Origin of the sequence: Tepidimonas alkaliphilus (assembly GCF_007556595.1) — a bacterium.
Taxonomy (GTDB): Bacteria; Pseudomonadota; Gammaproteobacteria; order Burkholderiales; family Burkholderiaceae_C; genus Tepidimonas; species Tepidimonas alkaliphila.
In genome coordinates, this window is the sequence record NZ_VJNB01000001.1 from 334,636 (window position 1) to 390,126 (window position 55,491).

A 55,491-nucleotide genomic window follows, 5' to 3' on the forward strand; every position below is an offset into this window, starting at 1 on the left:
TCGACGTGCTCCTGCGCCAGGATCGGCGAGCCGGCCGCCACCCGCCCCACCAGCGGCAGCTGCAGCAGCTCGGCCGGCTCCGCCCCGCGCAGCCGGATGCCGCGCGCGCTGCCGTCGCGCAGCTCCAGCATGCCCTTGCGCTGCAGCGCGCGCAGGTGCGCCTCGGCGGCGTTGGGCGAGCGAAAGCCGAACGCGCGCGCGATCTCCTGCCGCGTCGGCGGCGCCCCGTGCTCGCGCCCCCAACGTCGCAAAAAATCCAACACTTCGCGCTGGCGCGGCGTGAGACCGTCGGCATCGCGGATGCGGCGTGGAGAGCGGGGCGGTGAGGTAGGCATAAACGGCTTGGATGCGGGGTCAGCGGCTGCGCGGCGCCAGCGCCGCATCCAGCAGCCGCCGCAGGGCAGGCCAGACGTTGTCCAGCATCAGCGGCTGCGCCCGTTCGTTGGGGTGAATGCGGTCGGCCTGAAACAGCTCGGCGGCCTGCGGGCCATCCGCGACGCCCGCCAAAAAAAACGGCACCAGCGCCACCCGTTCCTCGCGCGCCAGGTCGGCGTAAACCGCGCGAAAGTCGGCCCGGAAGCGCTCGCCATAGTTGGGCGGCATGTCCATGCCCAGCAGCAGCACGCGCGCGCCGGCCTCGCGGCTGGCGCGGATCATGGCGCGCAGGTTGTCGCGCGTGCCGGTGAGCGGCAGCCCCCGCAGCGCATCGTTGCCGCCCAGCTCGATCACCACCACCGCCGGGCGGTGCTGCTGCAGCAGGGCCGGCAGGCGGCTGCGCCCGCCGGCGGTGGTGTCGCCGCTGACGCTGGCGTTGACCACGCGCGCGCGCACCCCCTGCTGCGCCAAGCGCTGTTCCAGCAGCGCCACCCAGCCGCTGCCCCGCGCCAAGCCATATTCGGCGCTGAGCGAGTCGCCCACCACCAAAATCACCGGCGCGGAACCATCGGCGGCCATCGCGGCTCTGAGCGGCCAGGTCGCCCCCCACGCCACGCCAGCCCCCAACGCTGCGCTACAGTCGCGTCGCGTCATCCTGAGCACCGATTTCATGTCTGCTGCGCCCATCATCGAAGTTCAGCGCTTGTCCAAAACCGTCACCGACGCCGGCGGCGAGCGGCTCACCATCTTGCACGAGGTCGATTTTGCCGTCGCGGCCGGGCAGACGCTGGCCATCGTCGGGGCATCCGGCTCCGGCAAGAGCACGCTGCTGTCGCTGATCGCCGGGTTGGATACGCCCAGCGGCGGCACGGTTCGCTGGGCCGGCACCGACATCTTCACGCTCGACGAGGACGCGCGCGCGGCGCTGCGCGGCCAGCGGGTGGGCTTCGTGTTCCAGAGCTTTCAGCTGCTGGCCAACCTGACCGCGCTGGAAAACGTGATGCTGCCGCTGGAGCTGGCGGGCCGGCGCGACGCGCGCGTCGTAGCGCGGCGCATGCTGGAGCGCGTCGGGCTCGGCCAGCGGCTCGGGCACTACCCGAAGCTGCTGTCCGGCGGCGAACAGCAGCGCGTGGCGCTGGCGCGCGCCTTCGTCGTCGAGCCCGACATCCTGCTGGCCGACGAGCCCACCGGCAGCCTGGATCACGCCACCGGTGCGCGCGTGATGGAGCTGATGTTCGAGCTCAACCGCGAGCACGGCACGACGCTGGTGCTGGTGACGCACGACGCGGCGATCGCGGCGCGCTGCCAGCGGCGGCTGGCGATCGAGGCCGGGCGGGCGCGCGAGCTGGACGGCAGCGCATAATCCCGCCCCATGGCCAGCGACACCCGCATCCTGTACGGCTTCCACGCCGTGGGCGTGCGCCTGAAGACGGCGCCCGGCTCCATCGTCGAGCTCTACGCCGACCCGACGCGGCGCGACGCGCGCATGCGGCAGTTCCTGGCCCGCGCGCAGCAGGCCGGCGTGCGCGTCATCGAGGCCGACGGCGCGCGGCTGGCCGGGCTGGCCGGCGGCGACCGCCACCAGGGGGTGGTGGCGCGCGTGCGGGCGCTGGAGCAGGCGCGCACGCTGGACGACCTGCTGGACCAGCTGGAGGCGCGCGCCGAGGCCGAGCGCCGCGCCGATCCGCCGCTGCTGCTGGTGCTGGACGGCGTCACCGACCCGCACAACCTCGGCGCCTGCCTGCGCGTGGCCGATGGCGCCGGGGCGCACGCCGTCATCGCGCCGAAGGACCGCGCCTGCGGCCTGACCGCCACGGTGGCCAAGGTGGCCAGCGGCGCGGCCGAGACGGTGCCGTACTTCATGGTCACCAACCTGGCGCGCACGCTGGAACAGCTCAAGACGCGCGGCCTGTGGGTGGTGGGCGCCAGCGACGACGCGCCGCGCACCATCTACCAGCACGACTGGCGCGGCCCGCTGGCGGTGGTGATGGGGGCGGAGGGGGAGGGCATGCGCCCGCTGGTGCGGCGCACGTGCGACGAGCTGGTGTCCATCCCCATGCGCGGCGCGGTAGAAAGCCTCAACGTCTCGGTGGCCAGCGCGGTGTGCCTCTACGAGGCGGTGCGTCAACGCAGCGCGGCGGCAAGCCTGCCTTGACCTTCTGCACGTGGCCGGGAAATCCCGCGTCAGGGCTTGGAGCAGCTCCCCCTACAATGGTGGTCGCCCGACGGCGCTAGGGCCGCTGAGTGGGGCCGCCGCGCCTGACCAACCGTGTGCGCCGCCTTCAAATCCAACGAGGAGATGGTTGACGTGCAGTCGCTCAACGCCAGGGATGCCGGCGCGACCGAAGGCTCCAGCGCTTCGGCCCGCGCCGACGACGCCCGGCGCGTCATCAAAAAATACCCCAACCGGCGTTTGTATGACACCGCCACGTCGTCCTACATCACGTTGGGTGATGTCAAAGCCCTGGTGATGCGCGGCGAGCCGTTTGTGGTGCGCGACGCGCGCAGCGGTGAGGATCTAACCCGCTCGATTCTGCTGCAGATCATCCTGGAGGAGGAGACCGCGGGCGTGCCGCTCTTTTCGGAAAAGATGCTGGCCAGCATCATCCGCTTCTACGGCCACGCGATGCAGGGCTTCATGGGCAGCTACCTGGAGCGCAACCTGCAGCTGTTTTTGGAGCTGCAGCAAAAAATGGCTGAGCAGGCCAAAGAGATTACGCCGGAGTTGTGGCAACAGTGGCTCAGCGCTCAGTCGCCGCTGATGCTGGGCCAAGCGTTTGCGCAGTCGCAAAAAGCCTTTTTGCAAATGCAAGAGCAAATGCTGCAAGCGTTCACCGGCAAGCGTGCGCCGTAAGCTCACCAGCCGCTCCAGCTAGTTCGGGCAGACCGCGCGGGCACCGCGCGCCGCGGGGCCGCCTGCGCTTGCGGGACAATACGCGCATGCAAGAAACCACGTCGCCGGCGGCGCCTGCGCAAGCAGGGCGCGCGCCCACCATCGGCTTCGTCAGCCTCGGCTGCCCCAAGGCGCTGACCGACGCCGAGCTGATCCTGACGCGCCTGAGCGCCGAGGGCTACCGCACCAGCAAGACCTACGAAGGCGCCGACCTCGTCATCGTCAACACCTGCGGCTTCATCGACGAGGCCGTCAAGGAAAGCCTGGACGCCATCGGCGAGGCGCTGGCCGCCAACGGCCGCGTCATCGTCACCGGCTGCCTGGGCGCGCGCCAGGATGCCGCCGGCGGCAATCTGGTGCGCCAGCTGCACCCGGCGGTGCTGGCCGTCACCGGCCCGCACGCCGCCGACGAGGTGCTGGACGCCGTGCACCGCCACGCGCCCAAGCCGCACGATCCGTTCACCGACCTCGTGCCGCCGCCGGCCAACGCGATCGAGGGCGTCGGCGTCAAGCTCACGCCGCGCCACTACGCCTACCTCAAGATCAGCGAGGGTTGCAACCATCGCTGCACGTTCTGCATCATCCCGTCGATGCGCGGCGACCTGGTCAGCCGCCCGATCGGGGAGGTGCTGACCGAAGCGCAGCGGTTGCTGGAGGGTGGCGTCAAGGAGCTGCTGATCGTCAGCCAGGACACCTCGGCCTACGGGGTGGACGTCAAGTACCGCACCGGCTTCTGGAACGGCCGGCCGGTGCGCACGCGGCTGCTGGAGCTCGCGCGCGAGCTGGGGCTGCTGGCGCGCGCGCACGGCGCCTGGGTGCGGCTGCACTACGTCTATCCGTACCCGCACGTGGATGAGATCATCCCGCTGATGGCCGAGGGGCTGGTGCTGCCGTACCTGGACGTGCCGTTCCAGCACAGCCACCCGGACGTGCTGCGGCGCATGAAGCGCCCCGCCAGCGGCGAGCGCAACCTGGAGCGCATCCAGGCATGGCGGCGCGCCTGCCCGGAGCTCGTCGTGCGCAGCACCTTCATCGCCGGCTTTCCGGGCGAGACGGAGGCGGAGTTCCAGCACCTGCTGGACTTCGTGCGCGAGGCGCAGATCGATCGCGCCGGCTGCTTTGCCTACTCGCCCGTCGAGGGGGCGGCGGCCAACGCGCTGCCCGGCGCGCTGCCGGACGAGGTGCGGCAGGAGCGCCGCAGCCGCTTCATGGCGGTGGCCGAGGCGGTGGCCGTGGAGCGCCTCAAGCGCCGTGTCGGCGCCACCATGCAGGTGCTGGTGGACCAGGCGGTCAGCCTCGGCAAAAAGGGCGGGGTGGGGCGCACGTATGCGGATGCGCCGGAGATCGACGGCACCGTGCGGCTGCTGCCGCCCGAAAAGGCCAGCAAGACCTACCGCGCCGGCGACTTCATCCGCGCGCGCATCGTCGCGGCTGAGGGGCACGACCTGATTGGCGAGCCGGTCTGAGGTCCCGGCGAAAACGAAAAAGCCGACCTCGGGGTCGGCTTTCACGTCGTTGGCCTCGTCACGTCATGTGGTGCGGACGGTGCCTGGTGCCCAGGAGAGGACTCGAACCTCCACGCCTCGCGGCGCCAGTACCTGAAACTGGTGCGTCTACCAATTCCGCCACCTGGGCGTTTCAGGGACTCTTGGATTGTAATCGATGCACCACGCGCTTTTCGGCTCCGGGGCCGCAAGGTGTGGCATGATCGGGTTTGGCTGTTTGCGCGGACTGCGCTGGTGCCCAGGAGAGGACTCGAACCTCCACGCCTCGCGGCGCCAGTACCTGAAACTGGTGCGTCTACCAATTCCGCCACCTGGGCAGGCCAGAAAGCCAGCATCATACCATAGCCCAACAACCTCCAGAGCTGCGGCGCAGGCCGCTTGAGTCTTTTTGAACGTGAAACACCCACCCAAGCCCATCGTGGCTGAAATTGAAGGCACCGTGGTCGGCCACCGCGACGGTCATGGTTTTGTCGTGCGCGACGACGGGCAGCCTGACATCTACTTGCCTCCCAACGAAATGCGCGCGGTGCTGCACCGCGACCGCGTGCGCGTGCGCATCATGCGCCTCGACCGGCGCGGCCGCCCCGAGGGGCGCGTCACCGAAATCCTGGCGCGTCCCTCCACGCCCATCATTGGCCGGCTGCTGCACGAAAACGGCGTATGGCTCGTGGCGCCAGAGGACAAGCGCTACGGCCAAGATGTGCTGATCCCCAAAGGCGCCACGGGGGCGGCTCGGCCCGGGCAGGTGGTGGTGGTGGAGTTGACCGAGCCGCCGGCGCTGTATGGCCAGCCCGTGGGACGCGTAACCGAAGTCCTGGGCGACATCAACGACCCCGGCATGGAAATTGAGATCGCCGTGCGCAAATACGGCGTGCCGCACCAATTCTCTGAGGCAGCTTTGGCGCAGGCTCGGGCGCTGCCGGACAAGGTGCGCGCGGTCGATCGCCGTGGACGGGTGGACTTGACCGACGTGCCGCTGGTGACGATCGACGGCGAGGATGCGCGCGACTTCGACGACGCCGTCTACTGCGAGCCGGCGCGAGTGGGCCGCGGCAAGGGCTGGCGGTTGCTGGTGGCGATTGCCGACGTCAGCCACTACGTGCGCAACGGCTCGCCGCTGGACATCGACGCCTACGAGCGCGCCACCAGCGTGTATTTTCCGCGCCGGGTCATCCCGATGCTGCCGGAAAAGCTCTCCAACGGCCTGTGCTCGCTCAATCCGGGCGTGGATCGGCTGTGCATGGTGTGCGACATGCTGATCGACGCCAAGGGGCTGGTGCAGGCTTACCAGTTCTATCCGGCGGTGATGCACAGCCACCAGCGCTTTACCTACACCGAGGTGGCCGCCATCCTGCAGAACACGCGCGGCCCCGAGGCGCAGCGCCACGCGCACCTGGTGCCGCACCTTCTGAACCTGCACGACGTCTTTCGCGCGCTGCTGCGCGCGCGCGAGGCGCGCGGCGCGGTGGACCTGGAGACGGTGGAGACGCAGATCGTCTGCGACGAGGCCGGCCGCATCGAGCGCATCGAGCCCCGCACGCGCAACGACGCGCACCGCCTGATCGAGGAGGCGATGCTGGCGGCCAACGTCTGCGCCGCGGACTTCATCGCGCGCCATCAGCACCCCTGCCTCTATCGCATCCACGAGCCGCCCTCGGCCGACAAGGTCGAGTTGCTGCGCGAGTATCTGAAGGCACTCGGGGTGCCCGCCAGCCTGCCCGATGCCCCAGCGCCGCGCGATTTCCAGGCGCTGTCCAAGGCCACGGCCGATCGCCCCGACGCGCCGCAGATCCACCAGATGCTGCTGCGCTCGATGCAGCAGGCGATGTATTCGCCGCACAACGTGGGCCACTTCGGGCTGGCGTTTGAAGCCTACACCCACTTCACCAGCCCGATCCGGCGCTATCCCGACCTGCTGGTGCACCGCGTCATCAAGGCGATCCTCAAGGGCGAGCGTTACCACCTGCCGGCGCTGCCGCTGCCGGGCGAAGCGCAGGCCAAGCTGGCCAAAAAGCTGCACGAACGCGACGCTTCGAAAGCGATGCCGCGCAGCCGGCCATCCCCGGAGGTGCTCGGCTGGGAGGCCGCCGGCCTGCACTGCAGCGCCAACGAGCGCCGCGCCGATGAGGCCAGCCGCGATGTGGAGGCGTGGCTGAAGTGCCAATTCATGCGCGAGCATTTAGGCGAGGAGTTCACCGGCACCGTCAGCGCGGTGACGAGCTTCGGCCTGTTCGTTACGCTGGATGCGCTCTATGTGGAGGGCTTGGTGCACATCACGGAGCTTGGGCCGGAGTATTTTCACTTCGACGAGCGGCGCCAGGAATTGCGCGGCGAGCGCACGGGGACGCGCTACACGCTGGGCGCGCCGGTGCGGGTGCAGGTGAGCCGGGTGGATCTGGACGGGCGGCGCATTGATTTTCGGCTGGTGCGCCACGATGCGGCGCAGGAGCCGCGTGGTTCGACGCCGGCGCGCCAAGGGCGAGGCCGCGCGCCGGTCGAGCCGGATGAGCCGCCGGCGCCGATGTCGGCGCGCCCGGCGCGCGGCGGCTCGGCGTCGCGCCAGCGCGGCAAGGCCGCTTCGAGCCCCGCCGCGCGAGGGCCCACGCCGCGCCGTTAGCGCTTACCATCGAGGTTGCCATGCGCATCGCTCTGTTTTTGCTCGACACGCTGTTCTTCTTTTTGGTGGCGGCGGCGCTCTTGCGCGGCTGGATGAACACGCGCCGGCTGCGCATGACGCAGCAGCCAGGCCCGTTCGTCATCGCCGTCACCGACTGGATCGTGCAGCCGCTGCGGCGCGCCTTGCCGCGCCGCTGGGCCCAGGCCAACACCGACTGGGGCAGCCTGCTGGCGGCACTGCTGCTGTCGCTGGCCCACGCGGGGCTGTTGGCGCTGATGACCGGCCTCGACGATCCGCTTCGCTTGGCCGGGCTGGCGCTGCACTTTCTGCTGCGCACGGGGCTGCAAGGGCTGATGGTGTTGTTGCTGGCCTACGCGGTGCTGTCCTGGGTGCAGCCGATGGCGCCAGTGCTGGGGCTGCTGGGCCGCCTGCTGGAGCCGCTGCTGACGCCGGTGCGCCGCGTCATTCCCACCGTCGGCGGGGTCGATTTGTCGGTGCTGGTGCTGCTGATCGGGCTGCAGGTGGCGCTGATGCTGCTGGGCTGATCGCGGCGTGCCGAGCGGCGCGGATCAGATCAGCCCCTCGAACATCAGCACATCGACCTCGTCGCCTGGCGCGACGTCGCCCTGGTCGTGGTGCAACACGATCAGGCCGTTGGCCTCCACCATCGAGCGCAACACGCCCGAGCCCTGCTGGCCGGTGGTGCGCACCTGCAAGCTTCCGTCGGCGGCGCGCGTGACGATGCCGCGCTGGTATTCGGTGCGCCCGGGTTTCTTGCGCATCGGCTCGGCGCTGCGCGCGCGCAGCGGGATGGGCGCCGCGGCTTGCGCCCCCATCAGCCGCAGCAGCGCCGGCCGCACGAACATCAAGAACGTCACCATCGCCGCCACCGGGTTGCCCGGCAGGCCAAACAGCAGCGTGGCGCGGCCTTGCCCCTCCAGCTGCCCGACCGCCATCGGCCGGCCCGGCCGCATGGCGATGCGCCAGAACACGACGTCGCCGAGCCGGCGCATCACCGCCTTGGTGTGGTCGGCCTCGCCCATGCTGACGCCGCCGCTGGTGACGACGGCGTCGGCCTGCGCCGCCGCCTGCCGCAGCGCCGCCTCCAGCGCCGCGGGGTCGTCGCGCACCACGCCCAGGTCCAGCACCTCCACGCCGAGGCGGCGCAGCAGCGCGGTCAGCGTGTGGCGGTTGCTGTCGTAAATGGCGCCGGGGCGCCACGGCTCGCCGAGGCTGAGCACCTCGTCGCCGGTGGAAAAGTACGCCACGCGCGCACGGCGCGTCACCGTCACCTCCGGCAGGCCGAGGCTGGCCAGCAGCCCCAGCGCCGCCGGCCCCAGGCGCTGCCCGGCGTGCAGCGCGGGCCGGCCGGCGGCCAGGTCCTCGCCGCGCAGGCGGCGGTGGTCGCCGGGGCGCACCACGCCCGCCGGCACCGTGATCGTGCCGTCGCCGCCGTCGGCCACGAACTCCACCGGCACCACGGTGTCGCAGCCGGCCGGCATCACGGCGCCGGTCATGATGCGCACGCACGCGCCCGGCGGCACCGGCGCGCCCCAGCCCTGCTGGCCGGCGTAGCAGGCGCCCAGTACCCGCAGCCGGGTCGGCTCGGCGGGCCGCAGGTCAGCGCCGCGCAGCGCGTAGCCATCCATCGCGGCGTTGTCGTGCGGCGGCACGTCCATCGGCGACAGCACGTCGCGCGCCAGCACGCGATCCAGCGCCTGCGCCAGCGACACCGTCTCGGTCTGCGCCAGCGGCTGCACCAGCCGCTCCAGGAAGGCGCCGACGGTGTCGGCAGGCAACGCGTGCGGGTCGTAGCCCTGCAATTCGGCGGCGATCTGCTCCAGCGTCTTCATCGCGCGGGGGAGGGGACGGCGCCGGCGGTCTCCAGCGCCTGCAACTCGGACAGGGTGTTGATGTTGGCAAACGCCATGGGGTCGTCGTCCGGACGGTCGAACGGTACGACGACGCAGCGCTGCCGCGCCGTCCAGGCGTCGATCTTGCGCCCGCCGCTCTGCAGAAAGGCCTGCAGGTCGTCGAGCCGGTGCGCGCCGATCAGCGCGAACACCGGCTGCGGGCGCGGTGCGCCGCCGTCCTGCGGCGCGGCGGCCAGCGCGACGTCGGCCTGCGCCGCGGTGACGGCTTGCGCGAGCCGCTCAGCCAGATCGAGCGGCAGCAGCGGCGAGTCGCACGGCACCGTCAGCACCCAGGGCGTGGCGGCGTGCACGAGGCCGGTCAACATGCCGGCCAGCGGCCCGGCTGAGCCGTCCACCACGTCCGGCCACACCGGCACGCCCAGCGCCTCGTAGGCGGCCAGGTGCCGGTTGGCGTTGATCAGGCAGGGGCCGATCCAGCCGCCGCGCTGGCGCTGCAGCCGCAGCAGCGCGTGCAGCGCCAGCGGCGCGCCGCGGAAGGTCTGCAGGCCCTTGTCGATGCCGCCCATGCGTCGGCCTTGCCCGCCGGCCAGCACCACGCCGGTGACGCCGCCCGGGACGGGGGCGCTCCAGTGCGGGTGCGGGGCCAGCGCGGCGGTCATGCGCGTCAGCCCCCGATGTAGCTCATCTCGATGCGCCGCGCGGCGCGGCGCATCTCCGCTGGCAGCGAGGCGCGGATTTCGGAGTAGCGGTCGGCGCGCTGGCTCCAGATGGCGGCCAGCGACGCGGCGATCTCGGCGTCGCTGGCGCCGCCGCGCAGCAACGCGCGCAGGTCGTAGCCGCGCTCGGCGAACAGGCACAGGTAAAGGCGTCCCTCGGTGGACAGGCGCACGCGGTTGCAGTCGCGGCAGAACGCCTGCGTGACACTGCTGATGAAGCCGACTTCGCCCAGCGCCGGGTCGTGGCGGCCGTCGGCGCCGGCGTAGCCCCAGCGCTCGGCGGTTTCGCCGGGGCTGAGCGGCTTGAGCGGCACCAACGGGAACACTTGCTGCAGCCGCTGGCGCACTTCGGCGCTGGGCAGCACCTCGTCCATGCACCAGCCGTTGGAGCTGCCGACGTCCATGTACTCGATGAAGCGCAGCACGATGCCGCTGCCGCGGAAGTGGCGCGCCATCGGCACGATCTGGTCGTCGTTGGTGCCGCGCTTGACCACCATGTTGACCTTGATCGGCGCCAGGCCCGCCTCCTGCGCGGCGGCGATGCCGTCCAGCACGTCGGCCACCGGGAAGCCGACGTCGTTCATGCGCTGGAACACCGCGTCGTCCAGCGCGTCGAGGCTCACCGTCACGCGCTGCAGGCCGGCGTCGCGCAGCGCGCGCGCCTTGCGCTTGAGCAGGCTGCCGTTGGTGGTCAGCGTCAGCTCCGGCGCCGTGCCGTCCACCGTGCGCAGCGTGGCCAGCATTTCGATCAAGCGTTCGATGTCCTTGCGCAGCAGCGGCTCGCCGCCGGTCAGGCGGATCTTGCGCACGCCGTGCGCCAGAAACAGCCGCGCCAGCCGGGTGATCTCCTCAAACGTTAGCAAATCCGCATGCCGCAAGTAGGGATAGTCTTTGCCGAACACTTCCTTTGGCATGCAGTAGGCGCAGCGGAAGTTGCAGCGGTCGGTGACGCTGATGCGCAGGTCGCGCAATGGCCGCTGCAGCGCGTCCTGCAAATGTCCGGCCGGCGACATCGTCGCCTCAGGGCGGGGGGCGGCCAAGACACGGGCACGGGAGTCGTAAAGGGGAATGACACGCTCGGCCATGGTGCGCTAGATTATCGTCGTGCAGGGGCGATGCCGCGGTTAGGGTTATCGCGGCGCGGAGTGCCCCTAAGGAGCAGGCCATGGCTCTCCAACGGCGTCAATGGATCACAGGCTCTCTCTTGCTTGCCGTGGGCGCGGCGCGCACATGGGCGCAGCCCGCGGATGCAGCTGCTGCCGAGGCCAAAGCGCCGCCGTTGCCGCCGCTGGGTGCGCCGTGGACGGTGCCAGCCATGGACTTGCTCGATGGCGGTCGCTTTGAACCTGCACAGGCTGATGGGCAGCTGTTGGTGCTCTACTGGTGGGCCAGCACCTGCCCGTTTTGCGCGGCGACCACGCCGCACTTGAATGCGTTCTGGCAGCGCCATCGCCAGCAGCCTGGCTGGCAGTTGCTCACGCTGTCGATCGACCGCACGCGCGAGGCGGCGCAGCGTTACCTGCAGCAGCGCGGCTATGCTTTCCCTTGTGTCTGGGTGACGCCGCAAGTGCAGCGCGCCATGCCCAAGCCCAAAGGCTTGCCGGTGACGCTGGTGCGGGGGCGCGACGGGCGCATCCTGATGGCCGAGCGCGGGCAGCTGTTCAAAGAAGACATCGACGCCATCGCGCAGTGGCTGTAAGCGGTCGGACAGCTCCCAGGCCGTGGCGGCAGCCGCGGCAGCGCGACCGCCTACAATCCAGCCGTGCCCATCCTTGCGTGATGGGCGGTCTTGCGGGGCTGCGCTGATGCTTCTGTCTGTCTGCGCGCGCCCTCAACCGATGGATCCATCCAACTTCCAAGGTGCAGCATCATGTCGTTCGATCTCGTCCCCCCTGGCTCCCGGTGCCCCGACGCGTTCAACGTGGTGATCGAAATCTCCATGAATGGCGCGCCCATCAAGTTTGAAGTGGACAAGGCTTCGGGCGCGATCTTCGTCGATCGCTTCATGAGCACGGCGATGCACTACCCCACCAATTACGGCTACGTGCCGCAGACCCTCTCGGGCGACGGCGATCCGGTCGATGTGCTGGTGGTCACGCCGGTGCCGCTGCCGCCCGGGGTGGTGGTGCCGTGCCGGGCGCTGGGCATGCTGAAGATGGAGGACGAAAGCGGCGTCGATGCCAAGGTGTTGGCGGTGCCGACCGAGAAAATCTGCCCGCAATACAGCCACATCCAGCGCCTGGAGGATTTGGGCGGGGCCTTGCTGAAGACCATCGAGCATTTCTTTGAGCATTACAAAGACCTGGAGCCGGGCAAGTGGGTCAAGGTGCTGGGCTGGGCTTCGGTGGAAGAAGCGCGGCAGGAAGTAGCCTCAGGCGTGGCCCAATACCAAGCCAAGCGCGCCGCCCAATGAGGGCGCGGCGGTCGGGGTTCGGGGCTTGCGGCGCCCCTCGGAGAGTGCTTGAGGAAAGCCCATGGGGCTAAAGATCGCGGCGGCGCAGCTCAACCTGGTGGTGGGCGATCTGGTTGGCAATACCCGTCGCCTGGTTGAATCGGCGCAGGCGGCCTACGCTGCGGGCGCGCGCGTGCTGCTGACGCCGGAGCTGGCGATCTGCGGCTACCCCGCTGAGGACTGGCTGCTGCGGCCCAGTTTTGTGGCCGATTGCGAAGCCGCCGTGCGCGAGCTGGCTCGCTGCACGGCCTCGTTGCGCGGCTTGCACATGGTCGTGGGGCATCCTTGGCTTGCGCCAGCGCAGGATTCCGGCGGCTGCGCCCGCGCCTTCGGCGCCATCAGCTTCAACGCCGCCAGCGTTTTGCACGAAGGCGCTGTGACGCACCGCTACGCCAAGCGCGAGCTGCCGAACTATCAGGTGTTCGACGAGCGGCGCTACTTCATGCCGGGCCAGTCGCCTTGCGTGTTCGACGTGCACGACGGGACGCGGCGCTGGCGTCTCGGTCTGTTGATCTGCGAAGACGCTTGGTCGGCGCGCTGTGCCGTGGAGACCGCCGCTGCGGGAGCCGAGGCGCTGTGCGTGCTCAATGCCTCTCCCTACCACCGCGGCAAGGGGCGCGAACGCGAGGCCGTCATGCGCGCGCGGGTGGCCGAAACTGGACTTCCGCTGGTGTATGCCCATCTGGTCGGCGGGCAAGATGAGCTGGTGTTTGATGGCGGCAGCTTCGCGCTCGACGCGCAGGGGCGGCTGGCGGCCCGCGCGCCCGCGTTTGTGCAGGCTTGCTTGGAAGTCGAGCTGAGCGAGGGCGGCGCGGTGCATGGTCGCATCGCCCCTGCCAGCAGCCCTGAGCACGAGTTGTGGAGCGCGCTGGTGCTGGGCACCCGTGACTACATCGAGAAAAACGGGTTTCCGGGCGCCATCGTCGGCTTGTCTGGCGGGGTGGACTCGGCGCTGGTGCTGGCGATTGCGGTCGATGCGCTGGGGCCGCAGCGCGTGCGCGCGGTGATGATGCCTTCGCCTTACACGGCCGAAATTTCGTGGCTGGACGCGCGCGAAATGGCCGCGCGGCTCGGCGTGCGCTACGACGAGATCCCGATCGGGCCGCTGTTCGACGGCTATCTGGCGCAGCTGGCGCCGCTGCTGGAAGGCCGCCCGCCCGACACCACCGAGGAAAACCTGCAAGCGCGCATCCGCGGCACGCTGCTGATGGCGCTGTCCAACAAGTTCGGCGATGTGGTGCTGACCACCGGCAACAAAAGCGAACTGGCCACCGGCTACTGCACGCTCTACGGCGACATGGCCGGCGGCTTTGCGGTCATCAAAGATCTGACCAAGACCTGGGTGTGGCGCCTGGCGCGTTGGCGCAACGCGCACGACCCATTCGGGCGCGGCGCGCAGCCGATTCCCGAGCGCATCATCACGCGCGCGCCCAGCGCCGAACTGCGCCCAGGGCAGACCGACCAAGACAGCTTGCCGCCTTACGAGGTGCTGGACGCGATTGTGGAGCGCTACGTCGAGCGCGATGAGTCGCTGGAAGCGATCGTGGCCGACGGGTTTGACCGCGCCACGGTGGAGCGGGTGGTGCGCCTGATTCGCCTCAATGAATACAAGCGCCGCCAGGCGCCGGTGGGCCTGCGCGTGACGCCGCGCGCGTTTGGCCGGGATTGGCGCTATCCCATCACGCACCGTCGCCACCCCGGGTGAGGGCGTTGCCCAAATCCCTTGGGGATCGGAGTCTGTGCCGACCCCGGTATCATTGCAGCGTGATGAACCAACGCGGCCCGCGCCGGGTTTGAAGGCGGGGCCTTTGCCGAGCATGGAGAGCCGGAGTCCAGCACAATGAAGCAAATCACCGCCATCATCAAGCCGTTCAAACTGGAGGAAGTGCGCGAGGCGCTGGCCGAGCAAGGCGTCACGGGCTTGACGGTGACGGAAGTCAAGGGCTTCGGGCGGCAAAAGGGCCACACGGAGCTCTACCGCGGCGCGGAATACGTGGTGGATTTTTTACCCAAAGTGCGCATCGACGTGGTGGTGCGCGACGGGGATGTGGAGCGATGCATCGACGCCATCCTGCGCGCGGCGCGCACCGGCAAGATCGGCGACGGCAAGATCTTTGTCACGCCGGTGGAGCGCGTCATCCGCATCCGCACCGGCGAAGAAGACGACGCAGCGATTTGACAGACAGTTTGCCCGCTTTAAATGGCGCGCAGATCGGCGGCATCGACCCAGCCTGCGGCTTGCACCAACCGCGGCAGCAATGTTTCGGGGTGGTCGCCCACATCCACCAGCGCCAGCTGCTCCTCGCCGACGAAGCCCGCCGCGTGCGTCTGCCGCAGAAAGGCCAGCAGCCCGTCCCAATAACCGTTGGCGTTGAGCACGCCGATCGGCTTGGCGTGGTAGCCGAGCTGGCGCCAGGTCCAGACCTCAAACAGCTCCTCCAGCGTGCCTAGCCCCCCGGGCAGCGCCAGAAACGCGTCGGCGCGCTCGGCCATCAGGCGCTTGCGCTCATGCATGCTGGCCACCACATGCAGCTCGGTGCAGTCGTGCTTGGCGAACTCGCGCGCCACCAAGCTTTGCGGGATCACCCCAACGACGCGCCCGCCAGCGGCCAGCGTCGCGCTGGCGACCGCCCCCATCAGCCCGGCGTTGCCGCCGCCATAGACCAACTGGCCGCCGTGGCGTCCGATCCAGTGGCCGACCTGTTCGGCCAACTGCGCGTAGCAAGGCTCCGCGCCCAGGCGCGAGCCGCAATAAACGCACAGCGAAAACGCCGGGGCGGCGGTCATGCGCGCGCCTCCTGCGCCTTGGGCGCGGCGGCTGGCCGCGCGTCCACCAGCCGCGTGCCGGCCAGCGCGTCGTGCCAGAACTGCCGCTGCGGATGAAAGCGCGCCAGCAGCGCCCACACCGCGATCCAGCCGCCCAGCAGCACCAGCGCCTCCGGGGCGCTGAGGTCCAACAGCGCGCGCGCGGCCAGCGGCGGCCAGAACCACACCCACGCCAGCAGGTAGCGCACAAACGCCCGACCTTGCGACACCGGCCCGCCGTTGGCGGCCACGAGCCGGATGTGCCAGGTCTTCATCGCCAGCGTCTGGCCCTTGTGCCAGAACCAGGTGAAGTAGATGCCCAGCACCACGAACAGGAACGCCTGCAGCAGCTCGCGGTGTTGCAGCGCATGACGCTGCTGCGTCAAGGCCGAAAACAAATAGCCCGCGATGAAGACGACGCCAAACAGCAGCGTGCCTTCGTAAAGCCAGCAAGCCATGCGGCGTGCAAGGGAAGGCGTGACACGCCACGATGAGGGTGCGGTAGCCAAAGAGGGCGCAGCGGGACTCACGTCGGGCAGGTTTGGTGCGATAATGATTGCTCCTATTATCCACTTGGCACGGAAACGGGCCCCGGTCGGCGGTGTGACTGCCATGGCCGCAGGGTCCTAAGTCCCGAGGCCGCCTCACGAGGGCGCGACATCCAAGGGGCACCGGAGGTTCTTCGTGAGAGAAAAACTGAAAGGTTCAACGACATGAAAATCGCGCAAACCGAGCTGGCCTCTGCCGCCGCAGCCGCATCGCAACCGACCGCGGAAGAATTGATGGGCGCCGAAATTCTGGTGCGGTGCCTGCAAGCCGAAGGGGTGGAGTTCATCTGGGGCTACCCGGGCGGGGCGGTGCTCTACATCTACGACGCCCTCTACAAGCAAGATCGCATCCAGCATATTTTGGTGCGGCACGAGCAGGCGGCCGTGCACGCCGCCGACGGCTACGCGCGCGCCACCGGCAACGTGGGGGTGGCGTTGGTCACCAGCGGGCCAGGCGTGACCAACGCCGTGACGGGGATTGCCACCGCTTACATGGACTCGATCCCGATGGTGATCCTCACCGGGCAGGTGCCCACGCACGCCATCGGGCAGGACGCGTTCCAGGAGTGCGACACGGTGGGCATCACGCGCCCGATCGTCAAGCACAATTTCCTGGTCAAAGACGTGCGCGACCTGGCGCTGACGATCAAAAAGGCGTTTCACATCGCGCGCACAGGCCGCCCCGGCCCGGTGGTGGTGGATATTCCGAAAGACGTCTCGTTCAAGAAGACCGCCTTCACCGGCTACCCCGAGTCGGTGACGATGCGCTCCTACAACCCGGTGCGCAAAGGCCACGGCGGCCAGATTCGCAAGGCGGTGCAGTTGCTGCTCAGCGCCAAGCGCCCCTACATCTACACGGGCGGCGGCGTGATCCTGGGCGACGCCGTGGCCGAGCTGCGGGAGCTGGCAAACCTGCTGAACTTTCCGGTCACCAACACGCTGATGGGGCTGGGGGCGTTTCCGGCCACCGACCGGCGTTTCCTCGGCATGCTCGGCATGCACGGCACCTACGAGGCCAACAACGCGATGCAGCACTGCGACGTGCTGCTGGCCGTGGGGGCGCGCTTCGACGACCGGGTCATCGGCAACCCGCGCCACTTCGCGCAGGTCGAGCGCAAGATCATCCACATCGACATCGACCCCTCCAGCATTTCCAAGCGCGTCAAGGTTGACGTGCCGATCGTCGGCGACGTCAAGGAGGTGCTGACCGAGCTGATCGCGATGTTGCGCGAGGCTGGCCGCAAGCCCGACGAGCAGGCGCTGGCCCAGTGGTGGGCCACCATCGAGGGCTGGCGCGCGCGCGACTGTCTGAAGTACGACCGCGACAACACCGAGGTCATCAAGCCGCAGTATGTCATCGAAACGCTGTGGAACCTGACCAAGGACGACGACGTTTACATCACCTCCGACGTCGGCCAGCACCAGATGTGGGCGGCGCAGTTTTACAAATTCGATCGCCCGCGGCGCTGGATCAACTCAGGCGGGCTCGGCACCATGGGGGTGGGTATTCCGTATGCCATGGGCATCAAAATGGCGCGCCCCGAGGCCGATGTATTCTGCATCACCGGCGAAGGCTCGGTGCAAATGTGCATCCAGGAGCTTTCGACCTGCTTGCAATACAACACCCCGATCAAGATCCTGTCGCTGAACAATCGCTACCTCGGCATGGTGCGGCAGTGGCAGGAAATTGAATATTCCGGCCGCTACAGCCACTCCTATATGGACGCGCTGCCGAACTTCGTCAAGCTGGCCGAGGCTTACGGGCATGTCGGCCTGCTGGTGGAGCGGCCGCAGGACGTCGAGCCGGCGCTGCGCGAGGCGCGCCGGCTGAAGGATCGCACGGTGTTCATCGACTTTCGCACCGACCCGACCGAAAACGTCTGGCCGATGGTGCAGGCCGGCAAGGGCATCACCGAGATGCTGCTCGGCAGCGAGGATCTGTAAAAGCCTTCTTCGCGGGCCGCCGCATGGCGGCTGTCTTGAGAGGAATCTATTGGCCATCGAGCCGGCCCTTTACCGAGGACCGGGGAGGGTGGTCGAAAAGAGGAATCCGTAGGTATGAAACACATCATCGCGGTTTTGCTGGAAAACGAGGCCGGAGCCCTGTCGCGCGTGGTCGGGTTGTTCTCGGCGCGGGGCTACAACATCGAGTCGCTCACCGTCGCGCCGACCGAGGATCCGTCGTTGTCGCGCATGACGATCCAGACCACGGGTTCGGACGATGTCATCGAGCAGATTACCAAGCACCTCAACCGCCTGATCGAGGTCGTCAAGGTCGTCGATCTGACCGAAGGCGCCTACACCGAGCGCGAGCTGATGCTGGTCAAGGTGCGCGCGGTCGGCAAGGAGCGCGAGGAAATGAAGCGCATGGCCGACATTTTTCGCGGCCGCATCATCGACGTCACCGACAAGAGCTACACGATCGAAATCACCGGCGACCAGAGCAAGTGTGACGCCTTCCTGCAGGCCATCGATCGCAGCGCGATCCTGGAGACGGTGCGCACCGGCGCCTGCGGCATCGGCCGCGGCGAGCGCATTCTGCGCGTCTGAGCGAGGCCGCCACGCGGATCGGCGCGTTTTCTTTCCCGTTGACCCCCCTTAAAGGATCGAACCCATGAAAGTCTATTACGACAAGGATTGCGACCTGAGCCTGATCAAGGGCAAGACCGTGGCCATCGTCGGCTACGGCAGCCAGGGCCACGCGCACGCGCAGAACCTCAACGACAGCGGTGTCAAAGTCATCGTCGGCGTGCGCAAGGGCGGCCCGTCCTGGGCCAAGGCCGAGAAGGCGGGCCTGACGGTGATGGAGGTGGCCGACGCCGTGCGCGCTGCCGACGTCGTGATGATGCTGCTGCCCGATGAGCAGATCGCCGATGTCTATCGGGCGCAGGTGGAGCCCAACATCCGCCAGGGCGCGTCGCTGGCGTTCGCGCACGGCTTCAACGTGCACTACAACCAGGTGGTGCCGCGCGACGACCTGGACGTCTGGATGGTGGCGCCGAAGGCCCCCGGCCACACCGTGCGCAGCACCTACCTGCAGGGCGGCGGCGTGCCGCACCTGGTGGCGGTGCATCAGGATCGAAGCGGCAAGGCGCGCGACGTGGCGCTGTCTTACGCTATGGCCAACGGCGGCGGCAAGGCCGGCATCATCGAGACCACCTTTAAGGAAGAGACCGAGACCGACCTGTTCGGCGAGCAGGCCGTGTTGTGCGGCGGCGTGGTGGAGCTCGTCAAGGCGGGCTTCGAGACGCTGGTGGAGGCCGGCTACGCGCCGGAGATGGCGTATTTCGAATGCCTGCATGAGTTGAAGCTCATCGTCGATCTGATGTATGAGGGCGGCATCGCCAACATGAACTACTCGATCTCCAACAACGCGGAGTTCGGCGAATATGTCACCGGCCCCGAGGTCATCAACGAGCAGTCGCGCGCGGCGATGAAGCGGGCGCTGCAGCGCATCCAAAACGGCGACTACGCCAAGATGTTCATCCTCGAGGGCCGCACCGGCTACCCGAGCATGACGGCGCGCCGGCGCAACCTGGCGGCGCACCCGATCGAGCAGGTCGGCGCCAAGCTGCGCGCGATGATGCCGTGGATCGCCAAGAACAAGCTGGTGGATCAGACGCGCAACTGAGCGCGCGAATCCCCGGCGTGCCGCTTGCCGCTTCGACGGCAGGCGCAGGCGGCGCGCCATTGGGCGCTACACTGCGGGCCGAGCTGGCGCTTCACTGGATGGGCCAGCCGGCTTGAATCTTTTGGGCGAGGGCATGTTGGATACCGCGGAACCCAACCACGCTGGCGAGCCGCCGCGCCGACGCAAAGGCATTTACTTGCTGCCCAATTTGGTGACGTTGGCGGCGCTGTTCGGCGGCTTCTACGCCATCGTGATGGCGATGAATGGCCGCTACGACCTGGCCACCAGCGGCATCTTCGCGGCGATGGTGCTGGACAGCCTGGACGGCCGCATCGCGCGCCTGACGCACACCCAGAGCGCTTTTGGCGAGCAAATGGACTCGCTGTCGGACATGGTCTCGTTTGGCGCGGCGCCCGCCTTGGTGGCCTACGAATGGGCGCTGCGCGACCTGGGACGCTGGGGCTGGATCGCCGCGTTCGTCTACTGCGCCTGCGCGGCGCTGCGGCTGGCGCGCTTCAACGTCAACACGCACGTGGTGGACAAGCGCTACTTTCAGGGCCTGCCGTCGCCGGCGGCGGCGGCGCTGGTGGCCGGCTTCATCTGGCTGGCCACCGATGCCGGTCGCACCGGTGACGGACTGCAATGGGCGTTGTTTGCGCTGACGCTCTACGCCGGCTTGACGATGGTGACCAATGTGCCCTTTTACAGCTTTAAGGATTTGAGCTTGAAGCGCAGCGTGCCGTTTGCGGCGCTGGTGGCCATCGCGCTGGGCATCGCCGTCATCAACATCCATCCGCCGACGGTGCTGTTTGCGTTGTTCGTGCTGTATGGTTTGTCCGGCTATGTGATGTATGGCGTGCGCAAGGCCAAAGGCAAGCCGGTCAGCGTCTTGTCCACCTCCACCGACGAGCCGGATGAGCGCGGGTTGCACGAGTGATGGCCGCGCCCTATGGACGCGATAGCCGGCCTTTAGGTGCGGCAGGCACAGCCTTGTGCTACATTGCAAGCTATGGTGAACGGTGCATGGCTGCTGCTAGCGCTGCCCGCAGGCGGGCAGGTTGGTTAGCGCACCCACCCTCACCAACGACGGCCCGCATGCCCCCCGCTGCGGGCCGTTCGTTTTGGGCCCCTGGTGGCAGCGCGGGTTTGGCCCCATCCCCAACTTGGAGCGTAGAGCCATGACCGACAAACTGATCATCTTCGACACCACGCTGCGCGATGGCGAGCAGTCGCCCGGCGCCTCGATGACCAAGGAAGAAAAGCTGCGCATTGCGCGCCAGCTCGAGCGCCTGCGCGTGGATGTGATCGAGGCGGGCTTCGCGGCCAGCTCCAACGGCGATTTTGAGGCGGTCAAGGCGATCGCCGACACGATCAAGGATTGCACCGTCTGCTCGCTGGCGCGCGCCAACGAGCGCGACATCACCCGCGCCGCCGAGGCGCTCAAGGGGGCGCAGCGCGCGCGCATCCACACCTTCATCGCCACCAGCCCGCTGCACATGGAAAAAAAGCTGCGCATGACCCCGGATCAGGTCTATGAGCAAGCGCGTGCGGCGGTGCGGCTGGCGCGCAACCTGTGTCCGGACGTCGAATTCAGTCCCGAGGACGGCTACCGCAGCGAGATCGACTTCCTCTGCCGCGTACTGGAGGCGGTGATTGAGGAGGGCGCCACCACAATCAACATCCCCGACACGGTCGGCTACGCCATTCCGGAGCTCTACGGCGAGTTCATCCGCACGCTACGCGAGCGCATTCCGAATTCGGACAAAGCCATCTGGAGCGTGCATTGCCACAACGACCTTGGCATGGCGGTGGCCAACTCGCTGGCCGGCGTCAAGATCGGCGGCGCGCGCCAGGTGGAGTGCACGATCAACGGCCTGGGCGAGCGCGCCGGCAACTGCGCACTGGAGGAGGTGGTCATGGCCGTCAAGACGCGGCGCGACTACTTCGGGCTGGAGGTCGGCATCGACACCACGCAGATCGTGCCGGCCAGCCGCCTGGTCAGCCAGACCACCGGCTTCGTCGTGCAGCCGAACAAGGCGGTGGTGGGCGCCAATGCCTTCGCGCACGCCAGCGGCATCCACCAGGACGGGGTGCTCAAGGCGCGCGACACCTACGAGATCATGCGCGCCGAGGACGTGGGCTGGAGCGCCAACAAGATCGTGCTGGGGAAACTCTCGGGGCGCAACGCCTTCAAGCAGCGGCTGCAGGAGCTCGGCATCGTGATGGAGTCGGAATCGGAGCTCAACGCAGCGTTTGCCAAGTTCAAGGAGCTGGCCGACCGCAAGGCCGAAATTTTCGACGAGGACATCATCGCCCTGGTCAGCGACGAAAGCGTCACGCCTGAAAAAGAACGCTATGCGCTGGTGTCGCTGTCGCAACACTCCGAGACCGGCGAGCGCCCGCACGCGCGCGTGGTCTTCACCATCGATGGCAAGGAATATGTCGGCGAGGCCGACGGCAACGGCCCGGTGGACGCCAGCATCAAGGCCATCGAGTCGCACGTCAAGAGCGGCGCGGAGCTGTTGCTGTATTCGGTCAACGCCATCACCAGCGGCTCCACCGAGTCGCAGGGCGAGGTCACGATCCGGCTGCAGCACGGCGGGCGCGTGGTCAACGGCGTTGGCGCCGACCCGGATATCGTCGTGGCCTCGGCCAAGGCCTACCTGGCGGCGCTGACCAAGCTGCACAGCAACGTGGAGCGCGTGGCGGCGCAGGGATGATCTCGGCGCGGCGCCTTCAAAGTTACGATTGCGGCTCAAGATTGCGCGGCAACCCCCCGCGCGTTTTTGGTTTTTTAGCGCCTTGGGCGGCTATACTGCGGGCTTACGGTGATGGAGCCGGAGATGCCCGATGATTCGAACCCTGCCGCGGATAGGGCGCGCAGCCATGGCCGTGCTGTTGGCGCTGACCTTGAGCGGTCCTTGGGCCGCCGATTCGGCGCAAGCGGCGCCCCGCGATGGCAAGTCCAAGTCCGAGGTCGCAGCGCGAGAGAAGAAAAAAAGCCCTCCCGTGGCGAAAGCCGCGCGCTCCGTTGCGCCGCGCTCCAAAGCTGCTGTCCAGCCAGCTTCCCGCCGCGCACGCGCTCGCGCTCCGGCACGGGCTGGCACGCCCACGGCGGCGCCACGGCCTAAGGCCGAGGTTGGTTCGGCGGTAGGGCCGCGCCGCATCGCCGCGGTTTCGGTCACAGGGGGCGCCGCCGCATGGGCGCCGCTGGCCAGCGCCGCCGATGAGGGGCTGGATGGGTTGCGGCTGCATTCCAGCGCGGCGTTGGTGCTGGATGCCGACACCAATGCGGTGCTGTTCCACAAGAACGATGAAGCGGTGCTGCCCATTGCATCGCTGACCAAGTTGATGACGGCGTTGGTGGTGGTGGACGCGGGCTTGCCGCTGGATGAAGTGCTGACCATCACCGACGACGATGTCGATCGGATCAAAGGCAGCGGCTCGCGGCTGGCGGTGGGCACCCAGCTGACCCGGGCCGAAGCGCTGCATCTGGCGCTGATGGCCAGCGAAAACCGTGCCGCGCACGCGCTGGGGCGCACGTACCCCGGCGGCGTGGCCGCGTTGGTGGCGGCCATGAACAACAAAGCCCATGAACTGGGCCTGCGGCAAACCCGCTTCGTGGAGCCCACAGGTTTGTCCCCCGACAACCGCTCCAGCCCGCGGGACTTGGCGCGTCTGGTGCAAGTCGCTTCGACCCGCCCGTTGCTGCGCGAGCTCAGCGTGTCGCCGCGCTACGAGCTGGACGACGGTCGCCGCGTGGTGCACTACCGCAACAGCAACAAGCTGGTGCGCGAAAGCGACTGGGACATCCTGCTGCAAAAAACCGGCTACATCCGCGAAGCCGGCCGCTGCGTGGCCATGCAGGTCCGCTTGGCGGGACGCAACGTCATCATGGTGCTGATGAACGCGGGCAACTCGACGGCGCGCTGGGCTGATGCCGAAAACCTTTTGCACTGGCTGCAGCGTTCGCTGGTCGGAGGCGGGGCTAGCCCCGCGGGGCCGCGCACCTGAACGAGATGGTCGTTGACCTTTCGGTCGCTGCGGCGGCGTTGGGTTAACGTTGGGCCGCAGCGGCCCCGGGTCGATAGCCTAAGGCGGCGCTGATTTGCGCGGCGGTGGCCTGCAGTTTGGCGATCCAATTCTCATCGATGCGGTCGGCCGGCGCGGAAATGGACAGGCCCGCCACCAATCGGCCCTGGTCGTCGTAGATGCCGGCAGCCATGCAGCGCACGCCGAGCTCCAGCTCCTCGTTGTCGCGCGCCACGCCAAGGCGGCGGCACTGCGCCAGCTCGCGCTCCAGCGCCGCAAGCTGCGTGATGCTGTTGGGCGTGTTGCCAGCCAGCCCGGTGCGCATGGCGTAGGCGCGCACGCGCTGCGGATCCTCGTGCGCGAGGAACAGCTTGCCGACCGAGGTCAGGTGCAGCGGCGCGCGTCCGCCGATGGCGCGCACCACCTGCATGCCGGAGCGCTCGCTGTAGGCGCGCTCGATGTAAACGATTTCGTCCCCTTGCCGCACCGACAGGTTGACCGGCTGCTGGATCTGGCGGTGCAGCTCGCGCATCGGGCCGAGCGCCGCCTCGCGCACATCCAGCCGCGCCTTAACCAGGTTGCCCAGCTCCAGCCAGCGCAGCCCGAGCCGATAGACGCCTGGCTGAGGACGCTCCACCAAGCGCCCCAAAGCCAAGTCTTGCAGGATGCGGTGCGCGGTGGAGGGGTGCAGGCCGGTGGCGTCCGACAGGGTTTTGAGGGTGACGGGCTCATCATGGGCCGCCAGCACGTCCAGCAGCGCAAACGCACGCTGCAACACCTGCACGCTGGGTTGCAAGGGGGATTCGGCGGCTGCGGGTTTCGAGGAATGGCGCGGCACGCCACAATTTTATCTGACGAAATCTCACGCCGCAGGGTGGCGCGCCATCACAATACCCGCTGCCAGCGCCCCTCGCGCAAAATTTCGTGCGGTCGAAAGCGCTGCTTGTAGGCCATCTTGGCGCTGGCTTCGATCCAGTAGCCCAGGTAAACATACGGCAGTTGCAGCTCGCGCGCCTGCTCGATCTGCCAAAGGATGGCATACGTTCCCAGCGATCCCGGCCAGTGCGGCTCATAAAACGTATAGACCGCCGACAAGCCGTCGTCCAGGATGTCGATCAACGACACCATGACGAGCTGGCTGCCCTGTGCAGCGGGCGTGCGAAACTCCACCAAGCGCGAATTGACGTGGCTTTGCAAAAGAAATTGGCTGTATTGCTCGACATCGTCTTGGTCCATGCCGCCGCCTGGGTGGCGCTGCCGTTGGTAACGCAAATACAGCGCGTAGTGTTCGGGCGCGTAACCCAGCCGCATGACGCGCGCCTGCAAGTCGGCATGACGCCGCCAGATGCGGCGTTGGGTGCGGTCAGGGCGGAAGTCGGCGGCGCACACGCGCAGCGGGATGCAGGCTTGGCAGCTGTCGCAGTAGGGCCGGTAGGTGAACAGCCCGCTGCGCCGAAACCCCCGCGCGACCAGCCGCGAGTAGGTCTCGCCTTGGATCAGGTGGCTGGGCGTGGCCACCTGCGAACGCGCCATCCTGCCGGGCAGGTAGCTGCACGGGTAGGGGGCCGTGGCGTAGAACTGCACGGCGGCAAGCGGCAAATCCTGCAGGCGGGTCACGGCGCGTTGCGGCGAAACAGCGGGGCGGAGGGCCAGAGTTCGTCCCAGTATAGGGGCGTGAAACGCCAGTCAGGGGCCGGCTGTCCGATGGCCCGGCGCACGTCGTGGATGAAGGCTGCGCGCGGCTCCGGCTCAGCGCCGAGCGAGGCCAGGTGCGCGGTCTGCTGCTGGCAGTCGATCAGCGCCACATCCCAGGCGCGGCAGGCCGCCACCAGCGCCGCCAGCGCCATCTTGGAGGCATCGCGCCGGTGGCTGAACATCGATTCGCCGAACACCGCGCGCCCCAGGTTGACCAGGTACAGACCGCCGACCAGCGCGCCGTCCCACCAGGTCTCCACGCTGTGCGCGTGGCCGGCGCGGTGCAGCGCGCGGTAGGCGGCCTGCATCGCCGGCACGATCCAGGTGCCGTCCTGCCCGGGGCGCGGGGTGCGCGCGCAGGCGTCGATGACGGCGTCGAACGCGCTGTCGATGCGGATCTCGAGCCGCCCCTGACGCAGCGCGGCGCGCAGGGCCTTGCGCAGCGAAACATGCAGGCGAAAGCGCGCCGGCCGCAGCACCATGCGCGGGTCGGGGCTCCACCACAGGATCGGCTGGCCCTGGCCGTACCACGGGAAGATGCCGTGCGCGTAGGCGCGCACGAGCGTGTCCACGTCCAGCGCGCCGCCGGCGGCCAGCAGCCCCGGGACGGGGTCGGCGTCGCCCCAGGCCTGCTCCACCGGCGGGAACGGATCGCCGGCTTCGAGCCACGGCAGCGGGCGGGGGGCGGTCATCGGGCGTTGGCAGCCGTCGGCTTGGGGTCAGGCGTCGGCCTTGGCCGCGGCGGCCTTGCGCGGCGCGCGGGCTTTAGCTTGCGCGCAGGCATGGTCGCACCACGCCGCCACCGGGCAGGCGCCACACTTCGGCGCGCGCGCGGTGCAGGTGTAGCGCCCGTGCAGGATCAGCCAGTGGTGCGCGTCGCGCAGAAAGCGCGCCGGCACCCGCTGCAGCAGCCCCCGCTCGACCTGCAGCGGCGTCTTGCCGGGGGCCAGCCCCGTGCGGTTGGCGACACGGAAGATGTGCGTGTCCACCGCCATCGTCGGCTCGCCGAAGGCGACGTTGAGCACCACGTTGGCGGTCTTGCGACCGACGCCAGGCAGGGCTTCCAGATCCTCGCGGCGCCGCGGCACCTCGCCGCCATGGCGTTCCAGCAGCAGGCGGCAGGTCTCGATCACGTGGCGCGCCTTGCTGCGGTAGAGGCCGATGGTGCGGATGTGGCTTTCCAGCCCCTCCTGCCCGAGCGCCAGGATCGCCTGCGGCGTGTTGGCGACGGCGAACAGCCGCCGCGTGGCCTGGTTGACGCTGCGGTCGGTGGCCTGGGCGCTGAGCATCACCGCGACGAGCAGCTCGAACACGCTCGTATACTCCAGTTCGCTTTGCGGCTCAGGCCGCTCGGCTTGCAGGGCCGAGAAAAAGGCTTCGATGTCGCGCGGTTTCATCACGGGTCCGTGGCGCTTGAGACCCCCACCAGGTGGCGGAGTGCTGCGGATGCGCATTGTCTCCTAAAGGATACGCGATGACGGATGACGCGCCCGCCTCCCCGGTACGGCTGGCCGAGCGGCTGGCCCACGTCGAGACCTCGGCGATCCGGGAACTGTTCAAGCTGCTGGGCAAGCCCGGCATCATCAGCTTCGCCGGCGGCTTTCCGGACGCGGCGCTGTTCGATGTCGAGGGCATCCGTGAGGCGACGCTGGCGGCACTCGCCGCCAACCCCGGCGCGGCGCTGCAGTACGGCGCCACCGAGGGGTTCGATCCGCTGCGCGAGCAGCTCGCGGCCTTCATGGCCGCCAAGGGCGCGCGCGGCGTGGCGCCCGGCGACCTGATCGTGACCACCGGCAGCCAGCAGGCGCTGGATCTGATCGGCAAGACGCTCGTTTCGCCAGGCGACACGGTGATCGTCGAGGCCCCGACCTTCTTGGCCACCATCCAGTGCTTCCGCCTCTACGGCGCGCAGCTGCTGACGGTGCCGGTGGACGGGCAGGGCGCCGACGTGGACGCCTTGGAGCGCCTGATCGAGCAGCACCGGCCCAAGTTTGTCTATCTGATCCCGACGTTTGGCAACCCGAGCGGGGCGCAGATGAGCCTGGAGCGCCGCCGCCGCGTGCTGGAACTGGCGGTGCGCACGCGCACGCTGGTGGTGGAGGACGACCCCTACGGCGACCTGTATTTCGACACCCCGCCGCCGCCAAGCCTGCTGGCGCTCAGCCACGAGGTGCCGGGCAGCCGGGCCTGCCTCGTGCACTGCGGCAGCCTGAGCAAGGTGCTCTCGCCCGGACTGCGCATCGGCTGGATGGTGGCCCCGCCCGAGCTGCTGGCCAAGGCGACGATGTGCAAGCAGTTCAGCGACGCGCACACCAGCACCTTCGCACAGGCCACCGCGGCGCAGTATCTGGCCAGCGGCCGCATGCCGGCGACGCTTGCGCGCGTGCGCGGCATCTACGCCCGCCGCGCCGCGGCGATGGTGGAAGCGCTGCGGCAGGAGCTGGGCGCGGCGATCGACTTCGTGCCGCCGCGCGGCGGGCTGTTCGTCTGGGCGCGGCTGACCGGCGCGGGTGGCCGGGCGGCGGACGGCGGGGAACTGGCCCGCCGGGCGATCGAACAGGGCGTGGCGTTCGTGCCGGGGGCGCCGTTCTTCGCGCGTGATCCCGACCCGGCGACGCTGCGGCTGAGCTTCGCGACGGTGGACGAGGAACGCATCCGCGAGGGGGTGCGGCGGCTGGCCGCTGCCTTGGGCTGATCAGCCCCCTGCGCCTGGCGACCACAGCGTGGCCGCCCACAGCCTGAGCCGCATGCCGACGCCGGTGGTGTAGCCGACGGTGACGTGGCGCAGGCGGTCGCCGGCGTCCAGCACCGCGAACACCGGTACCGAGCGCCAGCCGTGCGCGGCGGCCAGGCGCCCGTCGGCGTCCAGCACCGTGACCCACGGCAGGCCGCGCTGGCGCAGGTAGGCGCGCACGGTGGCCGCATCGCCGCTGCGCGTGGCCAGCGTCACCACCGGGCGGTCGGCCGCCAGCGCGGTGACGGTGCCTTCCTCGGCGCGGCAGATGCCGCACCAGGTGGCCCAGACGTGCAGGGCCAGCGGTGAGTCGGCCCCGGCGCCGAGCTGCGCGCGCAGGTCGGCCCAGCTGCCGCGGCCCTCGGTGCCGTCCGGCAGCAGCCATGCCAGCGTCCCCTCGGGCGCCCAATGCTGCGGCGTGGCGCGCGTCAGCCACGCCTGCACCCCCAGGAAAACCCCGAGCGCCAGCGTCAGGGTGATCGAAGCTTCGCGGACTAAACGACGTATCGGGCTCATGACGCCATGGTGTATGGAGGTTCCCAACGCTTCCGGTCTTGTCGGTGCTGCACCGGTGACGACGTTAACCCGTTTCTGATCGCGTAGGGGCCTCGGGCCCAAGATTGACGACCACCGAGGCGCGAGCCCGCAATCCCCCGCCGACCCGTGCTTCAAAGGCCGGCATGTCCATCCGCAGCCAGCCCCGTCTGCGAGCGCTGGGGCCAGATGTCGGGCGTCGTCAGTGGATTGACGACGCGCACGCCCTCCACGCTCAGCGCGACCGGGCCGTCGTAGAGGACGAAGCCAGGGGCCAGCGCATCCCCCAGTTCTTCCTTCAGATGGCGCAGACCTTTGAGAAAGTCGCGCGTGAAGGTGGCGGCGGACTTGATCTCGTAGGGGATCAGCCGTCCGTGCCGGCGGATCAACAGATCGACCTCGTGGCCGCTGGCGTCGCGGTAGAAGAACAGTTCCGCGCGCGCGCCGCGGTTCGCCAGGGTGCGCAGGGCGTCGGCAATAAGGAGATTTTCGTAAAGGGCACCGCGCAGCGGGTCGCGGCGGGCCTGCTCGGCCGTCTCGATGCCGAGCAGCCAGGCCGCCAGCCCGGTGTCGGCAAAGTAGAGCTTGGAGGACTTGACGACGCGCTTGCGCACGTTGAGCGACCAGGCCGGCAGTTCGAACACGAGGTAGGTCGCCTGCAGCACCGACAGCCACTGGCGCAGCGTCGGCACGGAAATGCCGACGTCGTTGGCCAGCGCCGTCAGGTTGACGAGCTGGCCGATGCGGCCGGCCAGCAGCGTGACGAAGCGCTGAAAGGCGCTCAGATCGCGCACCTGCAGCAGCGCCCGCACGTCGCGCTCCAGATAGGTCTGGACGTACCCCGTGTAGAACCGGGCCGGATCGAGACGGTCGCGCTCGACGCGCGGGTAGGTGCCGCGCACGATGCGCTCGAAGGCATCCTGGGAGCTGCCATTCTGGCGCAGCTCGGCCAGGCTGAGCGGCCACAGCGTCAGCACGGCGGTGCGGCCGGCCAGGGATTGCGCAATGGCTTCCTGCAAACGGGGCTGGTGGTTGCCCGTCAGGATAAAACGCCCGGGGCGAGCGTCCCGGTCCACCATCCCCTGCAGGTAAGAGAGGAGCTCCGGGACGCGCTGCACCTCATCGAGGATGAGGCCGTCGGGGTACTGAGCCAGAAAGCCGCGCGGATCGGTCTGGGCGGCCAGCCGGACGTCGGGATCCTCCAGCGAGACCCAGGGCTTGCCGGGAAAGCAGACGCGCGCCAGCGTCGTCTTGCCGGACTGGCGCGGGCCGAGCAGCGTCACCACGGCGTATTCGCTCGCCGCGGCGCGCAGCTCCTGGGCGAGCTCGCGCTCGATCAGGCGAGGTGAGGGCGGGGTTGATGGCTCCATCAGGCGTCCGATGGTAGCCCAAACCATGCAAATCGGAAAGTCAACTTTCCGATTTGCATAAAAATGACTCGGCCGCTCAGGGCCGCACGACTTCCAGCAGCCGATCCAGCCCGCCGCTGTCGATGGCGATGTGGGCTTGTTCGCGCACCTTCGGCTTGGCGCGGTAGGCCACCGCCAGGCCCGCCGCGGCCATCATCTCCAGGTCGTTGGCGCCGTCGCCCATGGCGATGGCCTGCTCGGGGGCGCAGCCGATCAGGTCGCACGCCTGCAGCAGGGTGCGGCGCTTCTCGGCGCCGTCGCAGATGTCGCCCCAGCTCTGGTCGAGCAGCCGCCCGGTCAGACGACCGTCCGCGATTTCCAGCTTGTTGCTGCGCGCGAAGTCCAGCGCCAGCCGCTCGCGCAGCCGGTCGGTGAAGAAAGTAAAGCCCCCGCTGACCAGCAGCACTTTGAGCCCCGCTGCCTTGCAGGCCAACACCAGCTCCGCCGCGCCGGGATTGAGCTTGAGGCGCTGGCGATACACGTCCTCCAGATGCTGCACCGGCACGCCGGCCAGCAGCGCCACGCGGCGGCGCAGGCTTTCCTTGTAGTCGGCGATCTCGCCGCGCATGGCGGCCTCGGTGATGGCGGCGACCTCGGCCTTGCGCCCGGCGGCATCCGCGATCTCGTCCACGCACTCGATGTTGATCAGCGTGGAGTCCATGTCGAAGGCGATCAGCCGGAAGTCGCGCAGGCGCAGCGGCGGCGTGATGCCTCGCACCGCGAGGCCGGGGGCGATGTCGGTCAGTGGGGTCATGACAGGGGTGGTTCTTGGAGGATCCAGCGGGCCAGCCGCTCGCGCATGCGTTGCAGCCGGGCGGGCGCGACGGCACCCAGCGCGCCTGCCAGCGTGGCGCCCTCGACCACCGCCAGCCACGACAGCCGTGCCATGCTCGGAGCTTTCAGGCCGGTGTCGGCGAAGTCCGGGTCGGTGGGCAGGATCGGTTCATCCAGATTCGGTTCAGCCTGGTGCAGGCGGGAGGTGACCATCCAGACCAGCCAGTCGTCAAAACGGCTGGAGGCGCGGCGCAGCAGCAGGACGGGCCGCAGCTTGCCGGGGGCAAGGTCGGTCTGGGCAAGGCGCAGCAGGGCGATTTGACCGGGCCGCTTCATGCCCAGCGTTCCCGCAGGTCGCACTCGTCGTACGTCACGGGATCATCATCCGAGCTCATGGCCTGCTGCGCCAGCATGGCCTGATCCTCCCCGCTCCAGTCGGGCACGGTGCCACTCGGCAGCCTGCGCCGCGCGAGCAGGAACTCGACGAAGTCGATGACCTCCACCTGCGCATCGGCGGGCAGCGTCTGAAATCGCTCCAGCAGTCGCTCGGCAAGGGTGGTCATGATCGTAGAGGCGCGAGGTCTTTGACGCCTGAATTCTACGGGGCCCACCGGATCAGTAGGCCACATAGCGCCCGGGCTTATGGTTGATCGCCAGCGTCAGGTTCATCAGCGCCGCGCCGAGCACCGACAGCAGCAGCTGCAGCGGGCCGACCCACGGGATGGCCGCCAGCAGGATGACGGCGTCGATGGCCAGCTGCACCACGCCGGCGCGCCAGCCGTAGCGCTCCTGCAGCCACAGCACCAGGGTGTTGAAGCCGCCGAGGCTGGCCCGGTGGCGAAACAGGATGATGAAGCCGACGCCGATCAGCAGCCCGCCGGCCACGGCGGCAAACCAGGGGTTGAGCGCGCCGATGACGATCCAGCGCGGCATGGCCTCGGTGAGCGCGGCCAGCAACCCCACCGCCAGCACCGTTTTCAGCGTGAACGCCCGCCCCATGCGCACCCAGGCCAGCGCGTAGAACGGCAGGTTGATGGCGAACACCAGCGCGCCGAACGGCCAGCCGCTGGCGTAGTGCAGCACGAACGCCAGCCCCACCGTGCCGCCGGTGACGAAGCCGGCCTGGCGAAACAGCACCAGCCCCAGCGCCACGATCAGCGTGCCGGTCAGCAGCGCCTGGGCGTCGTCGAACCAGGTGTGGCGGTCGGGTGGAAACGGCACGTCGGCGCAGGCCCCAGGGGCAGCGGCGGGGGACGTCGGGGTCGTCATCGCGCAGTGCCTCTTGGATCAGGCGGCAGCGACGGCCGGCTGCAGGTGGCGCAGCACGTCGCGCACGAGCTGCACGCGGTCGCGCACCTCGGGCAGCGCGCGCTCGACTTTCAGCCGGTCCTGCCCGGCGAGCTTGACGTGGCGGTTCTTCTGCACCAGCTCGATGATGCGCATCGGGTCGATCGGCGGGTTGGGGCCGAAGGCGATCAGCACGTGGCTGGGTGCGGCGTCGATCTTGACGACGCCGCAGCGCTGCGCCAGCAGCCGCAGCCGGTGCACGTCGATCAGGTTGCCCGCCGCCGGCGGCAGCTTGCCGAAGCGGTCGACGATCTCCTCCACCAGCGCGTCGAGCTGCTCCGGGGTCTTGGCCGTGGCCAGCTTCTTGTAGAAGCTCAGCCGCAGGTGCACGTCGCCGCAGTAGTCCTGCGGCAGCAGGGCCGGGGCGTGCAGGTTGATCTCGGTGGTGGCCGCGAGCGGCTTGAGCAGGTCCGGCTCGCGCCCCTCGCGCAGCGCGCGCACCGCTTCGGCCAGCATCTCGTTGTAGAGCTGAAAGCCGATCTCGGTGATGTTGCCGCTTTGCGCCTCGCCCAGCACCTCGCCGGCGCCGCGGATCTCCAGGTCGTGCATCGCGAGATAAAAGCCGCTGCCGAGTTCCTCCATCTGCTGGATCGCCTCCAGCCGCTGCGCGGCCTGCTTGGTCAGGCCCCGCAGGTCCGGCACCAGCAGGTAGGCGTAGGCCTGGTGGTGGCTGCGCCCGACGCGCCCGCGCAACTGGTGCAGCTGCGCCAGGCCGAACTTGTCGGCGCGGCTGATGACGATGGTGTTGGCGGTGGGCACGTCGATGCCGGTCTCGATGATGGTGGAGCACAGCAGCAGGTTGAAGCGCTGGGCGACGAAGTCGCGCATCACCCGCTCCAGCTCCCGCTCCGGCATCTGGCCGTGGGCGATGGCGATGCGCGCCTCGGGCAGCAGCTGCGCGAGTTGCGCGCGCCGGTGCTCGATGGTTTCCACCTCGTTGTGCAGAAAATACACCTGCCCGCCGCGCTTGAGCTCGCGCAGCACCGCCTCGCGGATGACGCCGGCGTTTTCCTCGCGCACGAAGGTCTTGATCGCCAGCCGCCGCTGCGGCGCGGTGGCGATCACCGACAGATCCCGCAGCCCCTCCAGCGCCATGCCGAGCGTGCGCGGGATGGGGGTGGCCGTCAGCGTCAGCACATCCACTTCGGCGCGCAGCGCCTTGATCGCCTCCTTGTGGCGCACGCCGAAGCGGTGCTCCTCATCGATGATCAGCAGCCCCAGGTTCTTGAAGCGCGTCTTTTCCGACAGCAGCTTGTGCGTGCCGACGACGATGTCAATGCTGCCGTCTTCCAGCCCTTTGAGCGCCGCGGCGATCTCTTTGGCGGTGCGAAAGCGGCTCAGCTCGGCGATGCGCACCGGCCACTTGGCAAAGCGATCTCTGAGGGTCTGGTAATGCTGTTCGGCCAGCAGCGTGGTGGGCGCCAGCAGGGCCACTTGCCTGCCGTCCATCACGGCAATGAATGCCGCGCGCAGCGCCACTTCGGTTTTGCCAAAGCCGACGTCGCCGCAGACCAGCCGGTCCATCGGCCGCGGGCTGATCATGTCCTGAATGACGGCGTGGATGGCGGCGCGCTGGTCCGGCGTCTCCTCAAAGCCGAAGTCGTTGGCGAACGCCTCGTAGTCCTTGGCGTTGAAGCGGAACGCATGACCCTGGCGCGCGGCGCGGCGCGCATAGACGTCGAGCAGCTCGGCGGCGGTGTCGCGCACCTGCTCGGCGGCCTTGCGGCGCGCCTTGTCCCACTGGCCGCTGCCCAGGCGGTGCAGCGGCGCCTCCTCGGCGCTGACACCGGTGTAGCGGCTGATCAGGTGCAGCTGCGCCACCGGCACATACAGCGTCGCCCCCTGCGCGTATTCGAGGTGCAGGAACTCTTGCAGCGCCGGCGTGCCGTCGGGATTCTTCTCGCCAAGGTCGAGGTTGACCAGCCCCCGGTAGCGCCCGATGCCGTGCTGCGCGTGCACCACCGGGTCGCCGGGCTGCAGCTCGCTCAAATCCTTGATCAGCGCCTCGACGTCGCTGACTCGCTCCTGCTTGCGACGGCGGCGCGCGCTGGGGCCGGCGCCGAACAGCTCGGTCTCGGTGACGAACTCGAGCCCTTCCTCCAGCCACGCGAAGCCCGCCGCCAGTGGCGCGGTGGCGATGCCCAGGCGCGCCTGCGACTGGCGAAACGCCGCCAGGTCGTCGAACGCGGGCGGATCGAGGCGGCTGGCGCGCAGCACGTCGAGCAGGCTTTCGCGCCGACCTTCGCTGTCGGCGAGGATCAGCACCCGCGCCGGGGTGCGCGCCAGGTGGTCTTGGAGCCGCTGCAGCGGTTCTTCCGCGCCGCGCTGCACGGTCAGATCCGGCAGCGGGCCGAGCACCCGGCCCCACGCAGCCTGCACCGCTTCTGCGTCCGCCGGACGCAGCGCCCACTGCGGGTGGGCGTTGGCCAGCCGCCAGAAGCCTTCGGCGGGGAGGAACAGCGCCTCCGGCGGCAGCACGGGGCGCTCCGGGTCGCCCTGCGCCAGCCGGTGGCGCTCGCGCGTGTCGTCCCAGAAGCGCTGGATCGCCACGTCCACCTCGCCGTGCAGCGCCAGCGTCGCCTGCCCGCCGAGGTAGTCGAACACCGTGGCGGTCTCGTCGAAGAACAGCGGCAGGTAGTACTCGATGCCGGCGCCGGCCACGCCGTTGGCGATGTCCTTGTAGAGCCGGCTGCGCGTCGGGTCGCCCTCCAGCAGTTCGCGCCAGCGGGCGCGAAAGCGCGCGCGCGCCGCCTCGTCGAGCGGAAATTCGCGCCCGGGCAGCAGCCGCACCTCCGGCACCGGGTACAGGCTGCGCTGGCTGTCGGGGTCGAAGGCGCGGATCGAGTCGATCTCGTCGTCGAACAGGTCAAGGCGGTACGGCAGCGCCGCCCCCATCGGGTAGAGGTCGATCAACCCGCCGCGCACCGCGTACTCGCCGGGGCTGGCCACCTGCGTGACGTGCTGGTAGCCGGCCATGACCAGCTGCTCGCGCAGCCGCGCCTCGTCGAGCTTCTGCCCGGCGCGGAACTGGAACGTGTAGGCTGCCAGGAACGACGGCGGCGCCAGCCGGTACAAGGCGGTGGAGGCCGGCACCAGCACCACGTCAACGCCATCGTCGGCACGGCGGCCCTGCAGGATGCGCCACAGCGTGGCCAGCCGCTCGGAGATCAGGTCCTGGTGCGGGGAAAAGGTGTCGTACGGCAGCGTCTCCCAGTCCGGAAACAGCGCGCAGCGCAGCCCCGGCTCGAAAAACGGCAGCTCCGCCAGCAGCCGCTGCGCGTCGGCGGCGTCGGCGCAGACGATGGCGGTCAGCCGCCCCGCGTCGCGCTCGCGCGCGGCCAGCCGCGCCAGCAGCAGCGCGTCGGCGCTCGGCGGCGGGCAGGGGGACTGGAAGCGTTGTCCGGGGGTGAGGCGCGGCAGATCCATGAGGGGCGACATTCTAGAATCGCCGGCCATGACCGCCAACGTTTGCTCCTTTGCGCGACTGTGGGCCCTGGTGCCTGCAGCCGGATCGGGCCGCCGCGCGGGCCTGGCGCAGCCCAAGCAGCACCACAGGCTGGCCGGTCAGCGGGTGCTGGATCGCACGCTGGCGGCGCTGCAGGCGGTGCCGGCGCTGGACGGCGTGGCGGTGGTGCTGGCGCCGGACGACACGAGCGGCTGGCAACCGCCCGCGGGCGTGCACGCCTGGCGCGTCGGGGGCGCCACGCGCGCGGCCAGCGTGCTGGCGGGCTTGCGGCAGTGGGCCGCGCACGGCGCGCGCGACGACGACTGGGTATTGGTGCACGATGCGGCGCGCTGCCTGCTGCGCCCGCAGGACGTGCAGGCGCTGATCGACGCCTGCCGCGACGACCCGGTCGGCGGGCTGCTGGCGGTGCCGGTGGCCGACACGCTGAAGGAGGCCGGCGCGGACGGTCGCGTGGCTGCCACCCGGCCGCGCGAGCGGCTGTGGCAGGCGCAGACGCCGCAGATGTTTCGCCTCGGCCTGCTGCGCCGGGCGCTGCAGGCGTGCGAGGCGGCGGGCTTCGACGGCATCACCGACGAGGCCAGCGCCGTCGAGCGGCTGGGGCTGGCGCCCAGGCTCGTCCCGGGCCACCCCGGCAACCTCAAGCTGACCTATCCGGAGGATTTCGTGATGGCCGAAGCCTGGCTGCGCGGACAGGCGCCGGCGCCGCCGTGGCGCATCGGCGAAGGCTGGGACGTGCACGCGCTGGTGCCGGGGCGGGCGCTGGTGCTGGGCGGCGTGACGATCCCGCACGACCGCGGGCTGCTGGGCCACTCCGACGCCGATGCGCTGCTGCACGCGATCACCGACGCGCTGCTCGGCGCGGCGGGGCTGGGCGACATCGGCACGTGGTTCCCGGACCACGACGGGCGCTGGCGCGGTGCCGATTCGGCCCGCCTGCTGGCCGAGGCGGCGGCGCAGGTGCGCGCGCGCGGCTGGCAGCCGGTCAATGTCGATGCCACGGTCGTGGCGCAAGCGCCGCGGCTGGCGCCGCACCGCGCGGCGATGCAGGCCAACGTCGCGGCGGCGCTGGCGCTGCCGCTGCAGGCCGTCAACGTCAAGGCCAAGACCGCCGAGCGGCTGGGGCCGGTGGGGCAGGGGCTGGCGATCGAGGCGCGCGCGGTGGTGCTGCTGCAGCGGCAAGGCTGACGCCGGCTGCAACCCGGGTTCGCGCAGCCCCCAGCCACGCTGCGGGTTGCCAAGGCTCGCCGTTACGCCGCCGGCAGGTGCAGTGTCGCCTCCAGCCCGCCGCCCTCGGCCAGCGCCAGCGTCAGCCGGCCACCCAGGCGCTCGGCGCCGCGGCGCACGATCGCCAGCCCCAGCCCGCTGCCGGGCGTGGTGCGCGCCGCCTCGGCGCGGTAGAACGGCTCGGTCAGACGCGGCAGCGCGTCCGCCGGCACCCCGGGGCCGTGGTCGCGCACCCGCAGCGCCACCGTGCCGTCGGCGTTGCGCCGGGCGTCGATTTCCACGCGCACCGTGCCGTCGGGGCTGCGCCCGTGGCGGGCGGCGTTTTCCAGCAGGTTGGCCAGCAGCCGCTGCAGCACGGTGGCGTCGGCGCGCACGCGCAGCTCGGCTGGACAGCGCACGTGGAGCTCGACGTCGCTGCGCCCGCGATAGGGGGCGGCGGCGCGCTCCAGCGCCAGGCCAAGGGGCAGCTCCTCCATTTGCAGGGGACGCTCGCGCGCAAAATCGAGAAATTGGGCCAAGATGGCGTCCACCTCGGCAACATCATCGGCCATGCGGCTGCGCGTGGCGGCATCGGGCACGCCGAGCTCGATCTCCAGCCGCAGCCGCGCCAGCGGCGTGCGCAGGTCGTGCGAGATGCCGGCCAGCATCAGCCGCCGGTCGGCCTCCGAGCGCGCCAGCCGCGCCGCCATGGCGTTGAAGGCGTGGTTGACGCTGGCGATCTCGCGCGTCGGCTGGTTCTCATCCAGCCGGGCGCCGTCGAAGTCGCCCTCGCCGACGCGGCGCGCGGCCTGGGCGAGCTGCTGCAGCGGGCGGTTGATCACGCGCGTGATCAGCACCGCCCCGAGCAGCGACAACCCCAGCGCCGTGGCGCCCCACACCAGCCATGTGCGCCCCTGCACGCCGGCCAGCCGCGACGGGTCGGCCAGCAGCCAGTATTTCTCATCCTCGATCGCAAAGCCGATCCACAGGCCGTCGAAGCCGTTGACCTCGCGCGCGACGATGGTGCCGGGGCCGAGCTTGTCCTGCAGCGCCTGCGCCACGCGCGCCCCCAGCGTGCCGGGCGGGTAGGGCTGGTGCTCGTCAGCCGCGTCGCGCACGGCGATGCGCACGTTTTCCTCGTCAACCAGCGTCTTGACCAGCGCTACGCGCGCGATCGGGTCGGTGTAGATCAGCGCCGCGCGCGTCAGGTTGACCAGCGAGGCCAGCGCCTGCGCGCTCTGCAGCGCGCGCGGCTCCTGCTCCAGCGTGCGCAGCGCCTGGAACCACGCCAACACCGACAGCGCCAGCAGCCCCGCCAGCAGCAGGAAGTTGCGCCAGAACAGGCTCATCGGTCGTCCGGCACGAACATGTAGCCCACGCCCCAGACGGTCTGGATGTAGCGCGGGTTGGCCGGGTCGGGCTCGATCAGCTTGCGCAGGCGCGAGACCTGCACGTCCAGGCTGCGGTCGAACGGCTCGAACTCGCGCCCGCGCGCCAGCTGCGCCAACTTCTCGCGCGACATCGGCTGGCGCGGGTGGCGCACCAGCGCCTTCAGCATCGCATACTCGCCGGTGGTCAGCGGCACGTCCTGGCCGTCGCGCAGCAGGCGCCGCCGCCCGAGGTCGAAGGTGAACGGCCCGAACGTCACCACCGCGCCGTCGGCCGCTGCCGCCCCCGGCGCCTCTGGCGGCGGGCGGCGGCGCAGCACGGCGTGGATGCGCGCCAGCAGCTCGCGCGGGTTGAAGGGCTTGGGCAGGTAGTCGTCCGCGCCCAGCTCCAGCCCGACGATGCGATCCACATCTTCGCCCTTGGCGGTCAGCATGATGATCGGCGTGGCGTCACCCGCCGCGCGCAGCCGCCGGCAGATGCTCAGGCCATCCTCGCCCGGCAGCATCAAGTCCAGCACGATCAGGTCGGCGGTCTCGCGCTGCAGTAGGCGGTCCAGCCGCGCGCCGTCCTCGGCCAGCAGGACGTCAAAGCCCTCCTGCGTCAGGTAGCGTTGCAACAGCTCGCGGATGCGGGCGTCGTCATCCACCACAATCAAGCGAAGCGGGCGGCGTGATGGCATGGCAGGTTGGTCAACGCAAAGGTCCAAGGCAGCCGGACGTCGCACGCCGCCACGGACGCGCGCGCCGGTCGCACCCGATTGTCATCCCAAAGACGCCCGCCACGTGCAACCAAGCGTAACGAGGCGGGCAGCATCCCGTTGAACAAGAGGCCAAGCATGTCACGCTTGCCTTCTGCGCCCCGCGATGGGTGACGGATCGGTGTTCGCGGACGAGTCATCCCTTCGGCCATCGGAAAAGCGCCCGGGGCTTGTCGCCGTGGAAAAGAGTTCTTTTCAAACAGATGTTTATGATTTTTTATTAATGTAACTTCTTAAAAAAGTTGTCCGCGAGCTCTGTGGACTGAGAACTTTGGCTTATACTTCGCTTCGCAAGCCGTTCGGACGTAGCCAGGTGGCCTCGGCTCAGTTGCTCGTCCGCAACAGGCTGGATAAGTGGTTGACCCACAAGCCCATTTTTGGGGTAGAGTGGAGGTGCCCCGACTTTCAAAAGGGGATTAAGACGATTCTGGTACTCCAGGTTGGCGCGGTCGTAAGGTGGAGGTGCCCCGACTTTCAAAAGGGGATTAAGACGCCTCGAGTGGCCCAAAAGGCCTTTTCCAGGGTGGAGGTGCCCCGACTTTCAAAAGGGGATTAAGACTTCTCAGCAGCGCCGATGGTGCCGCTCATGATGGTGGAGGTACCCCGACTTTCAAAAGGGGATTAAGACGACGCCCGTGTTCATGCCGAACAGGGCGTCCCGTGGAGGTACCCCGACTTTCAAAAGGGGATTAAGACCACGCCTGTCGCCCTTGCGGGCGAGGTCGCGGGTGGAGGTGCCCCGACTTTCAAAAGGGGATCAAGACCCGTTGTCATCCAGCATCGGCTTGCCCTTCTGTTGAGACTCCCCGACTTGAAAAGGGAATGAAGATCAGGCTCGCGCGCTGAACGGGCAGGGGGGCATCAGGGCGCCTTTACACTCTCGATGCCGGCGCTGTTGTTGCACTTCCGGGATGGCGCGTCGGCGCCTGTGGCGGCAAACCGCAGCGGCGTTGCAGCGCTGGGGCTGGAAGGCTGGCCTAAGCTAGCCCAGCGATGCGCCGGCTGCGGTGGGCCCCGCGTGTGAGGGAGTCCAACGAATGATGAGATCCCAAATACTCCGCGCGCTGTCGGCAGCCCGTCGGTTGATGGCCGCGGTCGGGTTGGCGGCGTTGTCGTGCACCGCCGCGGCCACGACCCCAAACCCGGTGGTTGAGCCGGCGGCCCGTGTGGTGCACCTGCAGGCGCAGGCGGAACGCCGCCTGCCGCACGACTGGGCGGTCGTCACGCTGGTGGCGCACCAGCAAGGCAGCGAAGCGGCCGCGGTGCAAGCCCAGTTGCGCCAGACGGTGCAACTGGCGCTGACGTCGTTGCGGGCGCACCAGCAGCCAGGCGACTTCGAAGTCAGCAGCGGCAGCTTCGTGGTCCAGCCGCGCTACGGGCGTGAAGGGCAGATCGTCGGCTGGCTAGGCAGCGCCGAGCTGCGCGTGCAGGGGCGCGACCTGGCGCGCGTGGCCGCGCTGACGCAGGGGTTGCCGGGGCTCGCGGTCGGCGCCGTGCGGCTGGAGCTGGCGCGCGAGACGCGCCGCGAGGCCGAGTCCGCGCTGCGCCAGCAGGCCATCGAGGCCTTTCGCCAGCAGGCCGACGAGGTCGCACGCGCTTTTGGCGCACGCGGCTGGGTGCTGCGCGAGGCGCACGTCAGCTTGGCCAGGCCAGCAGGCGCAGGCGAACCGGTGGGCTTGCGCACCCTGGCGTTGCCGGCCAGCGCGGAGAGCGGCGCGGCGCTGCCGCTGGAGCCAGGCTTGGAATGGTTGCAGGTTACGGTCTCCGGCAGCATCACGTTGCAGCCGTGACGCCGCGCGGGCCGTCCTTATTGCGCGACCCAGCCGCCATCGACATTCCAGGCCACGCCGCGCACGTTGTCGGCCGCCGGCGAGCATAGGAACACCGCCAGCTCGCCCAATTGCTCCGGCGTGGTGAATTGCAGCGAAGGCTGCTTTTCGCTGAGCAGCTGGCGCGTGGCTTCCGAGGGGCTCAGCCCTTGCGCGGCGGCCTTGGCATCGACCTGCTTTTGCACCAGCGGCGTCAACACCCAGCCGGGGCAGATGGCGTTGCAAGTGATACCGGTGGTGGCGGTCTCCAGCGCCACCACTTTGGTCAGGCCCACCAGCCCATGCTTGGCGGCCACGTAAGCCGATTTTTGCGCCGAGGCCACCAGCCCGTGCACCGAGGCGACGTTGATGATGCGGCCCCAGCCGGCTGCGCGCATTGCCGGCAGCGCCAGCCGGATGGTGTGAAAGGCGCTGCTGAGGTTGATCGCCAGGATCGCATCCCAGCGCTCCGCAGGGAAGTCCTCGATCGGCGCGACGTGCTGGATGCCGGCGTTGTTGACCAGAATATCCACGCGGCCAAAGCGCGCCGCCGCCGCGCGCATCAGGTCCTCGATCTCGGCGGGCTTGCTCATGTCGGCGCCGTGGTAGAGAACCGGCGCGCCCAGCGCTTCGATCTCGGCGCGTGCACGCTCCACATCGCCGAAGCCATTCAACACGATCTGGGCGCCGCGCGCCGCCAATGCCTTGGCGATGCCCAGTCCAATGCCGCTGGTGGAGCCGGTCACCAGCGCCGTTTTGCCTTGCAGCATACGTGGCCCTCCTTGCAATCCGCTACGATGCGGGTTCGGAACAACCCATTATGCCGCCGCGGCGATCCTGACGCGATCACCCTATGGAACCCGTCCTGCAACGCCTGTGCGTCCCCGGCCCCGCCGCGCGCGGGGGCGGGCCGCGCCACCTCGCGTGGTGGTGGTGGAATGCCACCGGCTGCGCCCATCCGCCGCGCGTCGTCGTCTGCGTGCACGGGCTGACGCGGCAGGCGCGCGACTTCGACGTGCTGGCGCAGGCGCTGGCGCCGCACATGGCGGTGGCAGCGGTGGACGTGGCTGGCCGCGGCGAAAGCGACTGGCTCGACGACCCGATGGCCTACCAGCTGCCGACCTACGTGGCCGATCTGATGGCGCTGGTGGGCCACCTGCGCCAGCGGCACGCGCTGGCCACCGGCGGCGATCCCCTGGCGCTGACGGTGGACTGGGTTGGCACCAGCATGGGCGGCCTGATCGGCATGGCGGTGGCGGCGCAGCCGGCGGCGGCGATCCACCGGCTCGTCCTCAACGACGTCGGCCCGGTGATCGAACCGGCGTCGCTGGAGCGCATCGCGCTCTACGTCGGCGCCGACCCGGTGTTCGCCACCGTGGAGGAGGCGGCCGACGCGCTGTGGGCGGCCTCGCCGACGTTCGGGCCGCACACGCGCGAGCAGTGGCTGGCGCTGACGCGGCCGATGCTGCGCCCGGCGCCTGGCGGCGGCTGGCGGCTGCACTACGACCCGGCGCTGGCGATCCCGTTTCGGGCCATGGTGCAGGCGCAGCGCGCCGCTGCCGCAGCCGACCCGCGGGCGGCGCAGCTCGCTTCGGAGGCCGCCGCCCAGGCCGGCGAGGCGATGCTGTGGGCCCTCTACGATGCAATCGGCTGCCCGACCCTGCTGCTGCGCGGGGCTGAGTCCGATTTGCTGTCGCGCGCCACGGCGCTGGCGATGACGCAGCGCGGCCCGCGCGCGCGGCTGGTGGAGTTTGCGGGCGTCGGCCATGCGCCGACGCTGGTGCAACCCGACCAGGTGCGCGCGGTGCGCGACTTCCTGCTCGAGCCATGATCAGCACGGCCCTGAGCGAGTCGCCCGAGACGCGCGCCAGCACGGCGGCCATCCACGCGGCGCTGGCGTCGCCGCAGGCGCACGACGAACGCGCGTTGCAGCGCGCCCGCGCGTTCGCCGAGCCGCTGCTGGCCGGCGAGCGGCTCGACACCGGCGAGCCGGCGCTGGATCACGCCGACGGCGTGGCCGCCATCCTGCAGCGCATCGGCGCCACCGCCGAGCTGCGCGCCTGCGCCTACCTTGTTTATGCCGTGGGGTTCCTGGCACGACCGCGCGAGAGCATCGCCAAGGCGTTCGGCGAGGCGCTGGCCGACGTGGCGCTGGAGACGCATAAGCTCATTCAGCTGCAGCGTCAGGCGCGCCAGCGCGCGCAGCCCGCCGAGCCGGGCGCGCCGGCCAGCGAGCTCGACCGCGTTCAGACCGAGAACGTGCGCAAGATGCTGCTGGCGTTCTCGCGCGACTTGCGCGTGGTGCTGCTGCGGCTGGCTTCGCGGCTGCAGACGCTGCGCTACCACGCCGCCGTCAAGCAGCCGCCGCCGCGGCTGGTGGCTGCCGAGGCGATGCACGTCTTTGCGCCGCTGGCCAACCGGCTCGGCATCTGGCAGCTGAAGTGGGAGCTGGAGGATCTGGCGTTCCGCTTCCTGGAGCCGCAGACCTACAAGGAGATCGCGCGGCTGCTGGACGAAAAGCGCGCTGAGCGCGAGACGGTGGTCGAGCAGGTGCGCCAGCAGCTGGAGCGCGAGCTGCGCGCCCAGGGGCTGGACGTGCAGGTGCAGGGCCGGCCCAAGCACATCGTCAGCATCGTCAGGAAGATGCGCGGCAAGGGCCTGGCGTTCGACCAGGTCTATGACCTGCGCGCCCTGCGCGTCATCGTCGGCACGGTGGAGGAGTGCTACCGCGTGCTGGCGTGGGTGCACGAACACTTCACCCCGGTGCCGGAGGAGTTCGACGACTACATCGCGCGCCCCAAGCCCAATGGCTACCAGTCGCTGCACACCGTGGTGCGCGACGTGCAGGGGCGCACGTTCGAGATCCAGATTCGCACGCGCGCCATGCACGAGCACGCCGAGCACGGCGTGGCCGCGCACTGGGCCTACAAGGAGGCTGGCACCAAGGGCTACGCCGGGGTGACGGCCGCCTCCAGCTACGACGCCAAGATCGCCGTGCTGCGCCAGCTGCTGGCCTGGCAGCGCGACCTGAGCGGCATGGCGCACGGGCTGTTCGACGACACCATCTACGTCTTCACGCCGCAGGCCGCCATCGTCGAGCTGCCCAAGGGCGCCACGCCGGTGGACTTCGCCTACGCGGTGCACACCGACCTGGGCCACCGTTGCCGCGGCGCGCGCGTGGACGGGCAGATGGTGCCGCTCAACACGCCGCTGGCCACCGGCCAGACGGTGGAGATCATCGCCGCCAAGGAAGGCGGCCCGTCGCGCGACTGGCTCAACCCGGAGGCCGGCTACCTGGTCAGCCACCGCGCCAAGGCCAAGGTGCGGGCCTGGTTCAACCACCTGGCGGCGCAGGAAAACATCGCGCGCGGGCGCGAGCAGGTCGAGCGGCTGCTGCAGCGCGAGGGGCGCACCGGCACGAGCCTGGAGGCGCTGGCCGAGGCGCTGGGCTTTGCCAATCCGGACGCGCTGTTCGAGGCCGTTGGCAAGGAAGCCATCACGCTGCGCGCGGTGGAGCAGGCGCTGGCGCCGCCGCCAGCGGCCGCCGCCGAGCCGGCGCCGCTGGTGGTGAAGAAAGCGCGCCCGGCAGCGGCGCGCGCCGGCGACGTGCTGGTGGTGGGGGTCGGCTCGCTGATGACGACGCTGGCGCGCTGCTGCAAGCCGGCGCCGCCCGACGACATCCGCGGCTTTGTCACGCGCGGCAAGGGCGTCAGCGTCCACCGCGCCGACTGCCCGGACTTTGCCGCGCTGGCTGCCCGCCAGCCGCATCGGGTCATCGATGTGGCCTGGGCTGCGGCGCCGTCGGACGGGCCCCATGGGCCGGTGTATGCGGTGGACGTGGGCGTGCAGGCCCAGGATCGCCAAGGCCTGCTGCGCGACATCTCCGAGGCTTTTGCGCGCGAGAAGATCAACGTCGTCGGCGTGCAGACGCAGACCGTCAAGGACACCGCCTGGATGACGTTCACGGTGGAGGTCAGCGACGCCTCGCGCGTGGCGCGCGTGATGGCGGTGCTGGCCGATGTGCCCGGGGTGCTGAAGGTCTGGCGGCGCTGAGCGCCGCGACGGCGGGCTGGGCCGCGCCGGAAAGAGCGGCTTTTTCGTTTATAATTCGAGATCTGTTGACGATATCAAAGCAAGCCTAAACGTCGTCAGCAACGCATCAGCTTAGGCGCGTAGCTCAGTTGGTTAGAGTACCACCTTGACACGGTGGGGGTCGTTGGTTCGAATCCAATCGCGCCTACCATGGGTTACCTTTTCCTGTGTCTAAAAACCGCTTCCTAAAGGTAAGCGGTTTTTTTGTGTCCAGATTTGAGGCGGTTCGCGTCGTCAGCGGAACGTCATCCTTTCCCGTTGCGCAGCCATGGAGCCCGACCCGTCGTCCATCTCTGCCCCATGGGGGCCCGCTTTGCCGCCGCTGGAGCACGACGCGCAGTTGGCCGCGCTGCGCGTGCCGCCCCATTCGCTGGAGGCCGAATCCAGCGTGCTGGGCGGCCTGCTGCTGGACAACGGCGCCTGGGATCGGGTGGCCGATTTGATCACGGATCATGATTTCTACCGTCCCGAACATCAGTGGATTTTTGCCGCCATCGCGGCTTTGATCGGCGCGGGCAAGCCTGCGGACGTCGTCACGGTGCACGAGCACTTGAGCTCGCTGGGCCGCGCCGACGAGGTCGGCGGGCTGGCGTATCTGAACCAGCTGGCGCAATTTGTGCCCAGCGCCGCCAACATCCGCCGCTACGCCGAGATCGTGCGCGAACGCGCTATTCTGCGCAAGCTCATCGCCGCCAGCGACGAGATCGCCGCGCAGGCGCTGACCCCGCGCGGCAAGCCGGTGGCTGCCATCCTGGATGAGGCCGAGCAAAAAATCCTGTCGATCGGCGAGGAAGGCAGCCGCCTCAAGCAAGGCTTTCAGTCGATGGACAAGCTGGTGGTGGAGCTGCTCGACCGCGTGCAGGAGATGGCCGACAACCCCAACGACATCACCGGGGTACCCACGGGCTTTATCGACCTCGACCGCATGACCGCTGGCCTGCAGCCGGGTGACCTGATCATCATCGCCGCGCGCCCCAGCATGGGCAAGACGGCCTTTGCGATCAACATCGCCGAGCACGTGGCGCTGCACGAAGGGCTGCCGGTGGCGGTGTTTTCGATGGAGATGGGCGCGGCCCAACTGGCGGTGCGCATCGTCGGCTCGATCGGGCGCATCAACCAGAGCCACTTGCGCACTGGCAAGCTCACGCCCGAGGAGTGGCCGCGCCTGATCGAAGCGGTGGAAAAGCTGCGCCAAGTCTCGCTGTTCATCGACGAGACGCCGGGGCTCACCCCCGCGGAGCTGCGCGCCAACGCGCGCCGGCTGGCGCGCCAGTGCGGCAAGCTCGGGCTGATCGTGGTGGACTACCTGCAGCTGATGAACGGCTCCGGCTCCGGCGAGGAAAACCGCGCCACCGAGCTGGGCGAGATCTCGCGCGGCCTGAAGATGCTGGCCAAGGAGCTGCAGTGCCCGGTGATCGCGCTGTCGCAGCTCAACCGCGGCGTGGAGCAGCGCACCGACAAGCGGCCGATGATGTCGGACTTGAGGGAATCGGGCGCGATCGAGCAGGACGCCGACATCATCATGTTCATCTACCGCGACGAGTATTACACCAAGGAGCAGTGCAAGGAGCCGGGCGTGGCCGAGATCATCATCGGCAAGCAGCGCAACGGCCCCACGGGCACCGTCAAGCTGGCGTTCCTGAGCGCGCTGACGCGCTTTGAGAATCTGGCCGGCTATGCGCCCTGAGGGCGAGCAGGGGGGTCGGCAGCGTCCTCAGCGTCCGCAGCGGGCGGGCAGGGGGAAGGCACATCGGCGGATTCGCCAAACCAGCGCAGGCTGAGTCGCCCTTTGCCCCCGCCTTTGGCTCGATACATCAACCAGTCGGCTTGCGCCAGCAGGGCCCCCAACGCATGCCGGCCGTAAAACATCAGGATGCCGATGCTGGCCGATGGCGCCACGCCGGCGGCTTCTTCCACCGGCTGGCGCAAGCGCCGCAGCAGCGAACGCCCCACGCGCTGCGCCACTTGCCGCGCAGCCTCGGCGTTTCGACCCAGATCGGTCAGCAGCGCGACGAACTCGTCACCGCCCAAGCGCCCCAGCGGGTCGGTGTCGCGCACGCTGGCGCGCAAACGCCGCGCCACCGCCCGCAGCACCTGGTCGCCCGCGGCGTGGCCGTGGGCATCGTTGATGCCTTTGAAATCGTCCAGATCGATGAACAGCAACGCGCACCACGATGGCTCGCGGCCCTGGCGCAGCAGCGCCTGCTCGATGCGGTCCAGCAGAAGGCGGCGGTTGGGCAGGCCGGTCAGCGCGTCGTAAAACGCCAGCTCGCTGAGCTCATCCTCACGGCGCTTGAGCTCGGTGATGTCGCGCACCAGCACGACGAAACGCTCATCTTGAGCGTCGCCTTCTTTGCGCGCGGCGGAAAGCTCAAACCAGCGCCGCCCTGCCGGCAGATCCAGCGGGTAACGGTAGCCATACGCTTGGCCGTGCCGTTGGGCCTCAAGCAGCGCTTGCTCCCCCACCTGCCATACTTCGGGCGGCAGCAACTCGCGGTGGTTGCGTCCGACGATCGCCTCAGCGGGCGTCCACAGCAGCTCCGGCCGCGGTGCGTGCACGCCATGAAACACCCCGTCCCGATCGATTTCGAACATTAAATCCGGCAGCGCCCTCAAGGTGGTGGAGAGGTCGGCGCGCACCCGCCGCAGCGCCTGCTCGGTGCGCTTGCGCGCGGTGATGTCTTGCGCCACGCCGACGTAGCCGATGAATTGCCCTGCCGCGTCGAAGCGTGGCATGCCGCTGATGGCGCACCAGCGCAACGCGCGCCCGGGGCGGCGCCAGCCCAGTTCCAGGCCGGCAAACGGCTGACGTAGCTCCAACACGCGCCGGTGACGCCGCCAGGCGTCCGGGCCGGGGTGGAAGACCGGACTGTCCCATGGCGCGTGGCCCAGCGCGTTGCGCAACTCGGCGGGCAGGGGCCTGCCGTCCAGGCGCGCCATGCGCACCAGGCGGTGCTGGTCATCCATCACCCAAAGCCACTCGCACGCCAACGCCAACAGCAGCGGCGCCGGCACGGGCCAATCCCACGTGGCCGCAGCGGCGGCCTCCACGTGGAGCGGAAGCGAGGGCTGACGATGCATGCCACGACGACCGGAATGCCAAAACTATCATCGTAGCCCGCTTGAACTCGCTTGAACATCCCCCGTTTAGGGGATGTCGCCGCGAGCCCGGCGTCGCTTTACGCGGCGGCAGGGGTGACGTTGACCATGTGATCGGCCAGTTGCTGCAGCGCTTCCGTCAGAGCGTGGCGCAGACCTTCGTCGGCCACCTCTTCGGCCAGCGCCAGGCGCATGCACAGCATCCACTGGTCGCGCTCCCGCGGTCCAATGGCAAACGCCAGGTGCCGCATCCGCAGCCGGGGGTGCCCGCGCTTTTGAACGTAAAGCGGCGGCCCTCCGAGCCAGCCTGACAAAAATTCAAACAGGCTCTGGCGCGCGTGCGCTAGGCTTGGGGGATGCATTCGGCGTACGTCTTGGGCCTCGGGCAGCTCTTCCATCAGGTCGTAGAAGCGATGGACAAGCCGACGCACCGCTGGCTCGCCGCCGAGCGCTGCGTAAGGGGTGGTCGGAGAGGGATTCACGGATGCCGTCCTCCTCAACGTAGGGATGATGGCAAGCGCGGTTTAGGCCGCTCGCTGAACACCCGCCTCAGGTGCAGGGCCAAAGAGCCGCGGCGTCAACCGCACATACCACGCAGCGGCCTGCACCTGCACGATGTAAGCCAGCGCGATCAGCAAGGCCGCCTCGGCGCCGGCGGCGCCGAACACCCCCATCGCGATGGCCAGGGCGATCGACAGGTTGCGCATGACGGTGCCATAGACCAGCGCGATGCCATCGCCGCGCGCGAACAGGGCGCGCGCCAGCGCCGTGCTGAGCGCAAAGTTAACGCCGTAGAGCACGAGCAGCGGCGCCAGCAGCGCCGGCAGTTGCGCCGGGTGGGCCAGGATGTCGTTGGCCTTCAGCGCCAGCGACACCGCGACGATGCCGAGCACCCCCAGCGTGGAAAGCGGCGCAAAGCGCGGTGCGAGCCGCTGCTTGAACGCCGCCTCGCCATGCCGCACCACCAGCCAGCGGCGCGTGGCGGTGCCCAGCGCCAGCGGCAGCAGCACGATCAGCGCGATCTGCGCAAACACCTGCAGCAGTGGCACCGGCACCACCGCGCCGAGCAGTGCGCGCAGGTACAGCGGCGCCAGCAGCGAGCCGGCCAACAGGCCGATCACCGTCATGCGCACGGCAGCCGGCACATTGCCCTTGGCCATGCCGGTCCACGAGATGGTCATGCCCGAGGTCGGCAGCAGCGCGGTTAGCAGCAACGCCAGCCGCAGCATCGGCTGCTCGGGGAAAAACAGCAGCCCTAGCGCGTAGCCGATCGCCGGCAGCAGCACGAAGTTGACCGCCAGCGTCACGCCCTGCAGCCGCAGCCCGCCGGGGCGTAGCAGCTCGCGCAGATCGACGCCAACCATCATCGGATACACCATGAGGAAGGTCAGCGGCAGGATCAGCGCGCGCAGCGCCGGCTCCGGCAGCCAGGGCCCCAGCAGCAGGCCCAGCGCCATCGCGCCGGGAATGCTCCAGACCAGGTTTTTCTGCAGCCACTGCAGCAGCGTCCACATGGGCGGCCTCCGGTTGCGGCTTAGGCGTTGCGCAGCGCCAGCGCCCACGCCTGCATGGCATCGTTGGCGGGCTTCATCGGCGCGTCCATGAAGCTGATGACGAAGTGCGAGCCGGTGTCGGCAATGCCGATCGAGCGCGGACGCACCGCCAGCACCTGCGGATTCGGCAACGCGTGGCCGAAGCAGAACAGCACGTTGAGGGCGGCCTGGATGTTGGGGGCCACCTCGCCGCCGATGGCGCGCGTGTGCGCCAGGTGGTCGAAGGTGCCGAGGTAAGTCACGCGCGGCGTGCGCTCGATGCATTGGCGGAAGTAAGCCGCGATCTCCTCCGCGCTGCGGTAGGTGGTTTCGCTCTTGTCGAGGTCGAGCACGGTGATGGGGTATTTCTCTTGAAAGTGCAAGGATTGCATGGTCAAAAGCCTCGTCGGAAAAGATGCTGGGGACGAACCCCTGGGCAGGAATGCACGAGCCGTGCCAGCGGCGACCGTGTCGGCGCGCCTGCGTGCTTCGCGCGCCATGGGGTGGGGTTGCTCCGGCATCGCCTTCTTGTCTGACAATATTGGCAGTCAAGGTGAGGCGCCCATGCAGTCCCTCCACGAACTCATCGCCTTTCTCGAAAGCTTGCCCGAGCCGCACATCCTGTTTGACCGTCACTACCGCATCCTGGCGGCCAACACGGCCTACCGCCTGGCCTTTAGCCCCAATGGGGAGGTCGTCGGGCGGCGTTGTTATGAGGTGTCGCACCGTTTCGACCGGCCGTGCGACCAGGCCGGCGAATCCTGCCCGCTGGCACTGTCGTTGCGCTCTGGCGCGCGCGAGCGCGTGCTGCACCTGCACCACACGCCCAAGGGGGAGGAATACGTCAACATCGAGCTGACGCCGCTGCCCGATGCCCATGGCAAGCTGCATGTGTTTGTCGAGAAGGTGGCCGCGCTGCCCAGCGCCCGTCCGCGCAGCGACGAGGCGGCGATGCTGGTCGGGCGCTCGCCGGCGTTTCAGCGCATGTTGGCGCGCGTGGCGCGCGCCGCGCCGGCGCAGGCCAGCGTGCTGCTGCTGGGCGAATCCGGCACCGGCAAGGAGCTGGTGGCGCGCGCCATCCACGAAGGCAGCCCGCGCGCCTCGCGCCCGCTGGTGGTGGTGGACTGCTCCAGTCTGCCGGAGTCGCTGTTTGAGTCCGAGGTGTTTGGGCATGAAAAAGGCGCGTTCACCGGCGCCACGCACACCAAAATCGGGCTGGTGGAAGCGGCCCACGGCGGCACGCTGTTTCTCGACGAGGTGGGCGACATCCCCATGACGATGCAGGTCAAGCTGCTGCGTCTGCTGGAGTCCGGCACCTACCGGCGCGTCGGCAGCACCGAGCTGCGCCGCACCGACGTGCGCGTGGTGTCGGCCACGCATCGCGACCTGGAGGCGATGATGCGGCAAGGGCGCTTCCGCGAGGACCTGTATTACCGGCTGTCCACGTTTCCCATCCACCTGCCGCCGCTGCGCGAGCGGCGCGAGGACATCCCGCTGCTGGCGGAGGCGCTGCTGCGTCGCGTGTGGCCCCAGCGGCGGCTGACGTTGCACCCGCAGGCGTTGCAGCGTCTGATGGTGCATCCGTTTCCGGGCAACGTGCGCGAGCTGCGCAACGTGCTGGAGCATGCGGCGCTGTGGTGCGACGGCGATGAGATCCTGCCGGAGCACGTGGAGGAGGCGCTGGCCGCCGGCCGCCGCGCCGCGCCAGCCAGCACGGCAGCGGCCTTGGCGATTGAGCCCGATGGCCCGCAGGAGCCTCCCGACGAGGCCCCGCTGCCGACGGCGCGCCGCGAGCGCGAGCGTGAGACGCTGCGCCGCGCGCTGCAGGCGCACCACGGCAGCCGCGCGGCGCTGGCGGCGCGCCTGGGTATCAGCGAGCGCACGCTCTACCGCAAGCTCAAGGCCCACGGCCTGCTCGACGACGGGCCGGGATCACCAGATCGGCAGCCCGACCGCGCCTGAGGCGCCATCGGCCCTCGACGCGGCAGCGCGACCATGGGCGGCTGCGGCGCCGCATCCTCCGCCTCAGCGCCGCCGCGTTGCAGGCAGGTCGGCGTAGTAGGCCGCCAGCGCCTCGATCTCGGCGCGGCTGAGCCGCTCGGCGAAGAAGCGCATGCCCTTGGCGACGTCGTTGTGGCGCTGCCCGCCGTGGTAGTGCAGCATGGTGCGCACAAAATAGACCGGATTTTGGCCGCCCAGCGCCGGCGCCTCCAGCTTGCCGCCCTGGCCGCCGACGCCGTGGCAGCTGGCGCACGGCGTGATCAGGCGCTGCGGGTCGCCTTTGCGCACCAGCTGCTCGGCCTAGGCGTGCGTGACGCTGCTCACGGGCCGCGGCGTGCCGTCGTCGCGCGGCAGCGGCAGGCTGGCGTAGTAGGCTGCCACGTCGGCGATCTGCTGCGGCGTCAGCATTTGCGCCACGTCGCGCATCAGGCGCGCGCCTTCGGTTTCCAGCCGCCGGCCCTGTTGGTAGTCCAGCAGCATCTTGGCGGTGTAGCTGGCCTTCTGGCCGGCCAGGTGGGCCCAGTTCAGCGTCGGCGCCACGCCAACCTCGCCGTGGCAGGAGGCGCAAAACATCTGGCGGTGCACCTGCTCGCCCCGCTTGGCGTCGCCCGGCGGCAGCGCGGCCAGCGCCTGGCGCAGGCTGGCGCTGGTCCACGCGGAGGCGGGCGCGGCCTCGTGCGCGGCGGGGGCGGCACCCGCCGCGGTGCCGATGCCCAGCAGCGCAGCGGCTGCCAGCAGGGTAGGGATCATGCGTCGCATCGTGCGCTCCTTTCGCATCAGGCAAAGCAGTCCTGGGTGAAGGTGCGCAGCCACGCCTGCTGGTAGCGCGCGCCGAGCCGGATCTGCACCGGCGAGGCGTCCAGCGGCAGGTAGCGCTCCTTGCCGTTGACGCGGCCGATCTTGCCGTCGGGCAGGATGCGGAACACGTCGGCGACGAACAGGCCGTAGTCCTTGCCGGCCAGCGCGTAACAGGTGTTTTCCCACAGCGGCTCAGGCGCTTTGCGGCCGGCCAGCTCCTCGACGATGGCGCGCGCCACCACCTTGGCCTGCGTGTTGGCGGAAAAGCCGCTCTTGGGCATCGCGTCGGCGATGCTGGCGTCACCGATGACGTGGACGTTGGGCACCAGCGTCGAGGCGAACGTGCGCCGCTCGATCGGGCAAAAGCCGCTGCTGTCGGTCAGGCCGAAGGCGCGCGCGATCGCCCCGGCGCGCATCGGCGGGATGATGTTGATGACGTCGGCCTGGATCGTTTCGCCTTCGGTTTCCAGCCGCATGCGCTTGGCGTCGAGCTTCAGCGGCCGGCCGCCGTCCTTGCCGCGGATCCAGCTGATCATGCTCGGCTTGCTGTGGGTCTTCAGCTCCACCTTGTCGGCCATCTTCTTGGCGTAGTCCTCCGGCAGGTTGAAGCCGTAGAGGCGGTTCCAGCCCAGCATCATCGTCTCGTCGGTGACGAAGGCGTCCTTCGGGTCGGCGATGATGACCTTGGCAGTGGGGTTGCGCTGCAGCAGCCACTCGGTGACCAGCGCCGCGCGCTCGTAGGGCCCCGGCGGGCAGCGGTAGGGGTTGGGCGGGGCGGCCAGCACGAACAAGCCGCCCGGACGCATGGCCTTGAGCTGCTGCGCCAGCAGCGCGGTCTGCTCGCCGGGGATCCAGCCCGATGGCACCGCGGTGCGCGCCACCTGCTCGCTGTAGCCGGGGTAGGCGTCGTAGAGCAGCTCAATGCCGGGCGAGACGATCAGCCGGTCGTAGCCGATGCGCTGCTTGCCGGCGGTGGTGACGACGCGCGCCACCGGATCCAGCGCCACCGCAGCGTCGAACACGAAGCGGATGCCATATTTGTCGCGCAGCGTGTCGTAGCGCACCTCCAGGTCGCGCATCGTGATGTGCTCGGTCAGCACCTCCGACGAGCCGTAGGGGCGGATGTAGATCGGGTTGCGCTCGATCACCGTGACGTCGAGCGCCGGATTGAAGAGCTTGAGGTACTTGGCCGCGGTGGCGCCGCCGACGCCGCCGCCGACAACGACGATGCGCGCCTTGTCGTTGGCGAAGGCCAGCGTCGGCGCGGCTGTGGCGGCCAGCAGGCCCAGGGCCCGGGCCATCCAGGCGCGGCGCGTGGAGCAGGCGGCGGGATGCAGGATGTCGGTCATGGTTGCCCCCCTTGCAGCGGCTGCTGCGCTGCGAAGAATTCGGCCATCGCCAGCAGCTGCGCGTCGGTGAAGCCGCGCGCCACGTGGCCCATCAGCGTGGAAGGCCGTTTGCCATCACGAAAGTCTTTCATCGTGCGCACGAACTGCTCCACCGGCATGCCGGCCAGCGGCATGAACGCCTCGTCACCGAGCTGGCCATTCGTGCCGTGGCAGGCGGCGCAGCTGTGCGCCATCACGTCGCCGCGCAGCGGCTCGTCGCTGGCCACGTTCAGCGGGCTGGGCGCGGCCGGGGCCGCGGCTGCCGGGGCGCTCGCGCCAGCGCCGCCGGCCGGGGCCGAAGTCTTCTGCGCCACGGTGGCCACGGCCACGCCGACGCTGGTCAGCCCGGCGGCCAGCAGCACCGGCCACAACGTGCGCCGCCAGGCGGGTTGTTTGCGTTCGCTCATGGTTTGCTCACTCCTTGGCATGGGCAGGCGCTGTCAGCGCAGCCACACCCACAGTCCGACGCCGAAATAGGCCAGCGTCCACAGCACCAGCAGCCGCACCGACCACTGGCCCAGCGCCGTCACGCGCGGCCCCGGGGTGTAGGCGCCCTCGCGCTGCTGGCCGGCCTGCCACGCCACCGTCAGCAGGTAGCCCAGCGTGACGCCGCCGACGACGGCGAAGGTCACGAAAAACAGCACCGTGCTATACCAGTCCATCTGCACCCGGTAGTCCAGCGCGTTGTAGCCATGGGCGCCCAGCAGCGTGCCGTAGCGCAGCGCCTCGCGCGCGGCGCCCACCACGATCAGCGCCAGCGCACCGGCGCCAAAGATGCCGTAGCCCCAAAAGCCCCGGTCCAGCCGCGGCCCCAGCGCGAGCGGCAGCGCCACCACCGCCAGCAGCGCCGCCAGCGCCAGCCAAACCCATGGCGAGGTGGCGAACCACGCCATCGTGGCCGGCAAGGTGACCATCCACAGCGTGCCCAGCAGCAGCGCCGCCGCGCCGCCGGCCACCATCAAGCGCTGCGCCAAGGCGCGCACCCAGTCGAGGTAGGCCGCATCGGCCTCGCCGGCGCCGATCAGGTAGCGGCGGTAGGCATACAGCCACGCCCCGGTCACCGGCGCCGACAGCGCGATGAAGAAGCCAAAGCGTGGCAGGTTCCAGTAGTGCAGGCTGCGGCCGCTCGGATCGATCGCGCCGCCCGGCGCATACCACTGCATCCAGTCCTGAGGAAACAGCATCTGGTTGGTCAGGCTATGCACGATGAAGCCGACCAGCAGCAGCAGCGCCACCGACACCGCCATCCACGCCGTGCCGCGCGCGCCGTCGCGCACCAGGTCGTGGTTGCGCCAGTAAAACATATACATCGCCAGGTAGCCGCCGATCAGCGCGACGATGAAGCCGATCACCCACCAGGCCGACAGCACGTTGGAGGTGTACCAGAACGGGTCGTAGATCACCTGCACGAACAGCAGCGGCGCCACGCCCAGCACGATCGCCACCGAGACGGCAACCTTGGCGGTGGTCAGCATCGCCGCGGCAAGCCGGCGCCAGTGCGTCTCGGCGCTGAAGGCGCCGCGCAGCGTCAGCGCCGAGGTGCCCAACATCACCTGCACCGCCGCGATGTGCAGCGCAAACGTCAACACCCCCAGGATCAGGAACAGCGCCGGATGCGCCGGCACCCCAGCCTGGTCGCGCAGCGCGTAGAGCATTTCCGGGGTCATGGCATCACTCCTTGACAGGGGCCTGGGCCGTGGCCGCCGCGGTGGCGGTGGCGCGACCCGGCAGGGTGGACAGGATGTAGGCCGCCAGCGCCTGCGCCTCGTCGGCGCGCAGCGGGATCTGCGGCATGTACAGCGTGTTGCCGCTGGCCAGCGCCGCCTGCAGGTACTCGGCGACCTCGCCTTCGCTGGCGGCGGGGCTGAAGTAGCGCGCCAGCGGGCGCATGCCGGTGGCCGACAGCGAGTGGCAGTTGGAGCAGGCCGCCAGCGCCAGCGCCCGGCCGGCCTCGACGCGGTTGCCGTCGCGCACGGTGCGCAGCTCCTGCGGGATGAAGGCGTGCGTGGCCAGCCAG

54 protein-coding genes and 3 tRNA genes (2 of these 57 cut by a window edge) are annotated in these 55,491 nt (G+C 69.5%); 24 read left to right on the plus strand and 33 right to left on the minus strand.

The window, feature by feature from the left end:
* Positions 1-335 carry the 5' portion of a transcriptional repressor LexA gene (gene lexA, locus Talka_RS01580; protein WP_185970019.1) on the minus strand. Its footprint begins 322 nt before the window's first position, so only the first 335 of its 657 coding nucleotides appear in the window; it begins with the start codon at positions 333-335; its stop codon lies beyond the left edge, outside the window.
* A gap of 19 nt (positions 336-354) precedes the next feature.
* Positions 355-1,029 (minus strand): arylesterase, encoded by a 675-nt coding sequence (locus tag Talka_RS01585; RefSeq protein ID WP_143889319.1) that lies wholly within the window; start codon positions 1,027-1,029, stop codon positions 355-357.
* A 16-nt stretch (positions 1,030-1,045) separates the two neighbouring features.
* Here Talka_RS01585 and Talka_RS01590 point away from each other — a divergent pair, with 16 nt between their 5' ends.
* From Talka_RS01590 to rimO, 4 genes are all read left to right on the plus strand, one after another.
* Positions 1,046-1,738 carry an ABC transporter ATP-binding protein gene (locus Talka_RS01590; protein WP_143889320.1) on the plus strand — a complete coding sequence of 231 codons (693 nt, stop codon included), beginning with the start codon at positions 1,046-1,048 and terminating at the stop codon, positions 1,736-1,738.
* A 9-nt stretch (positions 1,739-1,747) separates the two neighbouring features.
* Positions 1,748-2,530 (plus strand): 23S rRNA (guanosine(2251)-2'-O)-methyltransferase RlmB, encoded by a 783-nt coding sequence (gene rlmB, locus Talka_RS01595; RefSeq protein ID WP_143889322.1) that lies wholly within the window; start codon positions 1,748-1,750, stop codon positions 2,528-2,530.
* A gap of 144 nt (positions 2,531-2,674) precedes the next feature.
* Positions 2,675-3,229 (plus strand): polyhydroxyalkanoate synthesis repressor PhaR, encoded by a 555-nt coding sequence (gene phaR / locus Talka_RS01600; protein ID WP_143889460.1) that lies wholly within the window; start codon positions 2,675-2,677, stop codon positions 3,227-3,229.
* An 86-nt stretch (positions 3,230-3,315) separates the two neighbouring features.
* Entirely contained in the window at positions 3,316-4,734 is a 1,419-nt protein-coding gene (rimO, locus tag Talka_RS01605) for a 30S ribosomal protein S12 methylthiotransferase RimO (RefSeq protein ID WP_143889324.1), read from the plus strand.
* A gap of 84 nt (positions 4,735-4,818) precedes the next feature.
* Here the strand turns inward: rimO and Talka_RS01610 are convergent.
* Positions 4,819-4,903: transfer RNA gene (locus Talka_RS01610), tRNA-Leu, on the minus strand.
* A gap of 102 nt (positions 4,904-5,005) precedes the next feature.
* Positions 5,006-5,090: transfer RNA gene (locus tag Talka_RS01615), tRNA-Leu, on the minus strand.
* A 101-nt stretch (positions 5,091-5,191) separates the two neighbouring features.
* Between Talka_RS01615 and rnr the strand changes: the two genes are divergently transcribed.
* Both rnr and Talka_RS01625 read left to right on the plus strand, forming a co-directional pair.
* Complete coding sequence (rnr, locus tag Talka_RS01620) at positions 5,192-7,390, plus strand: ribonuclease R (RefSeq protein WP_185970021.1); 2,199 nt, start codon at positions 5,192-5,194, stop codon at positions 7,388-7,390.
* A gap of 20 nt (positions 7,391-7,410) precedes the next feature.
* Positions 7,411-7,935 (plus strand): YggT family protein, encoded by a 525-nt coding sequence (locus Talka_RS01625; RefSeq protein ID WP_143889328.1) that lies wholly within the window; start codon positions 7,411-7,413, stop codon positions 7,933-7,935.
* A gap of 24 nt (positions 7,936-7,959) precedes the next feature.
* On the opposite strand, the gene moeA is transcribed toward Talka_RS01625, so the two are convergent.
* The 3 genes from moeA to moaA are packed head-to-tail and all read right to left on the minus strand — an operon-like array spanning position 7,960 to position 11,065.
* A complete protein-coding gene (gene moeA / locus Talka_RS01630; RefSeq protein ID WP_143889330.1) occupies positions 7,960-9,243 on the minus strand; it encodes a molybdopterin molybdotransferase MoeA in 1,284 nt (427 codons plus the stop codon).
* Entirely contained in the window at positions 9,240-9,923 is a 684-nt protein-coding gene (gene mobA / locus Talka_RS01635) for a molybdenum cofactor guanylyltransferase MobA (RefSeq protein WP_143889332.1), read from the minus strand. Before mobA ends, moeA begins: the two co-directional genes overlap by 4 nt.
* Positions 9,924-9,928: 5 nt before the next feature.
* On the minus strand, positions 9,929-11,065 hold the full coding sequence (gene moaA / locus Talka_RS01640; protein WP_143889334.1) for a GTP 3',8-cyclase MoaA: 1,137 nt from the start codon (positions 11,063-11,065) through the stop codon (positions 9,929-9,931).
* Positions 11,066-11,145: 80 nt separating this feature from the next.
* On the opposite strand from moaA, the gene Talka_RS01645 reads away from it, so the two are divergent.
* From Talka_RS01645 to Talka_RS01660, 4 genes are all read left to right on the plus strand, one after another.
* A complete protein-coding gene (locus tag Talka_RS01645; RefSeq protein WP_143889336.1) occupies positions 11,146-11,679 on the plus strand; it encodes a TlpA family protein disulfide reductase in 534 nt (177 codons plus the stop codon).
* A gap of 171 nt (positions 11,680-11,850) precedes the next feature.
* On the plus strand, positions 11,851-12,393 hold the full coding sequence (ppa, locus tag Talka_RS01650; protein ID WP_143889338.1) for an inorganic diphosphatase: 543 nt from the start codon (positions 11,851-11,853) through the stop codon (positions 12,391-12,393).
* 61 nt (positions 12,394-12,454) lie between these two features.
* Complete coding sequence (locus Talka_RS01655; RefSeq protein ID WP_143889340.1) at positions 12,455-14,137, plus strand: NAD+ synthase; 1,683 nt, start codon at positions 12,455-12,457, stop codon at positions 14,135-14,137.
* Positions 14,138-14,272: 135 nt separating this feature from the next.
* Positions 14,273-14,611 (plus strand): P-II family nitrogen regulator, encoded by a 339-nt coding sequence (locus Talka_RS01660; protein WP_143889342.1) that lies wholly within the window; start codon positions 14,273-14,275, stop codon positions 14,609-14,611.
* Positions 14,612-14,628: 17 nt separating this feature from the next.
* Here Talka_RS01660 and Talka_RS01665 read toward each other — a convergent pair whose 3' ends face one another.
* Entirely contained in the window at positions 14,629-15,219 is a 591-nt protein-coding gene (locus tag Talka_RS01665) for an LOG family protein (RefSeq protein WP_143889344.1), read from the minus strand.
* Positions 15,216-15,695 carry an RDD family protein gene (locus Talka_RS01670; protein WP_246100521.1) on the minus strand — a complete coding sequence of 160 codons (480 nt, stop codon included), beginning with the start codon at positions 15,693-15,695 and terminating at the stop codon, positions 15,216-15,218. The genes Talka_RS01665 and Talka_RS01670 overlap by 4 nt, the downstream gene beginning before the upstream one ends.
* A gap of 255 nt (positions 15,696-15,950) precedes the next feature.
* On the opposite strand from Talka_RS01670, the gene Talka_RS01675 reads away from it, so the two are divergent.
* The 6 genes from Talka_RS01675 (at position 15,951) to Talka_RS01700 (ending at position 23,430) form a co-directional block, all read left to right on the plus strand.
* Entirely contained in the window at positions 15,951-17,729 is a 1,779-nt protein-coding gene (locus tag Talka_RS01675) for an acetolactate synthase 3 catalytic subunit (RefSeq protein WP_143889348.1), read from the plus strand.
* Positions 17,730-17,843: 114 nt separating this feature from the next.
* A complete protein-coding gene (gene ilvN / locus Talka_RS01680) occupies positions 17,844-18,335 on the plus strand; it encodes an acetolactate synthase small subunit (protein WP_143889350.1) in 492 nt (163 codons plus the stop codon).
* 64 nt (positions 18,336-18,399) lie between these two features.
* Positions 18,400-19,416 carry a ketol-acid reductoisomerase gene (ilvC, locus tag Talka_RS01685; RefSeq protein ID WP_143889352.1) on the plus strand — a complete coding sequence of 339 codons (1,017 nt, stop codon included), beginning with the start codon at positions 18,400-18,402 and terminating at the stop codon, positions 19,414-19,416.
* A gap of 133 nt (positions 19,417-19,549) precedes the next feature.
* The gene (pssA, locus tag Talka_RS01690) at positions 19,550-20,353 is read left to right on the plus strand and encodes a CDP-diacylglycerol--serine O-phosphatidyltransferase (RefSeq protein ID WP_143889354.1); all 804 of its coding nucleotides are present in this window, start codon (positions 19,550-19,552) and stop codon (positions 20,351-20,353) included.
* A 241-nt stretch (positions 20,354-20,594) separates the two neighbouring features.
* A complete protein-coding gene (locus Talka_RS01695; protein WP_143889356.1) occupies positions 20,595-22,136 on the plus strand; it encodes a 2-isopropylmalate synthase in 1,542 nt (513 codons plus the stop codon).
* A gap of 166 nt (positions 22,137-22,302) precedes the next feature.
* A complete protein-coding gene (locus Talka_RS01700; protein WP_143889357.1) occupies positions 22,303-23,430 on the plus strand; it encodes a D-alanyl-D-alanine carboxypeptidase family protein in 1,128 nt (375 codons plus the stop codon).
* Positions 23,431-23,473: 43 nt separating this feature from the next.
* On the opposite strand, the gene Talka_RS01705 is transcribed toward Talka_RS01700, so the two are convergent.
* From Talka_RS01705 to nth, 4 genes are read right to left on the minus strand one after another with little or no spacing between them, the layout of a single operon-like run.
* Complete coding sequence (locus Talka_RS01705) at positions 23,474-24,286, minus strand: IclR family transcriptional regulator (RefSeq protein ID WP_185970022.1); 813 nt, start codon at positions 24,284-24,286, stop codon at positions 23,474-23,476.
* Between the two features lie 47 nt (positions 24,287-24,333).
* Positions 24,334-25,065, minus strand: coding sequence for an arginyltransferase (locus Talka_RS01710; RefSeq protein WP_143889359.1), 732 nt, complete (start codon positions 25,063-25,065; stop codon positions 24,334-24,336).
* On the minus strand, positions 25,062-25,835 hold the full coding sequence (aat, locus tag Talka_RS01715) for a leucyl/phenylalanyl-tRNA--protein transferase (protein WP_143889360.1): 774 nt from the start codon (positions 25,833-25,835) through the stop codon (positions 25,062-25,064). The genes Talka_RS01710 and aat overlap by 4 nt, the downstream gene beginning before the upstream one ends.
* A 27-nt stretch (positions 25,836-25,862) precedes the next feature.
* Positions 25,863-26,540, minus strand: coding sequence for an endonuclease III (nth, locus tag Talka_RS01720; RefSeq protein ID WP_143889361.1), 678 nt, complete (start codon positions 26,538-26,540; stop codon positions 25,863-25,865).
* Between the two features lie 77 nt (positions 26,541-26,617).
* Between nth and Talka_RS01725 the strand changes: the two genes are divergently transcribed.
* A complete protein-coding gene (locus Talka_RS01725; protein ID WP_143889362.1) occupies positions 26,618-27,838 on the plus strand; it encodes an aminotransferase-like domain-containing protein in 1,221 nt (406 codons plus the stop codon).
* Here Talka_RS01725 and Talka_RS01730 read toward each other — a convergent pair whose 3' ends face one another.
* The 7 genes from Talka_RS01730 to mfd all read right to left on the minus strand — a co-directional run bounded on the left by Talka_RS01730 (position 27,839) and on the right by mfd (position 35,367).
* On the minus strand, positions 27,839-28,393 hold the full coding sequence (locus Talka_RS01730) for a redoxin family protein (RefSeq protein ID WP_143889363.1): 555 nt from the start codon (positions 28,391-28,393) through the stop codon (positions 27,839-27,841).
* 152 nt (positions 28,394-28,545) lie between these two features.
* Complete coding sequence (locus tag Talka_RS01735; protein ID WP_221933831.1) at positions 28,546-29,781, minus strand: ATP-binding protein; 1,236 nt, start codon at positions 29,779-29,781, stop codon at positions 28,546-28,548.
* 76 nt (positions 29,782-29,857) lie between these two features.
* Entirely contained in the window at positions 29,858-30,574 is a 717-nt protein-coding gene (gene serB / locus Talka_RS01740) for a phosphoserine phosphatase SerB (protein ID WP_143889364.1), read from the minus strand.
* The gene (locus Talka_RS01745) at positions 30,571-30,930 is read right to left on the minus strand and encodes a type II toxin-antitoxin system PemK/MazF family toxin (protein WP_143889365.1); all 360 of its coding nucleotides are present in this window, start codon (positions 30,928-30,930) and stop codon (positions 30,571-30,573) included. Before Talka_RS01745 ends, serB begins: the two co-directional genes overlap by 4 nt.
* Entirely contained in the window at positions 30,927-31,157 is a 231-nt protein-coding gene (locus Talka_RS01750; protein WP_185970023.1) for a DUF2281 domain-containing protein, read from the minus strand. Before Talka_RS01750 ends, Talka_RS01745 begins: the two co-directional genes overlap by 4 nt.
* A gap of 52 nt (positions 31,158-31,209) precedes the next feature.
* Positions 31,210-31,863 (minus strand): YitT family protein, encoded by a 654-nt coding sequence (locus Talka_RS01755; protein ID WP_143889367.1) that lies wholly within the window; start codon positions 31,861-31,863, stop codon positions 31,210-31,212.
* Between the two features lie 18 nt (positions 31,864-31,881).
* Entirely contained in the window at positions 31,882-35,367 is a 3,486-nt protein-coding gene (mfd, locus tag Talka_RS01760) for a transcription-repair coupling factor (protein WP_143889368.1), read from the minus strand.
* A 28-nt stretch (positions 35,368-35,395) separates the two neighbouring features.
* Here mfd and ispD point away from each other — a divergent pair, with 28 nt between their 5' ends.
* Positions 35,396-36,592 (plus strand): 2-C-methyl-D-erythritol 4-phosphate cytidylyltransferase, encoded by a 1,197-nt coding sequence (ispD, locus tag Talka_RS01765; RefSeq protein WP_143889369.1) that lies wholly within the window; start codon positions 35,396-35,398, stop codon positions 36,590-36,592.
* A gap of 62 nt (positions 36,593-36,654) precedes the next feature.
* Here the strand turns inward: ispD and Talka_RS01770 are convergent, their stop codons facing one another.
* Entirely contained in the window at positions 36,655-37,959 is a 1,305-nt protein-coding gene (locus Talka_RS01770; protein ID WP_143889370.1) for an ATP-binding protein, read from the minus strand.
* A complete protein-coding gene (gene ompR, locus Talka_RS01775; RefSeq protein WP_143889371.1) occupies positions 37,956-38,678 on the minus strand; it encodes an osmolarity response regulator transcription factor OmpR in 723 nt (240 codons plus the stop codon). The genes Talka_RS01770 and ompR overlap by 4 nt, the downstream gene beginning before the upstream one ends.
* 1,115 nt (positions 38,679-39,793) lie before the next feature.
* On the opposite strand from ompR, the gene Talka_RS01780 reads away from it, so the two are divergent.
* Positions 39,794-40,546, plus strand: a complete 753-nt coding sequence (locus Talka_RS01780) for an SIMPL domain-containing protein (RefSeq protein WP_143889372.1) — start codon at positions 39,794-39,796, stop codon at positions 40,544-40,546.
* Positions 40,547-40,563: 17 nt separating this feature from the next.
* Here Talka_RS01780 and Talka_RS01785 read toward each other — a convergent pair whose 3' ends face one another.
* Positions 40,564-41,334 (minus strand): 3-hydroxybutyrate dehydrogenase, encoded by a 771-nt coding sequence (locus tag Talka_RS01785; RefSeq protein WP_143889373.1) that lies wholly within the window; start codon positions 41,332-41,334, stop codon positions 40,564-40,566.
* An 83-nt stretch (positions 41,335-41,417) separates the two neighbouring features.
* Here Talka_RS01785 and Talka_RS01790 point away from each other — a divergent pair, with 83 nt between their 5' ends.
* From Talka_RS01790 to dnaB, 4 genes are all read left to right on the plus strand, one after another.
* Positions 41,418-42,395: an alpha/beta fold hydrolase gene (locus tag Talka_RS01790; RefSeq protein WP_143889374.1), complete on the plus strand. Its 978-nt coding sequence runs from the start codon at positions 41,418-41,420 to the stop codon at positions 42,393-42,395.
* Positions 42,392-44,617 (plus strand): RelA/SpoT family protein, encoded by a 2,226-nt coding sequence (locus Talka_RS01795; protein ID WP_143889375.1) that lies wholly within the window; start codon positions 42,392-42,394, stop codon positions 44,615-44,617. Before Talka_RS01790 ends, Talka_RS01795 begins: the two co-directional genes overlap by 4 nt.
* 113 nt (positions 44,618-44,730) lie before the next feature.
* Positions 44,731-44,807, plus strand: a tRNA-Val gene (locus Talka_RS01800).
* 117 nt (positions 44,808-44,924) lie between these two features.
* The gene (gene dnaB / locus Talka_RS01805; protein WP_143889376.1) at positions 44,925-46,343 is read left to right on the plus strand and encodes a replicative DNA helicase; all 1,419 of its coding nucleotides are present in this window, start codon (positions 44,925-44,927) and stop codon (positions 46,341-46,343) included.
* Here the strand turns inward: dnaB and Talka_RS01810 are convergent.
* The 4 genes from Talka_RS01810 to Talka_RS01825 all read right to left on the minus strand — a co-directional run bounded on the left by Talka_RS01810 (position 46,331) and on the right by Talka_RS01825 (position 49,679).
* Positions 46,331-47,671 carry a GGDEF domain-containing protein gene (locus Talka_RS01810; RefSeq protein WP_221933832.1) on the minus strand — a complete coding sequence of 447 codons (1,341 nt, stop codon included), beginning with the start codon at positions 47,669-47,671 and terminating at the stop codon, positions 46,331-46,333. The two genes, dnaB and Talka_RS01810, sit on opposite strands and share 13 nt — an antisense overlap.
* Positions 47,672-47,835: 164 nt before the next feature.
* Positions 47,836-48,237, minus strand: a complete 402-nt coding sequence (locus Talka_RS01815; protein ID WP_143889378.1) for a group II truncated hemoglobin — start codon at positions 48,235-48,237, stop codon at positions 47,836-47,838.
* A 42-nt stretch (positions 48,238-48,279) separates the two neighbouring features.
* The gene (locus Talka_RS01820) at positions 48,280-49,269 is read right to left on the minus strand and encodes an arsenic resistance protein (RefSeq protein ID WP_143889379.1); all 990 of its coding nucleotides are present in this window, start codon (positions 49,267-49,269) and stop codon (positions 48,280-48,282) included.
* Between the two features lie 20 nt (positions 49,270-49,289).
* The gene (locus tag Talka_RS01825; protein ID WP_143889380.1) at positions 49,290-49,679 is read right to left on the minus strand and encodes a DUF6858 family protein; all 390 of its coding nucleotides are present in this window, start codon (positions 49,677-49,679) and stop codon (positions 49,290-49,292) included.
* A 172-nt stretch (positions 49,680-49,851) separates the two neighbouring features.
* Here Talka_RS01825 and Talka_RS01830 point away from each other — a divergent pair, with 172 nt between their 5' ends.
* The gene (locus tag Talka_RS01830; RefSeq protein WP_143889381.1) at positions 49,852-51,249 is read left to right on the plus strand and encodes a sigma-54 interaction domain-containing protein; all 1,398 of its coding nucleotides are present in this window, start codon (positions 49,852-49,854) and stop codon (positions 51,247-51,249) included.
* A 63-nt stretch (positions 51,250-51,312) separates the two neighbouring features.
* Here the strand turns inward: Talka_RS01830 and Talka_RS01835 are convergent, their stop codons facing one another.
* The 6 genes in view from Talka_RS01835 to Talka_RS01860 are tightly spaced (at most 33 nt apart) and all read right to left on the minus strand, a layout consistent with a single transcriptional unit that may run on beyond the window.
* The gene (locus Talka_RS01835) at positions 51,313-51,576 is read right to left on the minus strand and encodes a c-type cytochrome (RefSeq protein ID WP_185970025.1); all 264 of its coding nucleotides are present in this window, start codon (positions 51,574-51,576) and stop codon (positions 51,313-51,315) included.
* Positions 51,577-51,588: 12 nt separating this feature from the next.
* On the minus strand, positions 51,589-52,047 hold the full coding sequence (locus tag Talka_RS01840; RefSeq protein ID WP_185970026.1) for a c-type cytochrome: 459 nt from the start codon (positions 52,045-52,047) through the stop codon (positions 51,589-51,591).
* 17 nt (positions 52,048-52,064) lie between these two features.
* Positions 52,065-53,435, minus strand: coding sequence for an FCSD flavin-binding domain-containing protein (locus tag Talka_RS01845; RefSeq protein WP_246100522.1), 1,371 nt, complete (start codon positions 53,433-53,435; stop codon positions 52,065-52,067).
* Entirely contained in the window at positions 53,432-53,881 is a 450-nt protein-coding gene (locus Talka_RS01850; protein ID WP_246100523.1) for a c-type cytochrome, read from the minus strand. The genes Talka_RS01845 and Talka_RS01850 overlap by 4 nt, the downstream gene beginning before the upstream one ends.
* Before the next feature lie 33 nt (positions 53,882-53,914).
* Positions 53,915-55,141 (minus strand): hypothetical protein, encoded by a 1,227-nt coding sequence (locus Talka_RS01855; RefSeq protein ID WP_143889384.1) that lies wholly within the window; start codon positions 55,139-55,141, stop codon positions 53,915-53,917.
* Positions 55,142-55,145: 4 nt separating this feature from the next.
* Positions 55,146-55,491 carry the end of a cytochrome c gene (locus Talka_RS01860; protein WP_143889385.1) on the minus strand. It continues 1,043 nt past the right edge of the window, so 346 of the gene's 1,389 nt are visible here — the last part of the coding sequence; its start codon lies off the right edge, out of view — the gene reads right to left on this strand; the stop codon is at positions 55,146-55,148.

Coding starts and splice junctions, on each gene's coding strand:
- Talka_RS01585 (WP_143889319.1), bottom strand. CDS start 1,029: ATGACGCGACGCGACTGTAGCGCAGCGTTGGGGGCTGGCGTGGCGTGG.
- Talka_RS01590 (WP_143889320.1), top strand. CDS start 1,046: ATGTCTGCTGCGCCCATCATCGAAGTTCAGCGCTTGTCCAAAACCGTC.
- rlmB (WP_143889322.1), top strand. CDS start 1,748: ATGGCCAGCGACACCCGCATCCTGTACGGCTTCCACGCCGTGGGCGTG.
- phaR (WP_143889460.1), top strand. CDS start 2,675: ATGGTTGACGTGCAGTCGCTCAACGCCAGGGATGCCGGCGCGACCGAA.
- rimO (WP_143889324.1), top strand. CDS start 3,316: ATGCAAGAAACCACGTCGCCGGCGGCGCCTGCGCAAGCAGGGCGCGCG.
- Talka_RS01625 (WP_143889328.1), top strand. CDS start 7,411: ATGCGCATCGCTCTGTTTTTGCTCGACACGCTGTTCTTCTTTTTGGTG.
- moeA (WP_143889330.1), bottom strand. CDS start 9,243: ATGAAGACGCTGGAGCAGATCGCCGCCGAATTGCAGGGCTACGACCCG.
- mobA (WP_143889332.1), bottom strand. CDS start 9,923: ATGACCGCCGCGCTGGCCCCGCACCCGCACTGGAGCGCCCCCGTCCCG.
- moaA (WP_143889334.1), bottom strand. CDS start 11,065: ATGGCCGAGCGTGTCATTCCCCTTTACGACTCCCGTGCCCGTGTCTTG.
- Talka_RS01645 (WP_143889336.1), top strand. CDS start 11,146: ATGGCTCTCCAACGGCGTCAATGGATCACAGGCTCTCTCTTGCTTGCC.
- ppa (WP_143889338.1), top strand. CDS start 11,851: ATGTCGTTCGATCTCGTCCCCCCTGGCTCCCGGTGCCCCGACGCGTTC.
- Talka_RS01655 (WP_143889340.1), top strand. CDS start 12,455: ATGGGGCTAAAGATCGCGGCGGCGCAGCTCAACCTGGTGGTGGGCGAT.
- Talka_RS01660 (WP_143889342.1), top strand. CDS start 14,273: ATGAAGCAAATCACCGCCATCATCAAGCCGTTCAAACTGGAGGAAGTG.
- Talka_RS01665 (WP_143889344.1), bottom strand. CDS start 15,219: ATGACCGCCGCCCCGGCGTTTTCGCTGTGCGTTTATTGCGGCTCGCGC.
- Talka_RS01670 (WP_246100521.1), bottom strand. CDS start 15,695: ATGGCTTGCTGGCTTTACGAAGGCACGCTGCTGTTTGGCGTCGTCTTC.
- Talka_RS01675 (WP_143889348.1), top strand. CDS start 15,951: ATGAAAATCGCGCAAACCGAGCTGGCCTCTGCCGCCGCAGCCGCATCG.
- ilvN (WP_143889350.1), top strand. CDS start 17,844: ATGAAACACATCATCGCGGTTTTGCTGGAAAACGAGGCCGGAGCCCTG.
- ilvC (WP_143889352.1), top strand. CDS start 18,400: ATGAAAGTCTATTACGACAAGGATTGCGACCTGAGCCTGATCAAGGGC.
- pssA (WP_143889354.1), top strand. CDS start 19,550: ATGTTGGATACCGCGGAACCCAACCACGCTGGCGAGCCGCCGCGCCGA.
- Talka_RS01695 (WP_143889356.1), top strand. CDS start 20,595: ATGACCGACAAACTGATCATCTTCGACACCACGCTGCGCGATGGCGAG.
- Talka_RS01700 (WP_143889357.1), top strand. CDS start 22,303: ATGGCCGTGCTGTTGGCGCTGACCTTGAGCGGTCCTTGGGCCGCCGAT.
- aat (WP_143889360.1), bottom strand. CDS start 25,835: ATGACCGCCCCCCGCCCGCTGCCGTGGCTCGAAGCCGGCGATCCGTTC.
- nth (WP_143889361.1), bottom strand. CDS start 26,540: ATGAAACCGCGCGACATCGAAGCCTTTTTCTCGGCCCTGCAAGCCGAG.
- Talka_RS01725 (WP_143889362.1), top strand. CDS start 26,618: ATGACGGATGACGCGCCCGCCTCCCCGGTACGGCTGGCCGAGCGGCTG.
- Talka_RS01730 (WP_143889363.1), bottom strand. CDS start 28,393: ATGAGCCCGATACGTCGTTTAGTCCGCGAAGCTTCGATCACCCTGACG.
- Talka_RS01735 (WP_221933831.1), bottom strand. CDS start 29,781: ATGGAGCCATCAACCCCGCCCTCACCTCGCCTGATCGAGCGCGAGCTC.
- serB (WP_143889364.1), bottom strand. CDS start 30,574: ATGACCCCACTGACCGACATCGCCCCCGGCCTCGCGGTGCGAGGCATC.
- Talka_RS01745 (WP_143889365.1), bottom strand. CDS start 30,930: ATGAAGCGGCCCGGTCAAATCGCCCTGCTGCGCCTTGCCCAGACCGAC.
- Talka_RS01750 (WP_185970023.1), bottom strand. CDS start 31,157: ATGACCACCCTTGCCGAGCGACTGCTGGAGCGATTTCAGACGCTGCCC.
- Talka_RS01755 (WP_143889367.1), bottom strand. CDS start 31,863: ATGACGACCCCGACGTCCCCCGCCGCTGCCCCTGGGGCCTGCGCCGAC.
- mfd (WP_143889368.1), bottom strand. CDS start 35,367: ATGGATCTGCCGCGCCTCACCCCCGGACAACGCTTCCAGTCCCCCTGC.
- ispD (WP_143889369.1), top strand. CDS start 35,396: ATGACCGCCAACGTTTGCTCCTTTGCGCGACTGTGGGCCCTGGTGCCT.
- Talka_RS01770 (WP_143889370.1), bottom strand. CDS start 37,959: ATGAGCCTGTTCTGGCGCAACTTCCTGCTGCTGGCGGGGCTGCTGGCG.
- ompR (WP_143889371.1), bottom strand. CDS start 38,678: ATGCCATCACGCCGCCCGCTTCGCTTGATTGTGGTGGATGACGACGCC.
- Talka_RS01780 (WP_143889372.1), top strand. CDS start 39,794: ATGATGAGATCCCAAATACTCCGCGCGCTGTCGGCAGCCCGTCGGTTG.
- Talka_RS01785 (WP_143889373.1), bottom strand. CDS start 41,334: ATGCTGCAAGGCAAAACGGCGCTGGTGACCGGCTCCACCAGCGGCATT.
- Talka_RS01790 (WP_143889374.1), top strand. CDS start 41,418: ATGGAACCCGTCCTGCAACGCCTGTGCGTCCCCGGCCCCGCCGCGCGC.
- Talka_RS01795 (WP_143889375.1), top strand. CDS start 42,392: ATGATCAGCACGGCCCTGAGCGAGTCGCCCGAGACGCGCGCCAGCACG.
- dnaB (WP_143889376.1), top strand. CDS start 44,925: ATGGAGCCCGACCCGTCGTCCATCTCTGCCCCATGGGGGCCCGCTTTG.
- Talka_RS01820 (WP_143889379.1), bottom strand. CDS start 49,269: ATGTGGACGCTGCTGCAGTGGCTGCAGAAAAACCTGGTCTGGAGCATT.
- Talka_RS01825 (WP_143889380.1), bottom strand. CDS start 49,679: ATGCAATCCTTGCACTTTCAAGAGAAATACCCCATCACCGTGCTCGAC.
- Talka_RS01830 (WP_143889381.1), top strand. CDS start 49,852: ATGCAGTCCCTCCACGAACTCATCGCCTTTCTCGAAAGCTTGCCCGAG.
- Talka_RS01840 (WP_185970026.1), bottom strand. CDS start 52,047: ATGCGACGCATGATCCCTACCCTGCTGGCAGCCGCTGCGCTGCTGGGC.
- Talka_RS01845 (WP_246100522.1), bottom strand. CDS start 53,435: ATGACCGACATCCTGCATCCCGCCGCCTGCTCCACGCGCCGCGCCTGG.
- Talka_RS01850 (WP_246100523.1), bottom strand. CDS start 53,881: ATGAGCGAACGCAAACAACCCGCCTGGCGGCGCACGTTGTGGCCGGTG.
- Talka_RS01855 (WP_143889384.1), bottom strand. CDS start 55,141: ATGACCCCGGAAATGCTCTACGCGCTGCGCGACCAGGCTGGGGTGCCG.